Annotated in this window: 55 protein-coding genes, 3 tRNA genes and 1 pseudogene (2 of these 59 running past the window's edge); 30 read left to right on the forward strand and 29 right to left on the reverse strand. The window is 52.6% G+C overall.

Going from position 1 to position 57671, the window contains the following annotated elements; genetic code table 11:
• Positions 1–509, reverse strand: the 5' portion of a protein-coding gene (locus J4613_RS07720) for a DEAD/DEAH box helicase family protein (RefSeq protein WP_000774451.1). 1921 nt of this gene lie to the left of the window's left edge; the window shows 509 of its 2430 coding nt (coding positions 1–509); the start codon lies at positions 507–509; its stop codon lies beyond the left edge, outside the window.
• 141 nt (positions 510–650) lie between these two features.
• On the opposite strand from J4613_RS07720, the gene J4613_RS07725 reads away from it, so the two are divergent.
• A complete protein-coding gene (locus J4613_RS07725; protein WP_111742490.1) occupies positions 651–1619 on the forward strand; it encodes a hypothetical protein in 969 nt (322 codons plus the stop codon).
• 115 nt (positions 1620–1734) lie between these two features.
• Here J4613_RS07725 and yjiA read toward each other — a convergent pair whose 3' ends face one another.
• The 3 genes from yjiA to btsT form a co-directional block, all read right to left on the reverse strand.
• A complete protein-coding gene (yjiA, locus tag J4613_RS07730; protein WP_000187838.1) occupies positions 1735–2691 on the reverse strand; it encodes a GTPase in 957 nt (318 codons plus the stop codon).
• 10 nt (positions 2692–2701) lie between these two features.
• Positions 2702–2905 carry a YbdD/YjiX family protein gene (locus J4613_RS07735; RefSeq protein WP_000460616.1) on the reverse strand — a complete coding sequence of 68 codons (204 nt, stop codon included), beginning with the start codon at positions 2903–2905 and terminating at the stop codon, positions 2702–2704.
• Between the two features lie 94 nt (positions 2906–2999).
• Positions 3000–5150, reverse strand: a complete 2151-nt coding sequence (gene btsT / locus J4613_RS07740; RefSeq protein WP_000379929.1) for a pyruvate/proton symporter BtsT — start codon at positions 5148–5150, stop codon at positions 3000–3002.
• Between the two features lie 366 nt (positions 5151–5516).
• Between btsT and tsr the strand changes: the two genes are divergently transcribed.
• Positions 5517–7178: a methyl-accepting chemotaxis protein gene (gene tsr / locus J4613_RS07745; RefSeq protein ID WP_000919519.1), complete on the forward strand. Its 1662-nt coding sequence runs from the start codon at positions 5517–5519 to the stop codon at positions 7176–7178.
• A gap of 112 nt (positions 7179–7290) precedes the next feature.
• Here tsr and J4613_RS22655 read toward each other — a convergent pair.
• Positions 7291–7365, reverse strand: a pseudogene (locus tag J4613_RS22655) (GNAT family N-acetyltransferase); the annotation flags it as partial.
• Between the two features lie 136 nt (positions 7366–7501).
• Here J4613_RS22655 and J4613_RS07750 point away from each other — a divergent pair.
• The 7 genes from J4613_RS07750 to J4613_RS07780 all read left to right on the forward strand — a co-directional run bounded on the left by J4613_RS07750 (position 7502) and on the right by J4613_RS07780 (position 15000).
• Complete coding sequence (locus J4613_RS07750; RefSeq protein ID WP_001622134.1) at positions 7502–10267, forward strand: sigma-54-dependent transcriptional regulator; 2766 nt, start codon at positions 7502–7504, stop codon at positions 10265–10267.
• 101 nt (positions 10268–10368) lie between these two features.
• On the forward strand, positions 10369–10791 hold the full coding sequence (locus J4613_RS07755) for a PTS sugar transporter subunit IIA (RefSeq protein ID WP_000820693.1): 423 nt from the start codon (positions 10369–10371) through the stop codon (positions 10789–10791).
• Between the two features lie 14 nt (positions 10792–10805).
• The gene (locus J4613_RS07760) at positions 10806–11267 is read left to right on the forward strand and encodes a PTS system mannose/fructose/N-acetylgalactosamine-transporter subunit IIB (RefSeq protein WP_000634727.1); all 462 of its coding nucleotides are present in this window, start codon (positions 10806–10808) and stop codon (positions 11265–11267) included.
• Between the two features lie 25 nt (positions 11268–11292).
• The gene (locus J4613_RS07765) at positions 11293–12072 is read left to right on the forward strand and encodes a PTS mannose/fructose/sorbose/N-acetylgalactosamine transporter subunit IIC (RefSeq protein ID WP_000228863.1); all 780 of its coding nucleotides are present in this window, start codon (positions 11293–11295) and stop codon (positions 12070–12072) included.
• Positions 12050–12898: a PTS system mannose/fructose/sorbose family transporter subunit IID gene (locus tag J4613_RS07770; RefSeq protein ID WP_198871410.1), complete on the forward strand. Its 849-nt coding sequence runs from the start codon at positions 12050–12052 to the stop codon at positions 12896–12898. The genes J4613_RS07765 and J4613_RS07770 overlap by 23 nt, the downstream gene beginning before the upstream one ends.
• A 12-nt stretch (positions 12899–12910) precedes the next feature.
• On the forward strand, positions 12911–13972 hold the full coding sequence (locus tag J4613_RS07775) for an SIS domain-containing protein (RefSeq protein WP_111742489.1): 1062 nt from the start codon (positions 12911–12913) through the stop codon (positions 13970–13972).
• 17 nt (positions 13973–13989) lie between these two features.
• Positions 13990–15000: an SIS domain-containing protein gene (locus J4613_RS07780; protein ID WP_023236864.1), complete on the forward strand. Its 1011-nt coding sequence runs from the start codon at positions 13990–13992 to the stop codon at positions 14998–15000.
• Between the two features lie 133 nt (positions 15001–15133).
• Here J4613_RS07780 and opgB read toward each other — a convergent pair whose 3' ends face one another.
• The 6 genes from opgB to J4613_RS07810 all read right to left on the reverse strand — a co-directional run bounded on the left by opgB (position 15134) and on the right by J4613_RS07810 (position 20839).
• On the reverse strand, positions 15134–17425 hold the full coding sequence (opgB, locus tag J4613_RS07785) for a phosphatidylglycerol--membrane-oligosaccharide glycerophosphotransferase (RefSeq protein ID WP_111742488.1): 2292 nt from the start codon (positions 17423–17425) through the stop codon (positions 15134–15136).
• A 282-nt stretch (positions 17426–17707) separates the two neighbouring features.
• Positions 17708–18169, reverse strand: coding sequence for a DUF2501 domain-containing protein (locus J4613_RS07790; RefSeq protein WP_001090314.1), 462 nt, complete (start codon positions 18167–18169; stop codon positions 17708–17710).
• 57 nt (positions 18170–18226) lie between these two features.
• The gene (gene dnaC, locus J4613_RS07795) at positions 18227–18964 is read right to left on the reverse strand and encodes a DNA replication protein DnaC (protein WP_000799924.1); all 738 of its coding nucleotides are present in this window, start codon (positions 18962–18964) and stop codon (positions 18227–18229) included.
• A 2-nt stretch (positions 18965–18966) separates the two neighbouring features.
• On the reverse strand, positions 18967–19506 hold the full coding sequence (dnaT, locus tag J4613_RS07800; protein WP_000098578.1) for a primosomal protein DnaT: 540 nt from the start codon (positions 19504–19506) through the stop codon (positions 18967–18969).
• Between the two features lie 92 nt (positions 19507–19598).
• Positions 19599–20072 (reverse strand): threonine/serine exporter, encoded by a 474-nt coding sequence (locus tag J4613_RS07805; protein WP_000511329.1) that lies wholly within the window; start codon positions 20070–20072, stop codon positions 19599–19601.
• A complete protein-coding gene (locus J4613_RS07810; RefSeq protein WP_001727653.1) occupies positions 20063–20839 on the reverse strand; it encodes a threonine/serine exporter ThrE family protein in 777 nt (258 codons plus the stop codon). The genes J4613_RS07805 and J4613_RS07810 overlap by 10 nt, the downstream gene beginning before the upstream one ends.
• A gap of 712 nt (positions 20840–21551) precedes the next feature.
• On the opposite strand from J4613_RS07810, the gene J4613_RS07815 reads away from it, so the two are divergent.
• Positions 21552–22277, forward strand: a complete 726-nt coding sequence (locus tag J4613_RS07815) for a LuxR C-terminal-related transcriptional regulator (protein ID WP_000936666.1) — start codon at positions 21552–21554, stop codon at positions 22275–22277.
• Entirely contained in the window at positions 22238–22912 is a 675-nt protein-coding gene (gene bglJ / locus J4613_RS07820; RefSeq protein ID WP_080193244.1) for a DNA-binding transcriptional activator BglJ, read from the forward strand. The genes J4613_RS07815 and bglJ overlap by 40 nt, the downstream gene beginning before the upstream one ends.
• 50 nt (positions 22913–22962) lie before the next feature.
• On the opposite strand, the gene J4613_RS07825 is transcribed toward bglJ, so the two are convergent.
• From J4613_RS07825 to J4613_RS07835, 3 genes are all read right to left on the reverse strand, one after another.
• The gene (locus J4613_RS07825) at positions 22963–23421 is read right to left on the reverse strand and encodes a YbaK/EbsC family protein (RefSeq protein ID WP_000058276.1); all 459 of its coding nucleotides are present in this window, start codon (positions 23419–23421) and stop codon (positions 22963–22965) included.
• A gap of 150 nt (positions 23422–23571) precedes the next feature.
• On the reverse strand, positions 23572–24360 hold the full coding sequence (gene fhuF, locus J4613_RS07830) for a siderophore-iron reductase FhuF (RefSeq protein ID WP_080193243.1): 789 nt from the start codon (positions 24358–24360) through the stop codon (positions 23572–23574).
• 120 nt (positions 24361–24480) lie between these two features.
• The gene (locus J4613_RS07835; protein WP_080193242.1) at positions 24481–25545 is read right to left on the reverse strand and encodes a diguanylate cyclase; all 1065 of its coding nucleotides are present in this window, start codon (positions 25543–25545) and stop codon (positions 24481–24483) included.
• A gap of 250 nt (positions 25546–25795) precedes the next feature.
• Here J4613_RS07835 and J4613_RS07840 point away from each other — a divergent pair, with 250 nt between their 5' ends.
• Positions 25796–26032 carry a DUF1435 domain-containing protein gene (locus J4613_RS07840; RefSeq protein WP_000941877.1) on the forward strand — a complete coding sequence of 79 codons (237 nt, stop codon included), beginning with the start codon at positions 25796–25798 and terminating at the stop codon, positions 26030–26032.
• Between the two features lie 31 nt (positions 26033–26063).
• Here the strand turns inward: J4613_RS07840 and J4613_RS07845 are convergent.
• The 4 genes from J4613_RS07845 to rsmC all read right to left on the reverse strand — a co-directional run bounded on the left by J4613_RS07845 (position 26064) and on the right by rsmC (position 27601).
• Positions 26064–26150: transfer RNA gene (locus J4613_RS07845), tRNA-Leu, on the reverse strand.
• 31 nt (positions 26151–26181) lie between these two features.
• Positions 26182–26268, reverse strand: a tRNA-Leu gene (locus J4613_RS07850).
• Positions 26269–26295: 27 nt separating this feature from the next.
• Positions 26296–26382: transfer RNA gene (locus tag J4613_RS07855), tRNA-Leu, on the reverse strand.
• 190 nt (positions 26383–26572) lie between these two features.
• Entirely contained in the window at positions 26573–27601 is a 1029-nt protein-coding gene (gene rsmC, locus J4613_RS07860) for a 16S rRNA (guanine(1207)-N(2))-methyltransferase RsmC (RefSeq protein ID WP_023261000.1), read from the reverse strand.
• 102 nt (positions 27602–27703) lie between these two features.
• Here rsmC and J4613_RS07865 point away from each other — a divergent pair, with 102 nt between their 5' ends.
• The 8 genes from J4613_RS07865 (at position 27704) to J4613_RS07900 (ending at position 34188) form a co-directional block, all read left to right on the forward strand.
• Entirely contained in the window at positions 27704–28141 is a 438-nt protein-coding gene (locus tag J4613_RS07865; protein WP_000203998.1) for a DNA polymerase III subunit psi, read from the forward strand.
• Complete coding sequence (gene rimI / locus J4613_RS07870) at positions 28086–28532, forward strand: ribosomal protein S18-alanine N-acetyltransferase (protein ID WP_080193241.1); 447 nt, start codon at positions 28086–28088, stop codon at positions 28530–28532. Before J4613_RS07865 ends, rimI begins: the two co-directional genes overlap by 56 nt.
• Positions 28533–28553: 21 nt before the next feature.
• Entirely contained in the window at positions 28554–29231 is a 678-nt protein-coding gene (gene yjjG, locus J4613_RS07875) for a pyrimidine 5'-nucleotidase (RefSeq protein WP_000870686.1), read from the forward strand.
• 91 nt (positions 29232–29322) lie between these two features.
• A complete protein-coding gene (prfC, locus tag J4613_RS07880; RefSeq protein WP_000175966.1) occupies positions 29323–30912 on the forward strand; it encodes a peptide chain release factor 3 in 1590 nt (529 codons plus the stop codon).
• Positions 30913–31313: 401 nt separating this feature from the next.
• On the forward strand, positions 31314–31931 hold the full coding sequence (gene osmY / locus J4613_RS07885) for a molecular chaperone OsmY (RefSeq protein ID WP_000178962.1): 618 nt from the start codon (positions 31314–31316) through the stop codon (positions 31929–31931).
• A 128-nt stretch (positions 31932–32059) separates the two neighbouring features.
• Positions 32060–32221, forward strand: coding sequence for a DUF1328 family protein (locus J4613_RS07890; protein ID WP_000490276.1), 162 nt, complete (start codon positions 32060–32062; stop codon positions 32219–32221).
• Positions 32222–32344: 123 nt separating this feature from the next.
• Positions 32345–33418, forward strand: coding sequence for a patatin family protein (locus J4613_RS07895; protein ID WP_000531540.1), 1074 nt, complete (start codon positions 32345–32347; stop codon positions 33416–33418).
• On the forward strand, positions 33415–34188 hold the full coding sequence (locus tag J4613_RS07900) for a metal-dependent hydrolase (protein WP_058653125.1): 774 nt from the start codon (positions 33415–33417) through the stop codon (positions 34186–34188). The genes J4613_RS07895 and J4613_RS07900 overlap by 4 nt, the downstream gene beginning before the upstream one ends.
• 32 nt (positions 34189–34220) lie before the next feature.
• On the opposite strand, the gene J4613_RS07905 is transcribed toward J4613_RS07900, so the two are convergent.
• A complete protein-coding gene (locus J4613_RS07905; protein ID WP_001064944.1) occupies positions 34221–35084 on the reverse strand; it encodes a YjjW family glycine radical enzyme activase in 864 nt (287 codons plus the stop codon).
• Positions 35056–36606, reverse strand: a complete 1551-nt coding sequence (locus J4613_RS07910; protein ID WP_001111690.1) for a YjjI family glycine radical enzyme — start codon at positions 36604–36606, stop codon at positions 35056–35058. The genes J4613_RS07905 and J4613_RS07910 overlap by 29 nt, the downstream gene beginning before the upstream one ends.
• A gap of 259 nt (positions 36607–36865) precedes the next feature.
• On the opposite strand from J4613_RS07910, the gene deoC reads away from it, so the two are divergent.
• The 4 genes from deoC (at position 36866) to deoD (ending at position 41295) form a co-directional block, all read left to right on the forward strand.
• Positions 36866–37645: a deoxyribose-phosphate aldolase gene (gene deoC / locus J4613_RS07915; protein ID WP_001519713.1), complete on the forward strand. Its 780-nt coding sequence runs from the start codon at positions 36866–36868 to the stop codon at positions 37643–37645.
• A 123-nt stretch (positions 37646–37768) separates the two neighbouring features.
• Entirely contained in the window at positions 37769–39091 is a 1323-nt protein-coding gene (deoA, locus tag J4613_RS07920) for a thymidine phosphorylase (protein ID WP_000477839.1), read from the forward strand.
• A 51-nt stretch (positions 39092–39142) separates the two neighbouring features.
• Positions 39143–40366 (forward strand): phosphopentomutase, encoded by a 1224-nt coding sequence (gene deoB / locus J4613_RS07925; RefSeq protein ID WP_000816459.1) that lies wholly within the window; start codon positions 39143–39145, stop codon positions 40364–40366.
• Positions 40367–40575: 209 nt separating this feature from the next.
• Positions 40576–41295 carry a purine-nucleoside phosphorylase gene (deoD, locus tag J4613_RS07930; protein ID WP_000224864.1) on the forward strand — a complete coding sequence of 240 codons (720 nt, stop codon included), beginning with the start codon at positions 40576–40578 and terminating at the stop codon, positions 41293–41295.
• A gap of 37 nt (positions 41296–41332) precedes the next feature.
• Here the strand turns inward: deoD and J4613_RS07935 are convergent, their stop codons facing one another.
• From J4613_RS07935 to J4613_RS07965, 7 genes are all read right to left on the reverse strand, one after another.
• The gene (locus J4613_RS07935; RefSeq protein ID WP_023259365.1) at positions 41333–41905 is read right to left on the reverse strand and encodes a hypothetical protein; all 573 of its coding nucleotides are present in this window, start codon (positions 41903–41905) and stop codon (positions 41333–41335) included.
• Entirely contained in the window at positions 41902–44310 is a 2409-nt protein-coding gene (locus tag J4613_RS07940) for a fimbrial biogenesis outer membrane usher protein (RefSeq protein ID WP_111742487.1), read from the reverse strand. The genes J4613_RS07935 and J4613_RS07940 overlap by 4 nt, the downstream gene beginning before the upstream one ends.
• Before the next feature lie 13 nt (positions 44311–44323).
• Complete coding sequence (gene stjC, locus J4613_RS07945) at positions 44324–45031, reverse strand: fimbrial biogenesis chaperone StjC (protein ID WP_001112031.1); 708 nt, start codon at positions 45029–45031, stop codon at positions 44324–44326.
• Positions 45032–45108: 77 nt separating this feature from the next.
• The gene (locus J4613_RS07950) at positions 45109–45798 is read right to left on the reverse strand and encodes a DUF1120 domain-containing protein (RefSeq protein WP_000722275.1); all 690 of its coding nucleotides are present in this window, start codon (positions 45796–45798) and stop codon (positions 45109–45111) included.
• A 47-nt stretch (positions 45799–45845) separates the two neighbouring features.
• Entirely contained in the window at positions 45846–46535 is a 690-nt protein-coding gene (locus tag J4613_RS07955; protein ID WP_000734707.1) for a DUF1120 domain-containing protein, read from the reverse strand.
• Positions 46536–46847: 312 nt separating this feature from the next.
• Positions 46848–47864, reverse strand: coding sequence for a lipoate--protein ligase LplA (gene lplA, locus J4613_RS07960; RefSeq protein WP_111742486.1), 1017 nt, complete (start codon positions 47862–47864; stop codon positions 46848–46850).
• A gap of 33 nt (positions 47865–47897) precedes the next feature.
• Positions 47898–48542 (reverse strand): YtjB family periplasmic protein, encoded by a 645-nt coding sequence (locus J4613_RS07965; protein ID WP_000090067.1) that lies wholly within the window; start codon positions 48540–48542, stop codon positions 47898–47900.
• Between the two features lie 116 nt (positions 48543–48658).
• On the opposite strand from J4613_RS07965, the gene serB reads away from it, so the two are divergent.
• The 3 genes from serB (at position 48659) to nadR (ending at position 52476) form a co-directional block, all read left to right on the forward strand.
• Positions 48659–49627, forward strand: coding sequence for a phosphoserine phosphatase (gene serB, locus J4613_RS07970; RefSeq protein WP_001132984.1), 969 nt, complete (start codon positions 48659–48661; stop codon positions 49625–49627).
• An 83-nt stretch (positions 49628–49710) separates the two neighbouring features.
• Positions 49711–51093, forward strand: coding sequence for a DNA repair protein RadA (gene radA, locus J4613_RS07975; RefSeq protein WP_001029720.1), 1383 nt, complete (start codon positions 49711–49713; stop codon positions 51091–51093).
• A 150-nt stretch (positions 51094–51243) separates the two neighbouring features.
• The gene (gene nadR / locus J4613_RS07980; protein WP_000093829.1) at positions 51244–52476 is read left to right on the forward strand and encodes a multifunctional transcriptional regulator/nicotinamide-nucleotide adenylyltransferase/ribosylnicotinamide kinase NadR; all 1233 of its coding nucleotides are present in this window, start codon (positions 51244–51246) and stop codon (positions 52474–52476) included.
• Between the two features lie 117 nt (positions 52477–52593).
• On the opposite strand, the gene ettA is transcribed toward nadR, so the two are convergent.
• The gene (gene ettA / locus J4613_RS07985) at positions 52594–54261 is read right to left on the reverse strand and encodes an energy-dependent translational throttle protein EttA (RefSeq protein ID WP_000046770.1); all 1668 of its coding nucleotides are present in this window, start codon (positions 54259–54261) and stop codon (positions 52594–52596) included.
• Positions 54262–54469: 208 nt separating this feature from the next.
• On the opposite strand from ettA, the gene sltY reads away from it, so the two are divergent.
• Entirely contained in the window at positions 54470–56407 is a 1938-nt protein-coding gene (gene sltY, locus J4613_RS07990) for a murein transglycosylase (RefSeq protein ID WP_000373272.1), read from the forward strand.
• A 57-nt stretch (positions 56408–56464) separates the two neighbouring features.
• A complete protein-coding gene (gene trpR / locus J4613_RS07995; RefSeq protein WP_000192003.1) occupies positions 56465–56791 on the forward strand; it encodes a trp operon repressor in 327 nt (108 codons plus the stop codon).
• A gap of 101 nt (positions 56792–56892) precedes the next feature.
• Here the strand turns inward: trpR and yjjX are convergent, their stop codons facing one another.
• A complete protein-coding gene (yjjX, locus tag J4613_RS08000) occupies positions 56893–57408 on the reverse strand; it encodes an inosine/xanthosine triphosphatase (protein ID WP_000554315.1) in 516 nt (171 codons plus the stop codon).
• A gap of 48 nt (positions 57409–57456) precedes the next feature.
• Here yjjX and gpmB point away from each other — a divergent pair, with 48 nt between their 5' ends.
• Positions 57457–57671, forward strand: partial view of a 2,3-diphosphoglycerate-dependent phosphoglycerate mutase GpmB gene (gene gpmB, locus J4613_RS08005; protein WP_000942363.1) — the 5' portion only. Its footprint extends 433 nt past the window's final position; 215 of the gene's 648 nt are visible here — the first part of the coding sequence; it begins with the start codon at positions 57457–57459; the stop codon falls past the right edge of the window.

The raw sequence follows: 57671 nt of genomic DNA on the forward strand, positions 1-57671 counted from the left end.
TAGCGCAGCCGCTTTTCGCTGCCGTCGTTGTAATAATCCTGGGTGACGATCGGCATTTGCGCGGCGGTGTACCCTTTCCACTGGCAGTATTTTTGCCACAATTCATCAGGCGTTGGGAATTCGTCGAGGGTAATTTCTCGCTCAATCGCGCCGGTTGCCGTTTTATCATGGAAGATAAAGCCATCGCCATTGGTAGCGAAGACGAAAGGAACGTCCAGCAGGTGCGCATAACCCAGCGCCTGCTGCATACCTTTGCCGATTTCATGTTTATTGGCTTTAGCTTCGATCACCGCCAGCGGCATGTTTAATTTGTGGTACAGCACGATATCGGCAGATTTCACCGTTCTACGCGCCGCGACTTTGCCGCGCACGATGACCTTACCGTCCCGGAGTTTGACCTCTTGTCTGATTTGCGTTGTGTTATCCCAGCCAGCTTTCAGGATGGCGGGCATAACGCGTTTGGTGATGATGTCTGCTTCCGTCAGGGTACTCAGGTTCAGGTCAGCCATTGGGGATTCTCATCGAATAGCGATGCGCAAATTCTACACACAAAATCAGATGAAATCATTACACTCTGTGTGCATTATTGGTGTTAAGTCTCTGTTTTAGATGAATTCGTGAATGCTGTACCCAACATATAAGGTTTTAATATGGAAGTTATTAAGATTTGGAGATCCTTTCTTAAACATTTTAAACAGAAAAAATTAGATTCTGCGGTGATTGTCTATGGCGTGATCGCAATCTATTTAATCCCCTATAAAGTTCCTTTAAAAAGTTACCTGGTTGCATTTCTCTTTGTATCTATTCTAATATTCTCTTGCACTCAAGAAAATCGAATTAGGGAATATATCAGTTTCTTTGTACGCACAGACAATGATCATTTATTGACTCGGTTTGCTGGTATTCTATCGCTAACTGCATGGTCAATTTTTTTGCTTTTGTTGTTGTCTGCTAATGTGTTTGTCAACACCATAACGTATTGGTTAGCTATTTTATTTTCAGTCTCTATCCTCATTAGTAGCATTTTGACTATTTTAGATTTTGCCAGAAATAATACAGCAAAAACCTTTAAGGTAATCGGCTTGGCGGTTACCGCATTTTCAGGTGTTTTTGTTTTTACTAGTAGTTACTCTGCCAGTATTTTCTGGCAAATCAGTAATCTGGAGCTATCCTCTTCTCCATGGTTAGAATATTGTTGGAAAGCCACCGCATTTCTTATGTTTTTCCTGTGGTTATCACAACCTATTTGCTATGGGCTATTTCTGCGTTACGGTGATAAAGCAAAAGGGTATCGAATCTTTACATTAACAGGTGCTTTTATTATGTCTATGTTTTTGTTTCTGCTTGTTCCTGTGTTGATTGGTGATGTCGCTTATTTTGTGCTAAAAAAGACCATCAACCATGAATGGCGCAATGAAGCAAAGTGCGGTGAATTGGAAGTGAAGAATAAAAGCGAAAAATATTTTGGTTTTAATACTGATAAATATACTGTGTTTTATTCGGATAAAAATGATAAGTGGGGTTTCTATGAGATCACCTGCAAAAAAGGGAGCGACAGGAGAGATACTTATAGTGTGGAGCCTTTGCCGGAGTATAATATCCCCTCGTGGTTAAGGTAGTTTGTATTTATCATTATGTAGTGGTGCGCTGGTGGAAGATATAATATGCTAACGGTGAATAGAGAGTGCCATATCTGCTCTGAAGGCCATCATTCTGTGATGGCCTTGATGCGGGTTACTTCCTTAACCCCGCAAACGCCGCTCTGATCTCGTCTTCCGGCAACTGGATCCCGATAAACACTAGCGTGCTGTGCGGCGTTTCGTCGCCCCACGGTCTGTCCCAGTCGGCGCTGTAGAGACGCTGCACACCCTGGAACAGCAGACGGTTGGGTTCGCCGTCGATCCACAGCATCCCTTTGTAACGCAGCAGTTTATCCGCTGATTCCAGCAGCAGGTTTTCCATCACCCGCGAAACCTCGCTGATATCCACCGGGTAATCCAGTTCCACCACAATTGACGATACATCGTTCTGTTTATCGGCAATAAAGTGGAAACGCGGTTGGCTTGCCAGCACGTTCTCTTCCAGCATAAAGCCGCTGGTATTAAACAACTGACTCAGGTCAATATCGCCGTGTACCACGGTGTAAACCGGGGCGCGGGCGTTGATACGCGCCAGCCGCTCGCGCAGTTTCTCGCTGTCGCCTGCCACGTCGGTTTTGGTCAGCAGGATACGGTCGGCGTAGCCTATCTGCGACTGGGCGATGGTGAACTGGTTCATCTGCTCGTTAGCGTGCACCGCGTCGACCAGCGCAATCACGCCGTCTAACAGGTAGCGTTCGCATAATACGTCATGGGAGAAAAAGGTCTGAATAATCGGGCCGGGGTCAGCCATGCCGGTGCATTCAATCACCAGGCGGTCGAAAGCAATATCGCCGCGGTCGCGGCTGTCGAGCAGGTCTAATAGCGCATCTTCCAGCTCGTTGGAGCGGGTACAGCAGATGCAGCCGTTAGTCAGGGTTTTGATCTGTGTGGCGCGATCGCCAATCAGTTGATCGTCAACGGAGACTTCGCCAAATTCGTTTTCGATAACGGCGATTTTAAAACCATGTTGTTCGTTGAGGATATGGCGTAGTAGGGTGGTTTTGCCGGCACCAAGAAAACCGGTAAGTAGGGTAACTGCAATCGGGGTCATAGTCTCTCCATTAACAACAGCGCATACCGCCTTTGCCATCGCCGCCGTAACGTGCTTGCTGACGTTCGCGGAAGAACTCTTCATAGGTCATGTACGGCTTGTCGGGATGGTTGGTTTTCATGTGCTCGACATAGTTGTCGTAGTCCGGAATACCAATCAACATTTTTGCCGCCTGGCCGAGATATTTTTTTGCCTGACCTAAAGTATCAAACATTCTGCCGTCCTGTTAATGAATAAAGCCGGATGGCGGCTTGCGCCTTATCCGGCCTACACTAGCCGGGATCGCTGTACGCTACCCGGCATCAGTTTTAGTGGTGTGAAGAGATCTTCACGCCGCCTTCCGGCACGGGCACATACGGGGTTTCTTTATCGGTACGTTTATCGCTGTTGCGTACCTTCATCCAGGTGGTGAAACCGTAGAAGATAATACTGTACACCACCACCAGGAACAGAATACTCAAACCAGCGTTAGTGTAGTTGTTCACCACGATATGGTTCATGTTGGCAATCTGCTGCTCGGTCAGGTTGGTGCCGTTGGCAATCTTCTCTTTATACAGGTTTGCCATGTAGAAGAAACCTTCCATCTGTGGGTTGGCGCTGAACAGTTTCAGGCCCAGTGCCCAGGTGGTGCAGATCAGCAGCCATACCGCCGGGATCACCGTCACCCAGATGTATTTGGTGCGCTGCATTTTGATCAGTACCACGGTGCTCAACACCAGCGCCACGGCGGCCAGCATCTGGTTAGAGATACCGAACAGCGGCCACAGGCTCTTCACGCCGCCCAGTGGGTCGACCACGCCCTGATACAGCAGATAGCCCCACAAACCGACGCAGCCTGCGGTACCGATGATACCCGCGACCAGAGAATCGGTTTTTTTCAGGAACGGGACGAAGTTACCCAGCAAATCCTGCAACATAAAGCGGCCAGAACGGGTACCAGCATCCAGTGCGGTCAGGATAAACAGTGCTTCGAACAGAATACCGAAGTGATACCAGAAGCCCATATCCGCCATCGGCAGGACTTTGTGGAACACATGCGCGATACCTACTGCCAGCGTTGGCGCGCCGCCTGCGCGGTTCAATACTGACGGTTCACCGATATCTTTCGCAGTTTGCAGGATTTGTTCCGGGGAAATCACAAAGCCCCAAGAGCTGACGGTCGCCGCTGCATGTGCGGTAACGTCTTTCAACTGCGCCATAATCAGCGGCGCGTTCTCGCCGCCCATCTCGTGCAGGTTTGGCATGGTAATGCCCAGACCTGCCGGCGGGGTGTTCATCGCGAAGTAGAGACCCGGTTCAATGATCGAGGCCGCCACCAGCGCCATCACCGCAACAAAGGACTCCATCAGCATCGCGCCGTAGCCGATAAAACGCGCATCGGTCTCACAGGCCAGCAGTTTCGGCGTGGTACCGGAAGAGATGAGCGCGTGGAAGCCAGAGACGGCGCCACAGGCGATGGTGATGAACAGGAACGGGAACAGAGCGCCTTTCCACAGCGGGCCGGTACCGTCGACATACTGCGTCAATGCCGGCATTTTCAGTTCCGGGTTGAGGATCACAATCCCCAGCGCCAGACCGACGATCACGCCGATTTTCAGGAAGGTAGCGAGATAGTCGCGCGGGGCAAGGATCAGCCATACCGGCAGCAGCGCGGAAACAAAGGCGTAGCCGATCAGCGCGAAGGTAATGGTGGTGTCTTTAAAGGTCAGCGCCGGGCCCCAGTAAGGGTCGTGGGCAATCACGCCGCCGAAGTAAATAGACGCCACCAGCAGCACGATACCAATAACGGAGACTTCGCCTACGCGTCCCGGACGCAGGAAGCGCATGTAGATGCCCATAAACAGCGCAATCGGCACCGTGGAGCAGACGGTGAAGACACCCCACGGGCTTTCGGCCAGCGCTTTAACCACGATTAATGCCAGCACCGCGAGGATGATGATCATGATTAAGAAGCAGCCGAACAGCGCGATGGTGCCTGGAACGGTCCCCATCTCTTCTTTGATCATCTCGCCAAGAGAGGCGCCGTTACGGCGGGAAGAGATGAACAGCACCATAAAGTCCTGCACTGCGCCCGCGAGCACCACGCCCGCCAGCAGCCACAGTGTCCCCGGCAGATAGCCCATCTGCGCGGCCAATACCGGCCCGACCAGCGGACCTGCGCCGGCGATGGCGGCGAAGTGGTGACCAAACAGCACGTAGCGGTTAGTCGGCACGTAGTTCAGGCCGTCGTTATTGATAACCGCCGGCGTCGCGCGCGTCGGGTCGAGTTTCATGACCTTCTGGGCGATGTACAGGCTGTAGTAGCGGTAAGCCACCAGATAGACGGAAACGGAAGCGACCACGATCCACAGGGCGCTCACGTGTTCACCCCGACGTAGGGCAACGACCGAGAGGCAGAAAGCACCGATGATTCCGAGAATCACCCAGGGTATGTGCTTGAATATCTTTTTCGTATCCATAGTAAAACCTGGTTGTAAGTTTAATTATCAGCCGAAGCTGGGTGGACATTGAGTTCGTGTTTGAGGAGGTAGATTGACTGCTATGCTGAGAGGATCTTGCCAGATCATCGCGCGCGTAAAGTTAGGTAAATCAGTGAGTGGTTGTATGGCGGTTTAAGCGGTCGGACGTACCGGTAAGCGGTTTCGCGGAGGAGGGCGTGGGCTATTTTATGTGATTGAGATCACGATATAAAATGGGACGATCCTTGTTGCGCGGGGCGTCATAACGACTTAACTGAGCTAATCGTGATATTAATGGCGCGCATCCCATAAAGTTTTCCCTTTCCAGGCCGAAAATTCTGTATCTGTCTAGCGGAAAGAGAAAACATGTTAAAGCGAATTAAAATTGTTACCAGCTTACTGCTGGTATTGGCGCTATTTGGCCTTTTACAACTGACATCCGGCGGGCTGTTCTTCAACTCGCTGAAGAATGACAAAGAAAACTTCACCGTATTGCAAACCATTCGTCAGCAGCAGTCTGCCCTGAATGCAACCTGGGTGGAACTGTTGCAAACGCGTAATACCCTGAATCGCGCGGGTATCCGCTGGATGATGGACCAGAGCAATATTGGCAGCGGCGCAACTGTCGCTGAACTGATGCAGGGGGCGACCAATACGCTGAAGCTGACCGAAAAAAACTGGGAGCAGTATGAGGCGTTACCGCGCGATCCACGTCAGAGTGAAGCGGCTTTCCTTGAGATCAAACGAACCTATGATATCTACCACGGCGCGTTGGCAGAGCTTATTCAGCTTCTTGGCGCGGGTAAGATTAACGAGTTTTTTGATCAACCGACTCAAAGCTATCAGGACGCTTTTGAGAAGCAGTACATGGCCTATATGCAGCAAAACGATCGTCTGTACGATATTGCTGTTGAGGATAACAACAGTTCCTACAACCAGGCGATGTGGGTACTGGTCAGTGTGCTGATTGCCGTTCTGGTGGTCATTATCGCCGTCTGGTTCGGCATCAAACTGTCGCTTATTGCCCCGATGAATCGTCTGATTGAAAGCATTCGTCATATCGCCAGCGGCGATCTGGTGAAGCGTATCGACGTGGAAGGCTCCAACGAAATGGGGCAGTTGGCTGAAAACCTGCGTCATATGCAAAGTGAACTGATGCGTACCGTTGGCGATGTACGTAACGGCGCGAATGCGATCTATAGCGGCGCCAGCGAGATTGCGATGGGTAACAACGATCTCTCTTCCCGTACTGAGCAGCAGGCAGCGTCTCTGGAAGAGACCGCCGCCAGTATGGAACAACTGACCGCCACCGTGAAACAGAACGCCGAAAACGCCCGTCAGGCCAGTCACCTGGCATTGAGCGCCTCTGAAACAGCGCAAAAAGGCGGCAAAGTGGTGGATAACGTCGTACAAACAATGCGCGATATCGCCTCCAGTTCGCAGAAAATCGCCGATATTATCAGCGTAATCGACGGTATTGCTTTCCAGACCAATATCCTGGCGCTGAATGCGGCGGTAGAAGCGGCGCGCGCAGGCGAGCAGGGACGCGGGTTCGCGGTGGTAGCCGGTGAAGTCCGTAATCTGGCCCAGCGTAGCGCGCAGGCGGCACGAGAGATCAAGAGTCTGATTGAGGATTCCGTGAGCCGTGTTGATGTGGGGTCGACGCTGGTCGAAAGCGCCGGTGAAACCATGGATGAGATCGTCAATGCAGTGACCCGCGTGACCGATATCATGGGCGAGATTGCCTCGGCGTCTGACGAGCAAAGCCGTGGTATCGACCAGGTGGGCCTGGCGGTAGCGGAGATGGATCGCGTAACGCAGCAGAACGCCTCGCTGGTGGAAGAGTCCGCCGCCGCGGCTGCGGCGCTGGAAGAGCAAGCCAGCCGTCTGACCCAGGCCGTCGCGGTGTTCCGTATTCACCAGCAACAGCAGCGAGCGCGTGAAGTGGCTGCGGTAAAAACCCCGGCAGCCGTGTCGTCACCAAAGGCCGCAGTGGCCGACGGCAGCGATAATTGGGAAACATTTTAAGGGCGTAGTGGTGAACAGTCGGCCTACAGACGACCGTAGGCCGGATGAGATGTTCACACTTTTGCCTGATGGCGTAGCGCTTACCAGGCCTGGCAGTCCGCGCAGGCCGATTTTAAACCAGCATCAGGCGCATGGCGCAGCGTGATTCATACGCCAGGCCGTGCGCCGCTTCCTCCTCTCTTTTCTGATATCGCGCGCTAATCCAACGTTGAGTGAAGGTGTGCGGTGATCCACAAAAAATGAATAAAGCGAGAGAACGCACGGCAGGAGAGCCTTGTTTCGCGGCATCATAATTGCTGATGTGGTAATCGTGAGAGGATACGATGCGCAAAGATGCCCTGCTTGCTTTCCTGATGAACCAAACGGATTTTTTTGATCCGGAAAATGTCAGTGAGGTGTTTACCGCGCGCTATCTGGCGCAGCGTTTTAATATGCAGCGCAATACCGCCAGCCATTATCTGAACCAACTGGTGGCGCAGGGCGTGCTCTGCAAAATCAATACCCGTCCCGTCTATTTCCTGCATAAGCAGGCATTTAGCCAACAGTTTTTTACCCTTTCGCGTAATGAATACGCCAGCGTCGCGGAGCTGTTAGCGCACGGGGAACAGGAGTGCGCGCCGGACGATCACTTTTCCCTGTTGATTGGCCATAACGAAAGCCTGAAGCGGCCGATTGAGCAACTGAAAACCGCGCTGTTTTATCCCGACGGCGGACTGCCGCTACTGATGACCGGCGAAAGCGGCACCGGGAAAAGTTATCTGGCGCAGCTCATGCACGAATATGCCATCGCCCAGGCGCTTCTGTCGCCGGATGCGCCATTTATCAGTTTTAATTGCGCCCAGTATGCGAGCAATCCCGAACTGCTCGCGGCGAATCTTTTTGGCTATGTGAAGGGCGCGTTTACCGGCGCGCAGAGCGACAGACCGGGCGCGTTCGAGGCGGCTGACGGCGGCATGTTATTCCTGGATGAAGTCCACCGGCTGAGCGCCGAAGGGCAGGAGAAGCTCTTTACCTGGCTCGATCGTGGTGAAATTTATCGGGTAGGCGACACCGCGCAGGGGCATCCGGTTTCGGTACGTCTGGTATTTGCGACGACCGAAGAGATACACAGTACCTTTCTGACGACATTTTTGCGACGCATCCCGATTCAGGTCAACCTGCCGGATCTCCAGCACCGTAGCCGCCAGGAAAAAGAGGCGCTGATCTTACTGTTTTTCTGGACGGAGGCGAAAAAACTTTCGGCCACGCTTACCCTCAAACCGCGTTTGTTGCAGATCCTCAATCAATATGTTTATCGCGGCAACGTCGGCGAGCTGAAAAATGTGGTGAAGTATGCGGTGGCGACGGCATGGGCGAAAAAGCCTGGGCAGGAAACCGTTACCGTGTCGCTGCACGATCTGCCGGATGCCATGCTGTCGGCATTGCCGTCACTGAATGAACCGCTGGCGGACGACACGCCGGTGAGCATCTCGCCCGACACGAACCTTACCTGGCTGCTGCGCGCCCGCGACGAGATGCAGGGCATGATCCATGATACGCAGTGTCATGTGCTGGCGCTGTACGAGCTGGTACGTAGCGGGAAAGAGGGGTGGGAGACGGTACAAAAAAGAATGGGCGATGAAATTGAAACCCTCTTCGATCGCCTGATTTTTACCGGCGACGATAATGTGCACTCACAGCGGTTGCTGTTAATTACAAGCCAGGTGCGGGAAGAGTTTTATCGTCTGGAGAAGCGTTTCAATATGCAGCTTAACGGCAACTGTATTTACGCGCTTAGCCACTATTTAATCCATCGTACCGCACTGGCGCCTTCTCGTCTCAACAGCGAGCAGATCCGCCAACTGGACGCCTTCCTCGCCCAGAAATATCCGCTGCTGTACAGCTTCTGTTTACAAATTCTGGAGACGCTGGGCCAGAAGCTGGATCTGGAGCCGAGACGCATTGATATGCTGCTGCTGGCGCTTTGGCTGCATAAACAGGGGGCTAACAACCAAAAACAGGTGACGCATGCGGTGATTCTGGCGCATGGCTATGCCACCGCCAGCAGTATCGCCAACGTCGCCAACCGGTTACTGAAAAATACGATTTTTGAATCGTTCGATATGCCGCTGGACGTCACGCCGGAGGCGATAGCGCAGCAGGTGATGCGCTATCTGGAAGAGCATCCGCTCGCCTCCGGCCTGATGATTCTGGTGGATATGGGATCGCTCAAGGCCATTCATCGTCATTTTGATCGCGCGCTTTCCACGCCGGTGACGATTATCAACAACGTCTCGACCAGCATGGCCCTGTATGTAGGGGAGCGTATTTTACAGGGGCATTTTATTGAAGAGATCGCCCGCGATATCGCCCGGGATGTGCCGGTCGAGTATCAGCTCTACTGGCCGAAAAGCAACAAACCGCGCGCCATACTGACCACCTGCGCGACCGGTATCGGGGTGGCGACGAATCTTTGCGCATTACTGAGCGCCAGTATTCCGCAGGCGCTGGAGATTGACGTCGTCGCCTGCGATTATGCGATGCTGGCGAGCAATAAAACCCAGGAGCCGGTATTTATGCGCTACGACGTACTGGCGATAGTCGGCACGCTGGACCCGCACATAGCCAGCGTGCCGTGGATTTCGCTCGACTCGCTGATCTCCGGCGAGGGGAATCACTATCTGATGCGGCTGTTTGGTTCGCTGACCACGCCGGAGCAGGTGGCGGAGATCAACAACCTGCTGCTGAAAAACTTCTCGCTCCGACGAGTGATCGAATCCGTCACCATCCTCGACACCAGCAAAGTCATCAACCATGTTGAGCAGTTTCTGCTGCGCTATGAGCATCTGGCGGGCGTTACCGTCTCGAATGAAAGAAAGGTGGCGCTCTATGTGCATATTAGTTGCCTGATTGAGCGTCTGATCCGCCATGCGGGCATTACTGCTTATAGTGGACAACAGTGTCCGGAACAGGAACTGAATCGGCTACGGGAAGCGTTTAGTGTCATTGAGAGTAACTACAGTGTCAAAATCCCCACCGCCGAGCTTGGCTATATCCATAATATCCTGACCTTCGAAACAGAACTTATCGAGCAAGATCAACAGTTTTAACGATTTCCCTCTGTTAACCCGCATCTTTTTTCGGCGCGCCACTTTTTCTGGCACGCCGCTTGCTCTCTTTTATCACAGTGGAATGTGTTTTAGAGGTCAGGATGAAGAGACATTATATTTTCGCCAGCCACGGCACGCTGGCCAGCGGAGTTTTAAACTCCGTGGAGCTGATTTTAGGCAAACGGTCAAATGTCTGGACGCTGTGCGCTTACGTTGAAGAGAGCGTGGATTTAAGCCAGCAGGTAGATACGCTAATTGCCCGGATCCCGCCGGAAGATGAAATTATTGCGCTGACCGATATTTTTGCCGGCAGCGTGAATAACGAATTTGTCCGTTATTTATCACGAGAAAATTTTCATCTGCTGGCAGGGATTAACCTGCCGCTGGTTATCGATCTCTTTATGTCGGAAAACGATGGCAATACCACTCATACCATAATGACGGCGTTAGCGGATTCAAAAGAAAATATTCAGTACTGCAATCAAACTATCACCAGCGCCATGCAAAGCGATAAAGATTTTTAAGGGGAGGAAGCGTCATGATTGTTTTTTTACGGGTGGATCATCGTTTATTACATGGACAGGTCGCCTTTTCCTGGACGCAGTACGTTGGCGCAGACTGTATTTTAATTGCCAACGACAGCGTACCTAATGATGACCTGCGTAAAACCACCATTAAAATGGCGAAGCCGCCCGCGGTGAAGCTGGTTATTAAAAATATTGCCGATTCAATTGAAGCAATAAAAAGCGGCGTTACCGATAAATATAAACTTTTTATTGTTGTTGAATCCGTGGCGGATGCGTACCGGCTGGCGCGCGAATTACCCGACATTAAAAGTATTAATTTAGGCGGCACGAAGGTACGTGAAGGGAGTCAGAATATTGCTAAAGCCATCAATCTGTTAGCGGATGAAATGACTCAACTTCGGGAGCTGGCGGCTGACGGAGTAGAGATAGAAATTCGGCTGGTGCCTAACGATCGTAAACAACTTTTTGCCTGAGCGGATACCCTCCTGAGGACATATTATGGTAGAGGCGCTTTTACTTGGACTGGTGGCGTTTATCGCCCAGTCTGAATATGCATTAGGGACGTCGCTGATTTCCAGACCTATCGTGACCGGACTTTTAACCGGACTGGTGCTGGGCGACATGGAAACCGGAATTGTGATGGGCGCGACGCTGGAGTTGGCGTTTATCGGTTCCTTTTCGGTGGGCGCGTCGCTGCCGCCGGATGTGGTCACTGGCGGTATTTTAGGTGTGGCCTTTGCGATTAATTCCGGCGCTGGGGCGGAAACCGCGCTGTTATTAGGTTTGCCTATCGCGACACTGGCGTTAATTGTGAAAAATATCTATAACGGAATGTTTATTCCGTTGCTCTGTCATAAAGCCGATGCTTACGCTGAGATGGGGGATACCCGGGGCATTGAGCGTATGCATTTAATCTCCGGCATTGGGCTGTCGCTGACGCTGGGGATTATCGTCACGGTCTCTTATTTAGCGGGCGTGAATATGGTTAAAGGTTTTCTGGATGCCATTCCAGAATTTATTAAACATGGATTAAGCGTTGCCACCGGTATTATTCCCGCGCTGGGTTTTGCCATGCTGGCGCGCTTATTAATTAATAAAAAGGTCGCCCCCTATTTTTTCCTCGGTTTTGTTTTAATGGCGTATTTAAAAATTCCGGTGACGGGTATTGCGATTCTCGGCGCGATCGTCGCCGTCGTGATGGTCAATATGCCGAAATTTGCGGCCTCGCAACCGGCACCTGCGCAAGGAGCGTCTCATGACGATGAAGATGATTTCTGATAAAGACCGCCAGCAGGCGGAAACCACTGGTCTGGTCACCGCGCGTGATTTACGCCGCGTCTTCTGGCGGTCATTCCAGATGGAGTTTTCCTGGAACTATGAACGACAAATGAACCTGGCGTTCGTCTATACGCTCATTCCGCTATTAAAGAAACTGTATAGCCGAAAAGAAGATCTTGCCGAAGCGCTAAAACGCCATCTGGCTTTCTTTAATACCACGCCGCACATTGTGACGTTGATCCTCGGTATTACCGTGGCGATGGAGGAGAAAAATAGCCAGCAGAAAGAGATGGACGCCAGTTCTATCGATAACGTCAAAGCGTCGTTAATGGGGCCGCTGGCGGGTATTGGCGACTCTTTTTTCTGGGGAACATTGCGTCTTATCGCCACTGGCATCGGTACCAGTCTGGCGCTGAAAGGCAATATTCTGGGGCCGATTTTATTTCTGCTGGTGTTTAACGTACCGCATATTCTGGCCCGCTGGTTCTTTACCCGCTGGGGCTATGTGCTGGGAACCGGCGTACTGCAACGCATTCAGCAAAGCGGAATGATGGAAAGCCTAACCTATGGCGCCTCGATTATCGGTCTGATGGTGGTTGGCGCGATGACGGCCTCCATGATTGATATCACCATTCCCATTACGTTTGGTACGGGAGAGGCGAAAACCCATGTTCAGGACATTATTAACGACATCATGCCTTGTCTGCTGCCGTTAATTAGCTTCGCCATTGTGTACTGGCTGTTAGGGAAAAAAGTGAAACCGTTAACCATCATTGGCGGTATTGCGCTGGTGGGAATTTTCGGTTCCTGGATAGGGTTATTTTAAGAGGGATACACAATGTCACCAACCATGCTGACCTATATTAACGAAGAGTCTGACGTCCTGGCGAATATTATTCGCTGCCATCGCCAGTCGCTGGAAGAAGTATCGCGGTTCGCCAGCCAAAAAACGTTACGACGAATCCTGATATTAGCCACCGGATCGTCATTGAATGCCGCCTTTTGCGCCCGTTATTTCTTTGAGTGCTGCGGTATCTCTATCGATATTAAAGAGCCGTACACCTTTAGCCAGTATGAGAATAGCGATCCGCAAGCCGATATGGTTATTGCTATTTCCCAGAGCGGGAAAAGCGCTTCTACCCTGGAGGCGATGCGTAAAGTTCAGGCGCAGGGACGTCCGGTATTCGCTCTGACCGCCGATCCGCAAAGCCCTCTTGGCAAGGCCAGTGATTATCCACTGGATATTCTGACCGGGATTGAGTCCGTCGGCTTTGTTACCCGTGGATTTAGCGCGACGGTATTGAATCTGTTGCTTATCGCGTTGTTAATTGCCCGTCAGCAGCAGCGACTGACGGAATCGCAGGTCGAGGAGTATGTGGCGCAGCTTCAACGTATCGCGGCAACCCTGCCGTTGGTTATCGTGCGTACGGAAGCGTTTATTCACCAGCACCAGGCCGTTTTACGAAACGGGACGCGTTTTGTGGCGACAGGCTACGGCGCGCTGGTTGGGGTGGCAAAAGAGTTGGAAACTAAATTTACCGAGACGGTGCGTGTTCCCTCAAGCGGGTTTGAGCTGGAAGCCTATATGCACGGCCCGTATCTGGAAGCCAATGCGGAACACGTGATGTTCTTCTTTGAGGACCGGCCCGACGCGCGCTCCAGGGCGCTACGGGAGTATATGACGCCTGCGGTCGCCAAAACCTTTACTCTCACGCTGGCGAAGGCGGCGCAGGATGACCAGACGCTTGCGCTGGATGTAGCGGTTGATCACCATTTCTCGCCATTACTGTTGATTGTGCCGGTACAACTCATGGCGTTTCATATCGCCTCACTGAAAGGCATCGACCTTTCGGTACGCATTTTTGACGATTTCGATCGCGTTTTAAAAAGTAAAATCTGAACAATCAGGAGAAAAATATGTTGGGTTTTAATCAGGACGAGTACCTGACGAGTGCTCGTGAGATCATCGCTGCGCGCCAGAAGGCAGAACAGGTTGCTGACGAGATTTATCAGGCCGGGTTCAGTTCTTTATTTTTCGCCTCTGTTGGCGGTTCACTGGCGCCAATGATGGCAATTAATGAATTTGCCAAAGAATTAACAACGTTGCCGGTTTATGTTGAGCAGGCGGCAGAATTAATTCATAAAGGAAATAAGCGGCTGAATAAAGACTCTGTGGTTATTACGCTGTCTAAATCCGGCGATACCAAAGAATCGGTGGCGATCGCCGAGTGGTGTAAAGCGCAGGGAATACGCGTAGTCGCTATTACCAAAAATGCGGACTCTCCGCTGGCGCAGGCGGCGACATGGCATATTCCGATGCGTCACAAAAATGGCGTGGAATATGAATATATGCTGCTGTACTGGCTGTTTTTCCGCGTGCTGTCGCGCAATAACGAATTCGCCAGTTACGATCGCTTCGCCAGCCAACTGGAAATTCTGCCGGCGAATCTGCTGAAAGCGAAACAAAAATTTGATCCGCAGGCGGACGCTATCGCCAGCCGTTATCATAACAGCGATTATATGATGTGGGTCGGCGGCGCGGAGATGTGGGGCGAGGTCTATCTGTTCTCCATGTGTATCCTGGAAGAGATGCAGTGGAAGCGCACGCGCCCCGTCAGCTCTGCGGAATTTTTCCACGGCGCTCTGGAGCTGCTGGAAAAAGACGTTCCGCTCATTCTGGTGAAAGGGGAAGGGAAATGCCGCGTGCTGGATGAACGCGTTGAGCGTTTTGCCAGTAAAATTACCGATAACCTGGTGGTGATTGATCCGAAAGCGTATGCGCTGGACGGTATTGATGATGAGTTCCGCTGGATCATGGCGCCGTGTGTTGTTTCGACATTGTTAGTTGACCGACTGGCGGCGCACTTTGAGAAATATACCGGCCACAGTCTGGATATTCGTCGTTACTACCGTCAGTTCGATTATTAACAGAAAGGGGCGTGTAGCATATACAGTGCCTGATGGCGCTTCGCTTATCAGGCCTGTGCGCCAGTTTATTGATAAAGATGATGTGTAGGCCGGGTAAGGCGCAGCCGCCACCCGGCATATATGACATTCTCTTTTAACTTTCAACATTCACCACTTTGATCTCCACCATGCCAATCCCCAATTTGCGCGGCGAATGGCCCAAAATATTACCTTCGTTGGTGGAGACGGGAGCGGGCGGCGCAATGACTAAGGTATTCGCGTCCGTCGGGTTGTTGAAATGCAGCGTGATAGTGGACACATCGTGACCCAGCACCAGCGTCTGTTCTTCGTTGCCTACGCGTACCGGAATCGGTCGATTCGCGTTGTCGCCGAAGGCTTTGGCGGTGATCACCAGATCAAACTTTTTCGGCAGTGGCGCTTTATATTCGATTTTAACCTCATCGCCCAACTGCGCATTTGACCAGCGGCCCCAGGACTCCGGCCGGGAAATGCCGCTAAACTGCTTCACCTCCTCCGGCGCGCCCGCCACATTAAAGATAAAGCTATCGGCTTTATAACGAATATCGTTATCGACAATCTTTAAGGTATCGACGTTGCCTTTGTAGCGTTCCATATCGATCATCGTGTCTTTAAACGCCGTCTTACCCTGCCACTGCGCTTTATCGACATGCTGTACGGTTTGCTGCCCGCCAAGCTGCCCCTGCGAGACGCACCAGTCGGTGGAGAGCGCCAGCGCCGGCGCCCATAGCTGCGCCATTTTGTAGCAGCGATCGATCCAAACGAAATTATCGCGCGGGGCGAAGTCGGCCAACTGGAACCGTAGCGGAGCGGAGTATTCACTTTCCGGTAACGGTTCAACACGCTTATCCGATACGCGCAGTAGTAACGGCAGGCGGAAGTGGCTGCCGGAAAACGCGATCGTGTTTTTGTCCCGATCGATAGTGAACGCTTTTATCTCTTTCGGGAAATTCCACAGGCGAATGATATCCGGCTTCATCGCCAGCACTTTCTCTTTTACATTCAGGAACACTTCCGACAGCGACTGCCCGGAAAGGCTGCTACGTCCCAGACCGATAAAATTATCGCCGCCGAGAATATCCAGCACCGTTGCGCCGTTGTCCATCGTGTTGCGTTTGACCGCCAGCGTCTCCTGCTGTGGTTTATCGCCGCGCAGAATGAAAAACAGATTGTTGCGATCTTGCTTATTCAGGTATTTCCAGGCCGTATTGTTCATCGCCAGATGGTCGGAAGAGACGACGATAACGGTATCTTTAAACCACGGTGACGCTTTGATTTTGTTGATAAACTCGGCGATGTTTTCCTGGCTGCAACTTACGGCGCTAAAGGACTGGTTGGGCTTGCCGTCGTAATCGTAGCGTTTGCGGTTGCAGGTGCGTGAGATAAACCCGTCCGGGTGGTGAGTATCTACGGTCAGCGTAAACAGCGAAAAACGCTGGCCTGAGCGGGAAAGCGCTTCAAATTTCTTCCATGCCTCATCGAGCACCGTATCGTCGTAGAAGCCCCAGTCGTTACGATAAGACGGGTCCGCCACCACCGTTTTTAGCTCTTCAGCGCCGTACAGATGATCAAATCCGTGTGATTTCAGGAACACGTCTTTCCCGGCAAAACGCAGGTTAGCGCCCTGCACGAAATAGTTCTGGTAGCCGGAGTTTTTCAGAATATCACCGAGGCAGATATTCTGCGGGAAGAAGCTGGAAACCGACGCTGAGGCATTGCCCTCAAACGGCGCAAACAGCGGAATACCACACTGGGAAGCCACCATCCCGGCGATGGTGTAATCCGTTCCCGGCAGTTGCATGGTATGGCTGAAATCCAGCCCCTCATTTTTCAGCGCGCCTAACTCTGGCGTGAGATTGGGGAACGCGTCATTATCAAAATAGGTCCGTTCCAGGCTCTCGCCGTAGATATAGACCAGATTGAGCTTCGGATTAGGAATGGTTTTTGCTGGTTCTTTATAATAAACGGCAAAATCCGGATCGCCATCGCGCATTTGTGATTTTACCAGTTCGGTGATCTGGCGAAACGCCGGGCTGGCGTCGACCGAACCTAACGCCAGCAGTAACGCCAGCAGGCTGTAACCGACATGATGAGGATGGTGACGGCGGCGGCGTAGTATCCATCCCAGCGCGCCAAATACCGCCACTAACGCCAGGGCAATGCCGATTCCCGGCAGAATATATTTGCCGACTCCCGCTCCCGTCAGACTATTCGTGAGCGTATAAAGCACTGCGTCGTTGATCCCGTCGCCGGTAAAATAGTCGCTGGCATACAGGGTAATATTCAGAATGACAAAAAGTCCCAGCACCGTGAGAGTGGCGGCAAACCACCAGGTGTTACGGCCCGCCTTCCAGGCATATATCAGCACAGAGGCGAGAAACAGAGCGACAGAGAGCAACTCGGACAACTGACGATCCTCAATAAACCAGGCTTATCGCTGGCAGGAAAAAATTTCTAACAATGTAATAGCGATGTCACATTGCTGCAATTCTAATAACTTTACACGGCGCTGTTATTTAGAATGAGTTTAGAAAGTTGGTTTTTTGATCGGCATCACTTCCTGCCATAGCGGTTAATAACAGGAAAAGACGAAGAGAAAAATCGGGTTAATGCCGTGTTGGCGGGTAAAGGGCCAAAACACGGCTTTTATCAGGGCGTCCCGGCGTGGCGCACGGTCAGAAAAACGCAGTCAGGAGAGGAAATTCAGCCCTTGCTGCAACACCAGATCGCAAGCTTTGGTTTTCACCTTTTCCGCCAGCGGCGTACTGCCGATATTATTGAGGTTCAACTGCTGGCCGTCCTTCGTCTTGAGCAACCCTTGCAGGCCGTTCAGGTAGTTAGTGTCCTGCTCCTGCTGTGTGGTATCCAACCCCAACTTGTTCAGAATCTGATTTTTAACGTTTTCCACGTTGGTAGCGGACGCCAGTTTCTGTTTGGCGCAGTACTGCAAAATACCGGCGGCATTATTCATATTATCGGCGCTGAGCGACTGGGCACCTCTGCTGAGCAAACCGGTTAGCGCAGAAAGCGACATCCCGCCCTGCTGTGCGTTCGCGCCCTGAGCGCTTAGCTGACTGGCGGCAATACCGCTGGTGGAAATCAGTACGCTGGCGATCGCCGCGCAGCACAGAACATGTTTCGCTGTATTCATGGTAATCACCTGTGTTATGCCAGCCAGGCGTCGTATCGCCCTGGAGCACGTTGCAATTTAATACTCTTTACCTGTCACCCGGCTGCGGTAACTGTCCCAGGTAAAATTAACCCATAAACTGTTGCCGAGACGCATACGGTCCATGACGCGTTCGCCAAGCATTTTCGTCATCTCTTCCATATTGCTGTTCGTCAACATGCCGGTGGGACGTTTTGACGAGGAACGACGATCGACAATTTGATTGATGATCACTTTTTCATAGCGAGATTCGGTCTGCACGCCGATCTCGTCGATCACCAACAGATCAACGTTACTCAGATCGTTAAGCAACTGCTCTTCGCTGGTTTCCCGATTGCTGAACGTGTCTTTCATCGCTGACATAATATCCGCCACGGTGATAATCAGTACCGACTTTCCGCGCAGCAGCAGCTCGTTACAAATAGCCGCGGCGAGATGGTTTTTACCGGTTCCCGGCTTGCCGGAAAAGACAAAGCTGGCGATATTGCCGTCAAATTCATCAACGTACTGTCGGGCTTTGCTTAACGCGTTCATTTGTCCGTCGCACTCAACCCGATAGTTATCAAACGAACAGTTTTGATGCAGCGGTCGAATGCCGGAACGGTTAAAGGTGCGCTGCATTTTCATCGCCCGATTTTCCCGCGCCAGCGCTGCCGCCCGGATCTCGCCTTGCTCTTTCTGCCACGCCAGCAATTCTTCGCCCGTTTTAAACGCCGGCGTAATATGCGCAGGCATCATTTTTTGTAGACGCTGCATCAGGTCGCCAACATTTTTCATCGTTACCCCCTAAAACCTGGTGGAATATGATTGTCAGGTTCGCTGACGCTATTGATGTCGCGCTGCGGCATTCCGCCATTGCTGGAACGGCTGATTTGCACGCTGCGCGCCAGCTTTTGCTGCCACTGGATATGGTGAAAAACCTTACCTTCCGCCTGCCAGTAGGCGATAAACGCCGCCAGCTCTTCTGCGGTGACCGGCTCCCGAAGCGCCACGCCCCAAAGGGCAGCCTGACGCTGAAAATCCGCATCCGGTTGCCAGGCGGGATACATGGCGAATTTTCCGCAGGGAATCGCAACGGGGGCGGCTTCGGGTTCTTCGTAAAATTGCGCGTCTAACGCCACATCGCTTCCCGGACGTGATAACTTTTCTTCAAGCGCCAGCAGTTCAGCCATGCGTGCAGGCGTCACGGCATAAAAGGCAGGCGCATTATTAGCGAATACCGCCACTGCGCCGCCCGTTGACTTCGCCAGCACAGCATGATGATCGTGTAAAAGGACGTCAATACCGATGACGTCCGACGTTAAAATTCTGGAAGACATAATGTTTCTCAATATGGAACAACAACCGAGAAGGGCGACTGTTTTTATAGTACCACACAGACCTGTAAGAACAGCAGGAGGCGTTCCACCAATCACACGCGGGGGCGTTTGCGGTACAGCCATAATCCCGGTACAGAGAGGCCAATTGAGAGTGCGCCAACAATGGAAGAGGCTTTCAGAAAATTGGTCAGCAGCGTGATCATCATCGGTTCGCTATAGCCCAGATGGCTAATTTTTACTGCGGAAATCATCGCGGTATAGGCGGAAATCCCCGGAAACATCGGGATCACGGCCGCGACGGTAAACACTTTAGGGTGAGCGAGATACCAGCGTGACCACTGAATACCAATACTGCCGACCAGCAGCGAAGCCATAAACGTCGACCATTCGATATTAAAGCCAGCGCTCATCATCAGCATACGCGAGCCATGACCCAGCGCCCCCAGTAGCGCGCACCACGGAAGCGCCCGGTGGGGAACATTAAAGACCATCGCAAACCCGACGGCGGGGATCGCAGACAAGATCATGTCCTGCATTAGCGCCAGTAAAAAGTCGATTATACCCATCCTCGTAGCCCCCATACTGTCATTGACATCACTACGCCCACACAGGTGGCCAGTGTCAACAGGCTGGCGATAGCCCAGCGCGCCAGCCCGGTATTAATATGTCCTTTAAACATATCTGCGACGGAATTAATCAGCGGAAAGCCCGGCACCAGTAGCAGTACGCTCGCCGCCATGGCGATAGTGGGCGTCTGGCTAAAGGCGGGAAGGGTGAGCATCAGCCCGGAAATCGTGGTAGCGACAAAGGCGGTAATGCAAAAATTGATCTGCGGATGTAAATGCCGCTGCGCCAGCATCTGGCGGATATACATGGCTATCATACTGGCGAAAAAGGTGATAACCGCGCCATCCCAGCCGCCATTATTCAGCTTACAAAAGCAGGAGCAGGAAAGACCGACCATAAACGCCACCAGCCAGCGCGGATAACGCAGCGGGCGGAGCTGGCTAAAGCGTTTTTCCACGCCTTTGTAATCCAGCAGACGATGTTCCGCGAGGATAACGATATGCTGAACCTCCGTGACGACGTGCATATTAATGCCGCGATCCTGGTTTTTACGTGTCGATGTCAGACATTGTCCGTCTTTAATGGTCGTCAGGACAATGGCGTTAGAGGAGATCGCGCTTTCGACGCTATCCATACCGAGCGCCAAACCGAGTCGGGTGGAAAGCTCATCAACCAGTGCGCTTTCCGCCCCGTGCTGCAATAAAAGCAGCCCGCATTGAATACATAACCGTGTTACTGCTCGTTGAATTGATTGCTCTTCTTGCATGACTCGTCCTGTCCGAAAAGACATTCTATGCGCCGCCACTATGACAGAGGCTTTCTTTTTAACACGAAGCGCAGGCATGATGGCGTTGGTTAAGATCAATTTCTTGTTGATAAAAACGTCAACCGCCAGACGCAACGCATAAGCTTCCTGAGACGTGCGCTTCGTCACAGGCAGGATATCCTTATGGGCGACGGTTCTCGTATGTCCGTTTCCAGAATAGAGGCATTATGCCAGCCTGGCCGCTCATTTTTGAATCAATGATGTGGTGAATTTTATCAACGATATGCATTAATGGTTTAACCACAATGGCGTGAGCAGCGGGCGTAAAAATAGGCATGACTTAGTGTAATTCGTAGATATTACATGGGTTTTATGGATGGTGGACAGTATTGTTGGGCTTTTGTTTTAGGACTCAGCAATATGAATGAAGGGCGAACTCATATTTTAAATTTATTAATATGATGCGTTTTCGTTAGAATTGCTAATGTGCAAATTTAGTTAATTTAATTGTCTTGCTTCTGGTTTTATGAGTAACTATGCGATAGTGATTTCATGTTTTTGTGCTATGTGGATTGTAGCGCAATCAATGTTAGATATTTAAAAATAAAACAAGGATAATTAATCCACTTGGCCTATATTTCTTTGCGATCATTGTTTATAGTGTTTTTATTAATGGGGCAATGAAAAGTGGCGGCGTGGGTGCGGAGGAATTATGCTGCCAGGATGCTGCAAAAATGGACTTATTATCAGTAAAACCCCTCTTATACAGGAAGGCCTTAAAGGGGCTATAACAGGTAATTTCCCCGATTATAAACTGGCGTATTGTCGTACGATAGAAGAGCTAACGCTGCTACAGCTACGCCGGAGTAATTTAGTTATTGCTGATTTAGCAGTTAACAATGCCTCTTCCCGCGCTATCTGCGAATATTTTTATAGCTTAATCTCGCAATATCGCGACATACATTGGGTATTTCTGGTTCCTAAATCCTGCTATCCACATGCGGTTGATCTCCTGATGGGCCCCGTCAGCACCTTGCTTTCAGACGAAGAGCCAATCGAGAATCTTATTAGCGTTATCCATGCGGGAAACGCTCGCTCAGAAAGAATAAGTAAAACGTTATTATCGCCTCAGGTACCGTCTGAAATTCAGCAGTCCCACGACAGGCCGATTGTCCTTACGCTGTCTGAACGAAAAGTATTACGCCTTTTAGGAAAAGGGTGGGGCATTAACCAAATTGCGGCGTTACTTAAAAAAAGTAATAAAACAATTAGCGCCCAAAAAAATAGCGCCATGCGACGCTTATCAATACACAGTAATGCAGAGATGTATGCATGGATAAACAGTTCTCAGGGAGCCAGAGAATTGAACCTACCTTCGGTATATGGAGAAACCATGGAATGGAAAACAGAATCAGCAAGAGAAATGTTGCGCTCGTAGAAAAATGCGTGATGAGCACCATTGGTATTAAAGGGCTATTTGATGCAATGCCGGATTGCCGACATACGCTTCATATTTTTTCAAAACCATCCGCGTTTTATAAGGCTGCGCTAAAGACGCCGTTTTCTGCCGTTATTTTTTCTCTTTCTGCGTTAAGAACTGAACGCCGGACAGGATTATCCAGCCTGACGGAACTGGCGATAAATTATCCCCATATGCGGCGTCTGGTGATTGCCGATGATGATGCTGAAGCCCGCTTAATCAGCGCATTATCCCCGCTGCCGCTGGATGGGGTCATCAGCAAAGCGTCGCCGTTGGATGTTTTACAGGATGCCTTATTTACATCGCTTAATAGCGCCCGACGGACAACGGAGCGTACAGACAATCTTTGGGAGTTTCACCAGAATTGTATGCTTAGTCCAACCGAGCGGGAGATTCTGCGTTTCATGTCGAACGGCTACTCAATGCCGCAAATTGCCGTCCAGTTAGAACGTAACATTAAGACTATCCGGGCGCATAAGTTTAATGTGATGTCCAAGCTGGGCGTGAGTTCTGATGCCGGGTTACTCGATGCGGCGGATATTCTGTTATATCTGCGCGCCGGCGATGCTACCGCGCTCCAGCATCGGGTATAGCCCGCGCCGGATGCGCCGTGCTTGTTCGGGGAATCAGGGTGCCAGGCACGTTATTGGCACACGTCTACCCAGGTCGCCGATGTCAGTTCAGCCATTCTTTCCGGCGTGATGCGTACCGCGCTGTGCGTGGCGCCTGCGGCAGGCAATACTTCGTTATACCCCTTCAGAGAGATGTCGCAATAAACGGGCAGCGGGTGCTCCAGCCCGAAAGGACATACGCCGCCGACAGGATGTCCGGTTGCATTGACCACTTCATCGCTGCTCAACATACGGGCTTTTGCGCCGAAAGTGGTTTTAAGCTTCTTATTATCCAGGCGGGCATCGCCTTTCGCGACCACCAGGATAATGGTGTCTTTTACTTTAAGCGAGAGCGTCTTAGCTATCTGCCCTGGCTCTACGTTGTGCGCTTTGGCTGCCAGTTCGACAGTCGCTGTACTTTGATTTAATTCGATAATTTCAATATCGGGAGCATGATCGGCCAGAAATTGCCGTACAGATTGCAGACTCATTCTTCTCTCCTGAGACCTTACCAATAGCCACGGTAGACCCAAAAATGGCAAAACGTAATTTGGCATACGGAGAGCGCCGCTGTAAATATAATAATGTGACAGGCCAGCAGCAGTAAGCCGTGACGATAACTGAAGGCAACGTAAAGCGGTTTACTTTAGCGTGCAGTCGCCGCACTGCTGTACGTCAGGTAAGCGGTAACGTTGGCAGCAGGTTCTGCGTACCAGAAGACCGTCGCGCATTACGACGGTCCGCCACAGCGGGTTATCCTGACCGTCGGATAGCTGCTTTTCAAAAAAACAGCGCTGGCGTAGCGTTGCCAGTAGGGCTTCGCCAAGCAGCGGTTTCATCTCAGTCAGATACCAGTTGATTAAATAACCGGTATTGCTCCAGATAAGTTTCGCGTTGATGTCGCCAGTCGCCTCCAGCGCCTGAATGACCGGCTGTAGTGCGGAGACTATTAGCGTTTCCATTCGTTCTTCCGGGGAACGTTCCGTTGCCAGGTTATCCTGATGCACATCAAGCCAGAAACACGCGGCGCGCCCGGTTTCATGAAATTCAACGTGAATATGTTCTGCCGAGACATTGATAGCGCGCGCTTGCGTCAGTAATGCCAGCATCAGCGGCGGCGTCATCAGCCCGATATACCATTGCGCCCACAGGGAGAGTAACGGTTTATTTTCACGTGGCAGGCCTGGCGTGTGCCGATAGATGTGATCGGAATAGGCGGCCAGCAATGAACGAAACGTCGCGGGGCGCGTCCACTGGGCAAGAGTCATCGCCGTTGGCGGCGGCGCTTCATCCAGCCGGATGAAGTCCAACAGGTGCTCACGGGTAGAGGCGATCGTCTCGCGTACTGCGTCCGCCAGCGAGGCGTCTTCCGGCTGGGGAGCGGCTCGCCAGATAATATCGTCAGCAATCGGTGCGGAACGGTAGGCCATAGCGCGGTTTAATGATGTTAATCTAAATGATAATGATTGCCAATCCTATCGATAGCGATAAACGATGGCAAGCGGTTTATGGTTAATGCTGTTGGCGTAGCACGATTACGTCAGCAGGATTCATAGGGCGCGCATGTCGTCGCTGACCAGAATGTGGTTACGCCCAAGATGCTTGGCTTCGTAGAGCGCTTTATCCGCTTTTTCGATAGCGTCTCCGATATTGCGATCCGTCAGGGGCGCAATGCCTATACTGACAGTGACATTGGTGGCGACGCTTTCGTTAAACATATGCGGGATTTTAAGATCGTATACTTCCTGTCGGATACGTTCTGCGGTAGCGCGGGCTTGCTGTGGTTCGGCGGCGGTCAGCAACACCAGAAATTCTTCTCCGCCAAAACGGCAGACAACATCGCGCGATCGCACGGCGTCCCGAATTGCCGCTGAGACGCGAATTAACGCCTGATCGCCCATCATATGACCGTAGTGATCGTTATACGCTTTGAAATGATCGATATCCAATAGCAGGACGTAGTGTTCATGGCTGCCCGGCGCCTGTAACGTATCCAGCCGATTTTGCAGGCCACGGCGGTTATATAAGCCGGTTAATGGATCAAGCATACTCAGGCCATTGAGGGTTTCCCGCTCGGCCAGCAGCTTAAACATGAGCTGTTGGGCAAAATTATCGTAGCGTTTCTGGATAACATGTTGAATAGCGATTCCTACCATTGGCAGGGCCAGCAAATAGAGAATTCGCAAACCTTGTTCATTACCGTTCAGCCACAGGCAGACCGCGACTGGCGGTAGCGAATAGAGCGTAAACGCGACGATATTCGCGGCAAAGGCTATCGAGCCGATAAACAGAACGCTAAGCAGGGAAATCAGTAAAAAAGAGAAATCATAATGGCCTAACGCCGGATACTTTAGCGCAATATGCGCCGCCCATATTCCCCCAAAGAGTAGGGAGATAAAGGGGAGGTTAATTCTTTTTTGTCCATATTTCCCATGCCATATCAACAGTAATACGCTCAGGACCACTATCCCTATCATTGGCGTGCAAAATACATTGATTTGATAAAGGGGGAAAACGAGAGTAAATAGCGCCGACACGGCGTTGAGAAACAAGAAAAGACGTAAAGAAAACTGATACTTCTTAATACGAAGCGACCGCCAGGATGGTGTTGTCATGGGTAATTGTCGTTATTTATCGGTGATATACACGGAATCGGGCGCCAACATGAAAATAACGTATGAGAAAAGGTCGCTTAAAGCGAGGTGTTGTTGTTTTTACGTTAACAGTCGGACAATTTATCACCTTACTGAATACGTGTCATCAACCGTTAAGTAAAACTCATCTCTTTAGCTTTCTCCCTGGCTGACAAATGAGAAAATATATCATATGATATTGGTTATCATTATCAATTCCAGAGGTGAAACCATGTTGCAGCGGACGTTAGGCAGCGGATGGGGCGTATTATTGCCTGGAGTGATTATCGTTGGACTGGCGTTTATCGGCCTGTCAGCTGATGCGCTGAAGCTGTTGATTGTATCAGGATTGCTACTGTCTGCGCTGATGTTGTATCACAAACAATTACGGCATTTTGTACTGCTGCCATCGTGTATGGCGCTTATTGGCGGCATGATGTTGGCAATGATGAACTGGAATCAGGGATGAAAATGAAGAGACAAAGGAAGGATAAGATAATTGGTGCGAGGGGGGGGACTTGAACCCCCACGTCCGTAAGGACACTAACACCTGAAGCTAGCGCGTCTACCAATTCCGCCACCTTCGCACAGTTATCTTACTTTTTGATATCGCCTCGTTGGTGCGAGGGGGGGGACTTGAACCCCCACGTCCGTAAGAACACTAACACCTGAAGCTAGCGCGTCTACCAATTCCGCCACCTTCGCCCAGTGCGAGCAATATCAACGTGGTTTTGGTGCGAGGGGGGGGACTTGAACCCCCACGTCCGTAAGGACACTAACACCTGAAGCTAGCGCGTCTACCAATTCCGCCACCTTCGCATACCATCGATTCTTGAAAAGAATCACTACCACGGAGGCGCATTCTAGTGGTTTTCAGCTATTCGTCAATAGTTAATTGCATGGGATAGATTGATTGCTGCAAAAATGGACGCGAGACGTAGGTTGGATAAGACGCTTTGCGTCGCCATCCGGCACATGCAACCAGATGGCGCTGCGCTTATCAGGCCAACTATTTCTTCGCCTGACGGGTCATCACGGTACGATAAACCTTAAAGCGCCCGGTCTGCGCGATGACTTCATGGAAGCCAAAAGTCTCATCCAGAATCTTAGGATAGGGCAGAAAGGCGTTCGCCACGATGCGTAACTCTCCGCCGCTGTTCAGATGGCGCACTGCGCCGCGAATGAGCGTTTGCGCCGCATCGAGGCTGGTTTGCATTCCGTCGTGGAACGGCGGGTTGGAGATGATCATGTCAAAACGTCCTTTGACTTCCGAAAAGACGTTGCTGGCGAATACCTCGCCTTCAAGACCATTAGCGGCAAGCGTGGCGCGGCTGGCTTCCACCGCCGGAGCGCTGACGTCACACAGCGTCAGGCGCACTTTCGGCGAATGGCTGGCCAGCGCGGCGGAAAGCACGCCAGCGCCGCAGCCGACATCCAGCACTTTACCTTTGGTGTGCGGCGTCAGCGTAGACAGCAGCAGTTGGCTACCAACATCCAGTCCGTCGCGGCTGAATACGCCCGGCAACGTTTTGATGGTCAGCCCGTCGATGCTGTACTCGGCCCACCAGGATTCGAGACTGAAACGCGGCTGCTTTTCCAGACGACCATGGTAAAGGCCGCAACGTCGCGCGCTATCTACTTTGTTCAGCGGCGCATAGTCCGCCAGCATCGGTTCGGCGCTACGCACGCCGCTGCGGTTTTCCCCCACGACGAAAACATCGACGCCCACCGGCATCAGCGACAAAATATTCATCAACTGGAACTGCGCTTCGGGTTTATTTTTCGGCCAGTAGTAGATCAGCGTATCGCAGTCAGCGACATCGCTGGCTTGCGCGACCAGGCTAAAACGGACGTTATCGCCCATCTGGCGGCTTAATACCTGCCAGTGGTGAAACTGTTGCGTATGCGCGCGGCTGGCGGCGCATTCAAAGCGCGCGGGCAGGTCATCCTGCAAATCTCCGGCAAAAAGAATACGGCTTTGTTCGAAATCATCACTGTGGCGCAGCAAGACTTCACTTGCCGGGGTAAAAGCAGACATGGAATGCTCCTTAATTCAGACTGGCGGCGATTATAGTAGTTTGATGGCGCAGATTCGACAGATTTGCTATATTTGCGCCCCTGATTACAGGAGCGTTTCGCTATGACATCCCGACGAGACTGGCAGTTACAGCAACTGGGTATTACGCAGTGGGCGCTGCGACGTCCTGGCGCGCTACAGGGCGAGATTGCGATTTCCCTTCCCGCGCACGTTCGTCTGATCGTGGTTGCAGAGGAATTACCCGCGCTGAACGAGCCGCTAATGCGCGATATCTTACGCGCGTTGACCGTGAGTCCCGATCAGGTTTTACCGCTGACGCCTGAGCGCGTCGCCATGCTGCCGCAGGGCAGCCGTTGTAATAGCTGGCGGTTAGGAACTGACGCGCCGCTCCAACTCGAAGGCGCTCAGGTCACGACGCCGGCGTTTAATGAACTCCGGGCAAACCCGGCGGCACGCGCCGCACTATGGCAACAAATCTGCGAACATGAACACGATTTCTATCCTCAGCACGACCGATCTCCCCGCAGCCTGGCAGATTGAGCAACGCGCTCATGCGTTTCCGTGGAGCGAAAAAACGTTTTTCGGCAACCAGGGCGAACGGTATCTCAACCTTAAGCTGACCGCTGATGACAGAATGGCCGCGTTTGCCATTACACAGGTGGTGCTGGACGAAGCGACGCTGTTCAATATCGCCGTCGATCCGGATTTTCAGCGTCGGGGGCTGGGGCGTATGCTGCTTGAGCATCTGATTGATGAACTGGAAAAACGCGGTGTTGTAATGTTATGGCTGGAGGTACGCGCCTCTAACGCTGCCGCCATCGCGCTGTATGAAAGTCTGGGGTTTAACGAGGCGACGATTCGCCGCAATTACTATCCTACGGCACAAGGGCATGAGGACGCCATCATCATGGCGTTACCGATAAGCATGTAATAAAAGAGGCAAGGTGTAATGATGAAGTGGGACTGGATTTTCTTTGATGCCGATGAAACGCTGTTTACGTTTGATTCTTTCACCGGCTTACAGCGGATGTTCCTTGACTATAGCGTCACCTTTACCGCTGAGGATTTCCAGGATTACCAGGCCGTGAATAAGCCGCTATGGGTGGATTATCAGAACGGCGCGATTACCTCATTACAATTGCAGCACGCGCGCTTTCAAAGTTGGGCTGAACGGCTAAACGTTGCGCCGGGGCTGCTGAATGACGCTTTTATTAGTGCGATGGCGGAGATCTGTTCTCCTTTGCCGGGCGCCGTTTCGCTACTTAATGCGATTCGCGGGCAGGCTAAAATCGGTATTATTACTAATGGTTTTACCGCGCTACAACAAACTCGTCTGGAGCGCACCGGGCTGCGCGAGTATTTCGATCTGCTGGTGATTTCCGAGCAGGTTGGCGTCGCGAAGCCCGATCCGAAAATCTTTAACTACGCCCTGGAGCAGGCAGGGAATCCTGACCGCTCGCGCGTATTAATGGTTGGCGATACCGCGGAATCCGATATTCTTGGCGGCATTAACGCCGGACTGTCGACCTGCTGGCTTAACGCGCATCATCGCGAGCAGCCCGCGGGTATCCATCCAACCTGGACTGTGGCGTCATTAAGCGAACTGGAGCAGCTCCTGTGTAAACACTGATTGCCTCCCCCAGGTTGATGGGTAAAATAGCCGCATTTTTCGTATTCAACATGCGTGGTCAAACGCCGCGCTTACTCAAGAAGATTTGACTATGACGTTGTCTCCTTATTTGCAAGAGGTGGCCAAACGCCGCACTTTTGCCATTATTTCTCACCCGGACGCCGGTAAAACCACCATTACCGAAAAAGTGTTGCTGTTCGGACAGGCGATTCAGACCGCCGGTACGGTAAAAGGCCGTGGCTCCAGCCAACATGCAAAATCTGACTGGATGGAGATGGAAAAACAGCGTGGTATCTCTATCACCACCTCGGTGATGCAGTTCCCGTATCACGACTGTCTGGTGAATCTGCTGGATACCCCGGGGCACGAAGACTTCTCCGAAGATACCTACCGTACTCTGACGGCGGTGGACTGTTGTCTGATGGTGATCGACGCCGCGAAAGGCGTTGAGGACAGGACCCGTAAGCTGATGGAAGTTACCCGTCTGCGCGATACGCCGATCCTGACCTTTATGAACAAACTCGACCGTGACATCCGCGACCCGATGGAGCTGCTGGATGAAGTGGAAAATGAGCTGAAAATCGGCTGCGCGCCGATCACCTGGCCGATTGGCTGCGGCAAGCTGTTTAAGGGCGTTTATCACCTTTATAAAGATGAAACTTATCTGTATCAGACCGGTAAGGGCCACACCATTCAGGAAGTGCGCATCGTTAAAGGGCTGAATAACCCGGATCTGGACGCCGCCGTCGGTGAAGACCTGGCGCAACAGCTGCGCGACGAGCTGGAACTGGTGCAGGGCGCGTCTAACGAGTTTGATGAAGAGCTGTTCCTGGCAGGGGAAATTACCCCGGTATTTTTCGGTACCGCGCTGGGTAACTTTGGCGTTGACCATATGCTGGATGGTTTAGTGGCGTGGGCGCCCGCGCCGATGCCGCGTCAAACCGATACCCGCACAGTGGAAGCCTCGGAAGAGAAATTCACCGGTTTTGTCTTTAAAATTCAGGCCAATATGGACCCGAAACACCGCGACCGCGTGGCGTTTATGCGCGTGGTTTCCGGTAAGTATGAGAAGGGCATGAAGTTACGCCAGGTCCGTACCGGCAAAGATGTGGTGATTTCCGACGCGTTAACATTTATGGCGGGCGATCGTTCGCACGTTGAAGAAGCGTACCCGGGCGATATTTTGGGTCTGCATAACCACGGCACCATTCAGATCGGCGATACCTTCACCCAGGGCGAGATGATGAAGTTTACCGGTATCCCGAACTTTGCGCCGGAACTGTTCCGTCGTATTCGCCTGAAAGATCCGCTCAAGCAGAAGCAGCTACTGAAAGGGCTGGTGCAGCTTTCTGAAGAGGGGGCGGTTCAGGTATTCCGTCCCATCTCCAACAACGATCTGATTGTCGGCGCCGTGGGCGTTCTGCAGTTTGACGTTGTTGTCGCGCGCCTGAAAAGCGAATACAACGTTGAGGCGATTTATGAATCCGTCAACGTGGCGACGGCGCGCTGGGTGGAAAGCACCGATGCGAAGAAATTCGAAGAGTTTAAGCGTAAGAATGAAACGCAGCTGGCGCTGGATGGCGGCGACAATCTCACCTATATCGCCCCCACGATGGTTAACCTGAACCTGACCCAGGAACGTTACCCTGACGTTCAGTTCCGTAAAACGCGCGAACACTGATCCCTTTCCGGGCGCGGCATCCGCCGCGCCTTCGTACTTTCCCTGCCTTTTTAACCGCTTACGGAATGTTCTTAAATCCCGCGTTTTTTCTTCGATCTGCCTGTTTTTTATACGCACCGACAAGCGATTTTAAAATTGTGATCTATATTTAACAAAGTGATGACATAAATGTCGGCTTTAATGCCTGTTCAATGCGTGAATATGAGAGCTTAAAGCTGAGATTTGTTTCAGTCACGATATTAATAACTGAAACGGAAGGGTGGCAGGCGACGCGTCGTTACAAATTCACGAATGTGATGCCAGTCATTGACTTCAGAAACCGGTGAGTTTCACCGCATTCAGCAATGCAACCTCGTGTTGCCTGAGCTCAAATTACGAGCAAACTATACAGGACAAAATCGATGACTATGACAAGACTGAAGATTTCTAAAACTCTGCTGGCCGTAATGTTGACCTCTGCTGTTGCGACAGGTTCTGCCTTTGCAGAAAACGCAACAACGGACAAGGCGCAAAGCGGAACCGAAACCGCAGGGCAAAAAGTCGATAGCTCTATGAATAAAGTCGGTAACTTCATGGATGACAGCGCCATCACTGCGAAAGTAAAAGCTGCGCTGGTAGACCATGACAATATTAAAAGCACCGATATTTCTGTCGAAACCAATCAGAAAGTCGTCACCCTGAGCGGCTTTGTAGAAAGCCAGGCGCAGGCTGAAGCCGCCGTGAAAGTGGCGAAAGGCGTAGAAGGCGTGACCTCCGTTAGCGACAAACTTCACGTTCGCGACAATAAAGATGGTTCCGTGAAAGGTTATGCCGGCGATACGGCCACGACCAGTGAAGTCAAAGCCAAGTTGCTGGCGGACGATCTCGTCCCTTCCCGTAAAGTGAAAGTGGAAACGACCGATGGCGTCGTACAGCTCTCCGGTACCGTTGAAACTCAGGAACAAAGCGACCGCGCTGAAAGCATCGCGAAAGCCGTTGATGGCGTAAAAAGTGTTAAAAACGATCTGAAAGTTCAGTAATTCGTCGTAATTCGTCCTCCCGACGTTTGTCGGGAGGCGTAATGTGCACCACACTAAAAATATCGCGAATGAGTAGCCTGAGCGCTCATATTTAGCGGTCGACATTAACTATGGTAAAGGAGAGGCTTATGTTTCGTTGGGGCATTATATTTCTGGTTATCGCGTTAATTGCCGCCGCATTGGGTTTTGGTGGACTGGCTGGTACGGCTGCCGGCGCGGCGAAAATCGTCTTCGTCGTCGGGATCGTGCTCTTCCTGGTCAGCCTGTTCATGGGCCGTAAACGACCCTAGCAGGCATCTGTAAAGATATATTGCTATCAAGCCAGTCCAGCGGACTGGCTTTTACGGTTTTAGCCGTTAACGTTTTGCGTTACCTTGTCAGCCTGGAAAAAAATGAAAAACAGGAAGGCAGAGGTGGGCCAGCGAATACCGGTTACGCTCGGCAATATTGCGCCGTTATCATTAACACCGTTCCGGCCAGGCCGTATGGCGCTGGTCTGTGAGGGCGGGGGGCAGCGGGGTATCTTTACCGCAGGCGTGCTGGATGAGTTTATGCGTGCGCAGTTTAATCCTTTCCATCTCTACTTCGGCACATCAGCCGGTGCGCAAAATCTCTCGGCGTATCTCTGCAACCAGCCCGGCTACGGGCGTAAAGTCATTATGCGCTATACCACCAGGCGCGAATTTTTTGATCCGCTGCGATTTGTACGCGGAGGAAACCTTATTGACCTCGACTGGCTGGTGGAATCCACCGCCGCCCGGATGCCGCTGCAGATGGATACCGCAGCGCGCCTGTTCGACAGCGGAAAATCCTTTTATATGTGCGCCTGCCGGGGGGATGATTACACGCCGGGCTATTTCTCGCCGACAAAACAAAACTGGCTTGATATCATTCGCGCCTCCAGCGCCATACCGGGTTTCTACCGTACCGGCGTTACGTTAGAGGGCATCAACTATCTGGACGGTGGCATTAGCGACGCCATTCCGGTTCAGGAGGCGGCAAAGCGGGGGGCGAAAACCATTGTGGTGATCCGCACCGTACCCTCGCAAATGTATTACACGCCGCAGTGGTTTAAGCGTATGGAGCGCTGGCTGGGAGAGAGCAGTCTACAGCCGTTGGTCAACCTGGTGCAGCATCATGAAACGTCCTACAGCGCGATCCAACAATTTATTGAAAAGCCGCCGGGTAAGCTGCGGATCATTGAAATTTATCCGCCGAAACCGCTGCACAGCATGGCGCTGGGCAGCCGTATCCCGGCGCTGCGTGAGGATTACAAAACCGGGCAATTATGCGGGCGTTATTTCCTTGCCACCGTTGGTAAATTGCTCGCCGCAACGCCGCCTCTCTTGCGCCATACGTCGCGGATTGCCGTGCCGGAAACGGTGGTCGTGCCTCCGGCGCCGGTGGCCAATGATACGCATGTGGCGGAGGTCATTAGCGCGCCGCAGGCAAACGACACCACCTTTACCGACGAGGATCTGGCGTGAGCTGGCGCTTTATCGATACACACTGCCATTTTGATTTCCCGCCCTTTACGGGCGATGAGCGCGCCAGTATTCAGCGTGCCTGTGAGGCGGGCGTTGAAAAAATCATCGTGCCGGCGACCGAGGCGGCTCACTTTCCCCGCGTGCTGGCGCTGGCGGCGCGTTTCCCGTCGCTTTATGCTGCGCTGGGATTGCACCCCATTGTGATTGAGCGTCATGCCGATGACGATCCTGATAAGCTGCAACAGGCGCTGGCGCAGCAACAGAACGTCGTGGCGGTAGGTGAGATCGGTCTCGATCTCTATCGCGACGATCCGCAGTTCGCCAGGCAAGAGCGATTTTTAGACGCGCAACTGCAACTGGCAAAACGCTACGATCTGCCGGTGATCCTGCACTCGCGGCGCACGCATGACAAACTGGCGATGCGCTTAAAGCGCCAGAGTTTGCCGCGAACCGGCGTGGTGCATGGTTTTGCCGGCAGTCTGCAACAGGCCGAACGTTTTGTGCAACTGGGCTATAAAATCGGCGTCGGCGGCACCATCACCTACCCGCGCGCCAGTAAAACCCGTGATGTTATGGCGCGGTTGCCGCTGGACGCGCTGTTGCTGGAGACCGATGCGCCGGATATGCCGCTAAAGGGGTTTCAGGGGCAGCCGAACCGCCCGGAGCAGGCGGCGCGCGTATTTGATGCGCTCTGCGAATTACGTCCGGAGCCCGCAGAGGTGATAGCCGATACGCTGTATCGCAATACCATTACCCTGTTTCGGCTCTGAGGGCATCGCAGCCGCCGTCCGGCAGGTGACGCTTACAGATATAGCGCCGGCAAAATCAGCTTCGCCACCCCACGCGCGCGCAATCCGTCAGCCAGCCGTTCCACCTCTTGCGGCGTCGCGCCTGGCCAGGCCTTCGCTTCGCCATAGACGCCATGCGCATGAAAGGCATTCAAACGCACCGGAACCTCGCCCAGCGAAGTAATAAACGCCGCCAGTGAATCAATATGCGCCGCATAGTCCACCTGATTCGGGATAACCAGCAACCGCAGCTCCGCCAGTTTTCCCTGCGCAGCAAGAAAGCGGATACTGTGCTTAATATGCGTGTTATCACGTCCGGTCAGACGGTGATGACACTCGCTCTTCCAGGCTTTCAGATCGAGCATTACGCCGTCGCAAACCGGCAGTAGTTTTTGCCAGCCGGTCTCGCTTAACTGACCATTACTGTCCACCAGACAGGTCAGCCGTTGTAACTGCGGATCGGCTTTGATCGCTGTAAATAGCGCCACAATAAACGGTAATTGCGTGGTCGCCTCTCCGCCGCTGACGGTAATACCTTCAATAAACAGCGATGCTTTACGAATATGACGCAGCACATCGTCAACGCTCATGGTCTGCGCCATTGGCGTTGCCTGCTGTGGGCACATTTTCAGGCAGGTATCGCACTGCTCGCAGACGTCCGACCGCCATACCACTTTCCCGCCATCAACGCTGAGGGCGTGATGCGGACACTGCGATACGCATTCCCCGCAGTCGTTACAGCGTCCCATCGTCCACGGGTTATGGCAATTCTTGCAGCGCAAATTGCAGCCCTGTAAGAATAATGCCAGGCGGCTGCCTGGCCCATCGACGCAGGAAAACGCAATGATCTTACTGACTAAAGCGCATCTGTTGTTCATGGCTGACTACGCGTGGCTGTCGTTCCAGGATGCGGGTATTACGTGCGGCTTCTTCTCCCAGCCAGGTGGTATTCGTACGCGAGCCTTCGGCGCGAAATTTCGCCAGATCCGACAGGCGCACCATATAACCGGTGACGCGCACCAGATCGTTGCCGCTGACATTGGCAGTAAATTCCCGCATCCCGGCTTTGAACGCGCCAAGACAAAGCTGAACCAGCGCCTGCGGATTACGCTTGATGGTTTCGTCCAGCGTCAGAATGTCGCTGATCCCGGCATGGTAAAAGGCATGGTGCGGCGCGACGGTTTGCAAATGGGTGATAGGGTCCGGTTCATCGCCATACGGCAGACGCGCGCCCGGCGTAGTGCCAATATCGGAACTGATGCCAGACTGGGCATGGAGCAGCGCCCGTTGCTTCCAGCCATACTTCACTGGCGTATTTTCGACGAAATCCGCCAGTTGGGCGCTAATACGGTAGCCCAGCTCGTTCGCCGTTTCATTCTTGCCGTAACGGGCGGTCAGGCCCGCGTTTTCGCACAGCAGGTTCACGGCTTCCGCCAGCCCGTACATACCGAACATCGGCGCAAAACGTTCGGGATCGATCAAACCTTCCTGTACAAGAAAGCTATTCTCAAAGAAATGTGACTTTTCATAGAGGAATTCACATCGTGAATTAATGATGGCGATCTGCTGTCGGCAGTAGTGCGGTAGCGTGCGTGAAAAGAAGTCATCGACAGACGTACTGCGTTCTGCCACGGCTTTCAGGTTGAGACGTACCAGCGTACTGCCGCCGCCGCCAAGCGGTAGCGAGTTATAACAACTGACGATGCCATAATGACCTTTTGTGAAAATTTTATCATTTACAGGGCCGTTGGAAATGTGTGGCTTACTGCATTCGCAAATGTTTTTGGCGACCTCCAGCAGCAGATCGTCCGGCGTAATTTCCGCATCGTAGATAAACGTCAGGTTAGGCGCCACCTGCTTTAGCTCGGCATCGGCGCGCAAAATCGCTCGTGTGACAGGCGTATCGGCAGGGCCAATATTGGCATGCATAAAGGCGTCTGGCAGCGTTCTGTCGAGATAACGCCAGAAACGTTTTATTCGAATATCGATCGCATCTTGTGTTAGAATTCTAACATACGGTTGCAGCAACGCATCAAGCTGGCCGAGATAAACCGGCATGGACGTCACGGAAGGAACGTGATGATACAGAATGGTGAGTAGGGATAACGCATCATCCAGATCTTTCGCGCCTTCCAGTTCCAGCCACTGTGAACCGTTAGCCAGAAATCGGGCGTAATCGGGCAACACGTAGCGTGGTTTGAAGGGGGCGTGCCCCTCAAACATATCGCAAATGACGCCTTCATCCAGCGCCTGGCGGGCATCTTCCGGCAGGGTGGGATAAGGCAGGGCGTTTTCAGCTTCCAGCGCCAGAAAATGGCGTTTTTGTTCAGGCGTGAGCACCGGGCTGGTCACAATTTGCTGGCAACGCTGCTGGAGCGCAGTTTCGCATGAGGCAGGCATCTTCGTTTCCTCTTTATGCCGGGACGATGCGCTATTGTAGAAAATGGCGGCAAACCGACTTTGATCCTGATGCGCTTATCGCTCGAAGAACAGGCGGTGACGGCGGGATAATTTGATTTAGATCTCATTACAGTAATGCAAATTTGTACGTAGTTTTCATTAACTGTGATGTATATCGAAGTGTAATCGCGAGTGAATGTTAGAATATTAACAGACTCGCAAGGTGAAATTTTATACGGCAATGCCGTTGGAGAATGTCATGACTGATTTAAAAGCAAGCAGCCTGCGTGCGCTCAAACTGATGGATCTGACCACTCTGAACGATGACGACACCAATGAAAAAGTGATCGCGTTGTGTCATCAGGCAAAAACCCCGGTCGGGAATACGGCGGCGATTTGTATTTACCCGCGTTTTATCCCGATTGCGCGTAAAACCCTCAAAGAACAAGGTACGCCGGACATCCGCATTGCAACGGTGACTAACTTCCCGCATGGCAATGATGACATCGATATTGCACTGGCGGAAACCCGTGCGGCGATCGCCTACGGTGCTGACGAAGTGGACGTGGTATTCCCGTACCGCGCGTTGATCGCCGGTAACGAGCAGGTGGGTTTTGACCTGGTAAAAGCCTGTAAAGACGCTTGTGCCGCAGCGAACGTATTGCTGAAAGTGATCATCGAAACCGGCGAGCTGAAAGAAGAGGCGCTGATTCGTAAAGCCTCTGAAATCTCCATCAAAGCCGGTGCGGATTTCATCAAAACCTCTACCGGTAAAGTGCCGGTAAACGCTACGCCGGAAAGCGCGCGCATCATGATGGAAGTGATCCGCGACATGGGCGTTTCCAAAACCGTTGGCTTCAAACCGGCGGGCGGCGTACGTACGGCGGAAGACGCGCAGAAATTCCTCGCGATTGCAGACGAACTGTTTGGCGCTGACTGGGCAGATTCTCGTCACTACCGCTTTGGCGCATCCAGCCTGCTGGCAAGCCTGCTGAAAGCGCTGGGTCACGGCGACGGTAAGAGCGCCAGCAGCTACTAAGCTCTGATTTGCCGGATGGCGCTGCGCTTATCCGGCCTACAAATCCAGGCCTGTAGGCCGGATAAGGCGTTAGCCGCCATCCGGCGATGTAAGCCTTCTACTCTTTTCCCTCAGGAGGGTACCGTGTTTCTCGCACAAGAAATTATTCGTAAAAAGCGTGATGGTCATGCGTTGAGTGACGAAGAAATTCGTTTCTTTATTAATGGTATTCGTGACAATACTATCTCTGAAGGGCAGATTGCCGCCCTGGCGATGACCATCTTCTTCCACGATATGACCATGCCGGAGCGTGTTTCGCTGACCATGGCGATGCGGGATTCCGGTACTGTCCTTGACTGGAAAAGCCTGAATCTCAATGGCCCGATTGTCGATAAGCATTCGACCGGCGGCGTAGGGGACGTGACGTCTCTGATGTTGGGGCCAATGGTAGCGGCCTGCGGCGGTTATGTGCCGATGATCTCCGGTCGCGGCCTCGGACATACCGGCGGTACGCTCGACAAACTGGAAGCGATCCCGGGCTTCGATATCTTCCCGGACGACAACCGTTTCCGCGAAATTATTCAAGACGTGGGTGTGGCGATTATTGGGCAAACCAGCTCGCTTGCACCGGCGGACAAACGTTTTTACGCCACCCGCGATATTACCGCGACGGTGGACTCTATTCCGCTGATCACTGGTTCCATCCTCGCCAAGAAACTGGCCGAAGGGCTGGATGCGCTGGTAATGGACGTAAAAGTCGGCAGCGGCGCGTTTATGCCAACCTATGAACTTTCTGAAGCCCTTGCTGAAGCGATTGTCGGCGTGGCAAATGGCGCGGGAGTTCGCACTACGGCGTTGTTAACCGATATGAACCAGGTGCTGGCTTCAAGCGCCGGTAACGCGGTGGAAGTGCGTGAAGCCGTGCAGTTCCTGACCGGTGAATACCGCAATCCGCGCTTGTTTGACGTCACTATGGCGCTATGCGTGGAGATGCTGATCTCCGGCCAGCTGGCGAAAGACGACGCCGAAGCGCGTGCGAAATTACAGGCGGTGCTGGATAACGGTAAAGCGGCAGAAGTCTTTGGTCGTATGGTGGCCGCGCAGAAAGGGCCAAGCGATTTCGTTGAGAACTACGATAAATACTTGCCGACCGCCATGTTGAGCAAAGCGGTATATGCTGATACCGAAGGGTTTATCAGCGCAATGGATACGCGTGCGCTGGGGATGGCGGTCGTCTCGATGGGCGGCGGCCGTCGTCAGGCGTCTGACACCATTGATTACAGCGTTGGCTTTACCGACATGGCCCGTCTGGGCGACAGCATCGACGGGCAGCGCCCGCTGGCGGTGATTCATGCCAAAGACGAAGCCAGTTGGCAGGAAGCGGCGAAGGCCGTCAAAGCGGCAATTATCCTTGACGATAAAGCGCCAGTAAGCACACCTTCGGTCTATCGTCGTATTACTGAATAGTTGTATACTGATCTGATCAATTATTTTTGAAGCACTAAGTACGGAGAAGATATGAAACGTGCATTTATTATGGTGCTGGACTCATTCGGCATCGGCGCTACTGAAGACGCGGATCGTTTTGGCGACGTAGGTTCCGACACTCTGGGCCACATCGCAGAAGCTTGCGCCAATGGCGAAGCTGACAATGGCCGTAAGGGCCCGTTGAATCTGCCTAACCTGACTCGTCTGGGGCTGGTGAAAGCGCATGAAGGCTCTACCGGTAAAATTGCCGCCGGCATGGACGGCAACGCGGACGTTATTGGCGCATACGCATGGGCGCACGAACTGTCCTCCGGCAAAGATACGCCGTCAGGCCACTGGGAAATCGCCGGTGTGCCGGTACTGTTCGACTGGGGCTATTTTAGCGATCACGAAAACAGCTTCCCGCAGGAACTGCTGGATAAGCTGGTGAAACGCGCCAACCTGCCGGGCTATCTCGGTAACTGCCACTCTTCCGGCACCGTTATTCTGGACCAGCTCGGCGAAGAGCACATGAAAACCGGCAAGCCGATTTTCTACACCTCCGCTGACTCCGTGTTCCAGATTGCCTGCCACGAAGAGACCTTTGGCCTGGATAAACTCTACGAGCTGTGCGAAATCGCCCGTGAAGAGCTGACCGAAGGCGGCTATAACATTGGCCGCGTGATCGCGCGTCCGTTTATCGGCGACAAGGCCGGTAACTTCCAGCGTACCGGTAACCGTCACGACCTGGCCGTAGAACCGCCAGCGCCGACCGTGCTGCAGAAACTGGTCGATGAAAAACAGGGCCACGTGGTGTCCGTCGGTAAGATTGCCGACATCTACGCCAACTGCGGCATCACTAAGAAAGTGAAAGCGACCGGTCTGGACGCGCTGTTCGACGCGACCCTCAAAGAGATGAAAGAAGCGGGCGATAAAACCATCGTCTTCACTAACTTCGTCGACTTCGACTCTTCCTGGGGCCACCGTCGCGACATCGCGGGCTACGCCGCAGGCCTGGAGCTGTTTGACCGCCGTCTGCCGGAGCTGATGGAGCTGGTGGGGGAAGATGACATTCTAATCCTGACCGCTGACCACGGCTGTGACCCGAGCTGGACCGGTACTGACCATACCCGTGAGCACATTCCGGTGCTGATCTACGGTCCGAAAGTCAAACCGGGCTCTTTAGGTCACCGTGAAACCTTCGCGGATATCGGCCAGACGCTGGCGACCTACTTTGGCACATCGCCGATGGACTACGGTAAAAACATGCTGTGATACCCATTGTCTTTCGCGCTGTAGATGCGTTGACTTCATTCGCTCACCCCGGTCACATAGTTAATCTATGCTCCCGGGGATTCACGAATTCGTCGCCTTCCTGCAACGCGAAATCCTTAGGGTATTTCACTGTTTTTGCACACGTTTTGTAGGCCTGATAAGGCGTAGCCGCCATCAGGCAATAACAACAAATTTAAAGGGAACTGAAGATGGCAACTCCACATATTAATGCAGAAATGGGTGATTTCGCTGACGTCGTATTGATGCCGGGCGACCCGCTGCGCGCGAAGCACATTGCTGAGACTTTCCTCGAAGATGTTCGCGAAGTGAACAACGTTCGCGGCATGTTAGGTTTCACCGGGACTTACAAAGGCCGTAAGATCTCCGTGATGGGCCACGGTATGGGTATCCCGTCCTGCTCCATCTACACCAAAGAGCTGATCACCGATTTCGGCGTGAAGAAAATCATTCGCGTCGGCTCCTGCGGCGCTGTGCGCATGGACGTCAAACTGCGCGACGTGGTGATCGGTATGGGTGCCTGCACCGACTCCAAAGTGAACCGTATCCGTTTTAAAGATCATGACTTCGCGGCTATCGCTGACTTCGACATGGTGCGTAACGCAGTTGATGCGGCAAAAGCGCTGGGCGTTGACGCGCGCGTAGGCAACCTGTTTTCCGCTGACCTGTTCTACTCTCCGGACGGCGAAATGTTCGACGTGATGGAAAAATACGGCGTACTGGGCGTAGAGATGGAAGCGGCGGGTATCTACGGCGTTGCGGCTGAATTTGGCGCGAAAGCGCTGACCATCTGCACCGTGTCCGACCATATCCGTACCCACGAGCAGACCACTGCCGCTGAACGTCAGACGACCTTCAACGACATGATCAAAATCGCGCTGGAATCCGTACTGCTGGGCGATAAAGAGTAAGATTGTGAAGGGGGCCAGAGCAGGCCCCCTTCATCGTTTATTTCGTCAGCACTTCCCACTGTAAATTGCTTTCTAGCATGACCGTATCGGTAGCATGCGTAAATTGATTATCGTTCAAGACAGGTGTTAATGTCAGCGTGACGTTCATCATTTTCCCACTGACCTGCTGGTTATTATCCATCGCGATGATACCGTTGTTATTATGTAGCAACAGACTATCCAAGGCACTGTCATTGGGAGCAAAGCTCACTCTATCAAGGGTGCTGGCAATAGGATAACTTTTACCATCTACTATCATCTGACTAACACGTACGGCGAGACCACCGTTATTTCCAAAATAAAATCGTCCCTTTTCCCCCGCTGAGGCTTGCACAAAAAGAGCAATATTCTGGCTTTCTGGGCAACTCACACTAACGTGAACCTCCTGTGAAGACATTTGATTCCAGCCTTGCTGAGAATTGACGATATCATCTTGCTTAAGCCAGCCAAAGCTGATGTTTGGCGAAGAGAATGTTATTTGGCAGTCATCGTCGGCTCGGGCTGATGGAGGGAGTAGTGCGGTGAAGATACAACATATAGCAATCCCCAACCATTTGCTGTTGGATTTCATTGACAGACTCCCTTTGCCGTTTCATAAAATGCCTCTTTATCCTGGGTTTTCTGCAGCGTGTAGTGGATGCGACACAGACGATTCATATCATCATCAGCGGCATATAACGCAGGATTATCCCCAACATCGGTGATAAATACGCGTCCGCTGTCGACAGCGCTGACCAAATAGTTATTTTTTTCATCTACAATGCTGGTGCCTTTAGGTAGCCATGAGCCGTCCGGACGCTTTACTGTCAGCATCACACGGCGTGTATTCAGCACGTTGAAATCCAGTACCCTAAAAGCGCTGTGCGCGACGGTAATATTCTTAATACCGTTTGCCAGTTCCATACTCTTTGGTAGCGTATTCGCATTAACCTCTACGCGGGATTTCCGCCATTCAGTTAGCCCCGGAATGACGGCTTGCCCCCAGTGGTCAGTCCAGATTCGCCCCTGTGGCGTGGCGATTTCAATGCCGCTTTCTGGTTCACTCAGGCGTGCGATAGCAAAGGTATTTTTGATTGTATAAGGCGAGAACGTTATGCCATGTTCGTGTGCAGCGATGCCTCCGCTGAAGGTTGCGTTATAGTTGCGGTAATTATCGCCATCAGTGCCGCCGCCCACGCTGAGTTGAGTGTAATGAAGATTGCTATTGAGATTACCGTTGAAGCTATTTTGCTGGTTTTTTGCATCACGATCCGCAGAAATATAGTAATGGGTATCTTTACTCAGCGAACCATTATTTTGTAGCCCGTAGGTTGTTTTATCACCTTGATTACGCATATAAGCGCCGACGCGCTGCTCACCGAGTGGAATGCTGATGTTGATGTAAAACATATCATCATCATTACTGTCGTTATGATTCTCATCATCCTGATTAACAGCGTGCTGCCAGTTAGCGGTAATTGAGGCATATTTAAACGTTTTGCCCCAGGAAGCCATTATGCTGCGAGAGTCGTTGTCATTATCCGTAGCCTGATAAGTGTAATAACCCAGAGAGAAGGTACCTAACAGATTATGGTTCCAGGCAATATTAGCACTGGAGCTACTTTGATATTCGTAAGCATCTTTATTGAGCGCATCCGTTAACTCACGATATCCGTCGCTGTAGCGGGCGGTACTGACGTCAAGTCTAATTTCCCCGGGCAGCGCCATGCTGGCGCGTAGTTCACTTTTCGCACCCTGCAGAGATTCGCCAAAGGACGCTTTACTGCCCAGCATTGAGCCGGAAAACGTCCATTTGTTGGTTGGAAGCCATTGCAGCATCCCTCCTGCCGCTTGATAGTCTTGTGCCAGTACGCCAGACGCCTGCGCCAGCCAGTTTTCACTCAGTTTCCAACTATCGCTGATGTTATAGATCCAGGGAAGCGAATAGTCGCTGGTGGTATCACGTATGCGCCCTATGGACATTGTTAAGCCTGCGGGCGTGAGTTCGCGTAAATTAAAGGATACTGCCGGCACCGTGAAGGTTGTCGTTGAGCCATCGGTTTCAACGACGCTGACGTTAAGGTCGGTATTGCTGCGTATGATGGGGACATTTTCAAGGGTAAATGCCCCAGCGTTCACTGGTGCGGTATAAATAATCTGTCCGGACTGACGAACTTCAACGCGAGCCTGGTGGGTTCGGGCAATACCGTTAATGGTTACGCCTTGTGTATCCTGTGCCAGCCCTTGTTCAGGGATAAGCTGTACGCCGTTGATCGGCGCGCCACTGAATAGACTGGAGTTGACGTTGATCTGCCCAACTTGCGCACGCATTTTTTGTGCCTGAAATACGTGCTCCGCATAGGTATATAGACTATCGGTACGGTATTCTCCATCATTATTCGTCAGCATGTAGCGGCTGCGCAGCGTCCATTCCGCGAAGTTTAAGCCAGCTTCAAGGTTTGCCTGGGCATAGTTTCGGCTATCGCTACCGGATGACTCGCTGCGACTGGCGTACAGGTTATAGTTAAATAACCCGGCGGTGCCGCCTTTAATCACGTTGTTTAGCGATAGTAAGTTATTATCCAGAGCCTGTGCCGGAACAAAAAGCTCCAGCGATTCACTGTTTGGCAGTGGGGTAATAATCGCTGAGGGATAATCTTCTTGTAGGCTATGGCAGGTTTCTTTGGCGCTGATATTAAGCGGTACGAGCCCGCTGGCGCTGAGGAAATCGTCATCCACGCAAAGCTGGCCTTCTGTGTCGAAACGCGCGACCAACGACCCTCTATTTACGCCATTGATCTTTACCATGACGGTGTGGCTGCCTGGTAGAAAATGCGGCGCACGGGAAAAATATTGTGCCACGTTGGGGCTAATGCCTCTGGAGGTGAGAATACCCATGTCAAAATTCAGCTCCTCCGCCAGAGCCGAAAACGCCGTGGTCGCCAGTGAGCAATAAAGCGCAGTTTTGATGTATAGCGGCAGTTTTAAATACTTCACGTGCTAGCTCTCATCACGGCACCAGCGGTGAGGTAAAGCTGGGGACTTCAATGCCGTAACGGCTGGCAGGGTAAAAACGTACGGATGTATCAGCAGCAAGGGGCGTTTTTATACTGACGTTCAATGTTTCGCCGGGCAGAATATAGGTTTTTTTAATCGTGCCTTCGCCCCCGGAAGGTAAGAAGGTAATATTTTGGGCTAAACGTACAACGTAGGGAGACGGATTTTTGACGTTGATTGTTTGTCCGTTTCTGGACCAGGTTAATAATTTCCAGGCATCAGTAACGACCGGTAGATTTTTAGGACGAATTAATACCGGCAAATCCTGGCGTAGATTAAAACCTATTTTCATTCCCTTATTGGTAGATTTCGGAGGAATACCTTCAAACGTGACGCGCTTATAGTGCTCGACGGCGAGCGGTTCCGTGCTTTCCATAATAAAGCGTAGTTGCTGCTGCTGGCCTGCTTCAACGCGAACAACCGGTTGAGTGACATCCAGCTTCACACCATTGTCGTCAGGTAAATCAACGACGGTGGTATATAACAAAGCCGGATTGCTGTCGGTGTTTTTAACATTCATTACGCCGCTGTGTGTGGATTCTTCAATCACCAGTAGCGTAGTTTCCGGTACCATGCCGGCAGCGTTAGCCTGTGAAAAGAGTGTTGAAAAAACAAAGGGGACGCTGAGTAATAATAATGGAAGTTTAGTCACTGCTGGCATCAGAGTTAGTCCTTTAATTTTAATCTGTCTCCCCATAATAAGGGAGACAGATCAATAACCTTTTTACACGGTCTGGATCAGAGATATTTAAGCGTGATGGTTGCCTGACCATCCAGATCAGTATCATCAGTAATGGCCAGCGTTGCAGTATCCTGAATAGCCAGTGAGGTTTTCAGCGGGAAAATGGCGAGGGTATACGGAACCGGTTCGGTGGTGCCTTTTGTAGCAACGGTAAACATTTCCATATTGCCGTTTTTGATAATCCCGGTGGAAGACTTCTGCCAGACTGGGCTATCAACGGTTCCTGAGATAGCGTCAGATTTTACACCATCAGCGGTAACGTTCGCGGTATCGGTATAAATAGAGAACGCGCCGATTTTTACACCTTCGGTTGTTTTGCCAACGCCGTAGGACATTGTGGTATCAGATACTATACTATTAGTCATATCGCCATTGGCTATGGAGATAACGGATGCGCCTGGGTGGGTGTCCGCACGGTCATCGGTAATAGTCCATGCTGCTTTGGTTGCAGACGGACAAGAGATACTCAGAGAGACATCTTTAGTACCCAGTTGGTTTACATCGGTTGCGGAAAGTGTGGCGAGGCGGATAGTACCGTAATCAACCACGCCGCCGCCGCTGAGTTCTGGGGTACAACCACCAACAACCAGTTGACCGGTGACTTTTAATACGGCAGTGGTGTCAGCATTCACGCTGGTTGTAGCAAAGGAAGCTGCAATTGCAGTAATAAGCAAAATTTTTTTCATTATAGTTCCATTAAAGAGGTGTTGAATATTCCATGTGAATGCTGGAGTTACAGATATACGAGTGTAAAGGTCGCCTGACCATCAAGCGTGGTGTTATCGGTAATAGCCAGTGTGTCCGTTCCCTGTATAGCGGCAGCTACGCGTATAGGAAATGTTGCGGTGGTAAAAGCAACGGGGCCATTTTCATCGCCGACACTATATGTATTGGGGGTTGGAAATGTATTTGTAAGCGCAACGTATTCGTTCATTGCTAAAGCCCAGACACCAGGATTCGAATCATTTGTCGTTACCATCTTCGTCTTAACTCCATCGGCGGTCGAATTATTCGCGTCTATGGAGAGGCCGTATGCACCAATCTTGATACCATCTGCTGTTGTACCCAGACCTAGCTGATAGTTTGGTATTCTATTGTTCTGACCGCCAAATGTTGCGTTATCGATAGTCAGCGTTGTCGCCGAATCGCCATGATTGTCGGTAGCGACCCAGCCAACTTTTGCCGGTGCAAGGCACTGAATCGTGAGTGTTATATCTTTGTATCCCAGTTGATTCGTCTGAGTTGGCAGCAGATCGCTAACGGCTTTAGTACCGAAATCTACAACGCCACCATCACTTAACTCTGGTATACATGCGCCGTTGGTTAAAACGCCAGTCAGTTTTAATACAGCAGTGGATTCAACCGCTTGCGCTGAAGTTGATAATCCTATTATGACAGAGGTCGCTATTAATAATTTTTTCATCAGTAATCCCTAACGATTAAGTATATTTCCAAATGACATGTAATGCGCGGGGCGGGATTCTATGAAGATAATAATATGTTGTAAATTTAATAAAATTAAATCTTGGTTAAGAAAAACTTTAATCATCATTGGTGATGATAAATGGTTTATAATTCGCTGGGTTTATGAAGTGCGGGGAAATAATATTAATTTTAAAGAATATAGTAGTTAGTGAGTGTGTTTTAACTATTTGTGCTATTCACTCATTTTTCAGAATATGTTGTTATGTTTAAATAATATCAGAGACACATTCGTCTCTCTGATATTATTCATTTAGCGCACGGCTTCTGCAATCCACGCCGACAGTTCCCGCAGTTCTTTTTCCTGCTCCGGGAAATCAACCAGTAGCGCCTCGCACGTTTCCTGTAGTTTATCCGCGCGGTACAAACACCCTTGCAGCCGCTCGGCCAGCGCTTCCAGCGGTGCCGGGTTCAGGCTATCGGTAAACACCTGTGCGCGGGTAATCACACCTTTCTCGACGTCAAAATGCAGCTCGACGCCGCCCCAGGTGAAACGTTCGTCCAGTAGATGGCTGAACGCCGGTGCCTGGCCGAAATTCCACTCCCAGCTGCTCTGGCGCGCAAAGGTTTCGGTAAAATTCGGCAGATCCGGCGTTTTATCCGGTGAAATCACTTCCGCGTCGACGCGTTCGCCGTAATGGGCGAAAAAGGCTTCCGTGACCGCCTGGCAGACCTGTTCATGGGTGATACCCGGTAATAGCTCGGTAAGATTGGCCACGCGGGAGCGAACGGAGGTGATTCCTTTCGCCGCAAGCTTCTTTTTATCGGGATTCAGATAGTTTGCCAGACGGCTGAGGTCTGCATTCAGCAGCAGCGTACCGTGATGGAAGCCGCGATCTTTGGTTTCGCGATAGGCTGAACCGGAGACTTTGCGATCGCCGTCCGGCGTTTTTACGACCAGATCGTTGCGTCCCGAAGCATCGGCCATGACCCCCAGCGAATTCAGCGCCGCGAGCACAATATGGGTGGAGATGGTTTTATCGTATTCCGGTTTACCAGCCATAAAGGTAAAGCAGGTATTACCGAGGTCATGGAATACCGCGCCGCCGCCGCTGCTACGGCGGGCCAGACGGACATTATCTTCTTCCATACGCCGCGTATTACACTCTTTCCACGGGTTTTGCGCGCGTCCAATGACCACCGTATCCGCGTTGCGCCACAGGAACAGCACGCGCTGGGTGGCGGGCATCTGGCGGAAAATGCACTCCTCGACCGCCAGGTTAAACCAGGGATCGTAAGAGTCAGAAATAAGCAGGCGTAATGTTGTCATAGTGGTTTTCCTTACCTTTATTAAGCCGTCATTTTACTCTTTTTCCTCACGCTCTTCCTCTTCCGGAACGGGCTTGCTGGCCGTTAGCAGGAAGGGCGACTGCTGCCAGCGGGTGCGTTTACCTTGTAGCAAGGTGCGCGTCAGCACCACGCCTATCGCCAGCGAGAGTAGCAGCATCAGACGTAGAATGTTGGTGGTGTTATCGACCTGCTTTGCTTCGGTGGCCAGCGTGTGGGTATCCAGCGTTAGACGCAGGTAGCCCAATGGGCCGTTTTTCCCCTGGATAGGCTCGACAATTTGTTGGTTAAAATAGCTGCCCGCTTTTTTGCCATCCAGCGCCAGCCTGTCGCGCACGTTGACGCTTTCGCCAGCGCGAGTAATAAGATCGCCCTGTTCATCATAGACGCCGGCATCCAGAATTCGGCTCTCTTGCGTGAGCTGACGCAGCACGGCGTTGATGCGATTTTCATCCGGTGTTTCGCTGCGCATCAGCGGGGCGATGTTGAGCGTCACCTGGCGCGCCAGCGTGCGGGCCAGCTCTTCCAGCTGCGGATTGCGCTGTCGCTGGTGGTTTTGACTAAACCAGGACGCGCCCTGCATAAGCGCGACGAGCAGTGTGAGACAGAACAATACAATGACTGCACGATGCAGCCGAAATTTCAGTTTTGCGCGAGCCATATTCCACCTGCTGAAAATTTGAGGCTTAATGTTGCCAGAAGCGATGGTTACAAGGTAGCCTCATGCGTTATTTTCCGCGGGGCGGTTACCGGCCTGAACGATTTACAGGAGCTTTAATGCCTAACATTACCTGGTGCGATCTGCCTGAAGATGTCTCTTTATGGCCTGGTTTGCCTCTTTCTTTAAGCGGCGACGAGGTGATGCCTCTGGATTACCATGCAGGCCGCAGCGGTTGGCTGCTGTATGGGCGCGGGCTGGATAAGCAGCGTTTAACTCAATATCAGACCAAACTGGGTGCCGCAATGGTGATTGTCGCCGCCTGGTGCGTGGAGGATTATCAGGTCATTCGTCTGGCGGGGTCGCTGACGCCGCGTGCGACGCGGCTGGCGCATGAGGCGCAGCTGGATGTCGCGCCGCTGGGTAAAATTCCGCATCTGCGCACGCCGGGGCTGCTGGTCATGGACATGGATTCCACGGCGATCCAAATTGAGTGTATCGATGAAATCGCGAAGCTGGCCGGTACCGGTGAGAAGGTGGCTGAAGTGACGGAGCGCGCGATGCGCGGCGAGCTTGATTTTACCGCCAGCCTGCGCAGCCGCGTGGCGACGCTGAAAGGCGCGGATGCCGATATTTTGCGCCAGGTGCGTGGGAATCTGCCGCTAATGCCAGGATTAACGCAGTTGGTGCTAAAACTGGAAGCGCTTGGCTGGAAAATCGCTATCGCCTCCGGCGGCTTCACTTTCTTCGCCGACTATCTGCGTGACCAGCTACGCCTGACGGCGGCGGTCGCCAATGAGCTGGAGATCATGGACGGTAAATTTACCGGTCACGTTATCGGCGATATTGTGGATGCTGAGTATAAAGCCAATACCTTGCTTCGTCTGGCGCAAGAGCATGACATCCCGCTGGCGCAGACGGTGGCGATTGGCGACGGCGCTAACGATCTGCCAATGATCAAATCGGCAGGGTTAGGTATTGCCTTCCATGCCAAGCCAAAAGTAAACGAAAAGACGGAGATTACGATCCGCCACGCTGACCTGATGGGCGTGTTTTGCATTCTCTCCGGCAGCATGAACCAGAAATGATTAACCTGCCCAATGGCAAGGCGACCGTAGGCCGGATAAGCATCAGCGCCATCCGGCAACAGCGTTAACGAAAGAGGTAAAACGTGGCAAAAGCTCCAAAACGCGCCTTTGTTTGTAATGAATGTGGTGCCGATTACCCACGCTGGCAGGGGCAGTGCAGCGCCTGCCAGGCCTGGAACACCATTACCGAGGTGCGCCTTGCCGCGTCGCCGACGGTGGCGCGTAACGAACGTCTGAGCGGATACGCCGGCAGTGCGGGCGTATCAAAAGTGCAGAAACTGTCTGACATCAGTCTTGAGGAACTGCCGCGCTTTTCTACCGGTTTTAAAGAGTTTGACCGCGTGCTGGGCGGCGGGGTGGTACCCGGCAGCGCCATTTTGATTGGCGGTAACCCCGGCGCGGGCAAATCAACGTTGCTGCTGCAAACGCTGTGCAAGCTCGCCGAGCAGATGAAAACGCTGTACGTCACCGGCGAAGAGTCGCTACAGCAGGTGGCGATGCGTGCGCACCGTCTCGGCCTGCCGACCGCTAATCTGAATATGCTCTCCGAAACCAGCATCGAGCAGATCTGCCTGATAGCGGAAGAAGAACAGCCGAAACTGATGGTGATCGACTCCATACAGGTGATGCATATGGCGGACATCCAGTCGTCGCCAGGCAGCGTCGCCCAGGTCCGCGAAACGGCAGCCTACCTGACGCGCTTCGCCAAAACGCGTGGCGTGGCGATCGTGATGGTCGGCCACGTCACCAAAGACGGGTCGCTGGCCGGGCCGAAAGTGCTGGAACACTGTATCGATTGCTCAGTATTGCTCGACGGCGACGCCGATTCTCGTTTTCGCACGCTGCGCAGCCACAAAAACCGCTTTGGCGCAGTCAATGAGCTGGGCGTCTTCGCCATGACCGAACAGGGGTTGCGCGAAGTGAGCAATCCGTCCGCCATCTTTTTAAGCCGTGGCGATGAGGTCACTTCCGGCAGTTCAGTGATGGTCGTCTGGGAAGGCACGCGACCGTTGCTGGTGGAGATTCAGGCGCTGGTCGATCACTCGATGATGGCGAACCCCAGACGCGTGGCGGTCGGTCTGGAACAAAACCGTCTGGCAATCCTGCTAGCGGTGCTGCACCGACACGGCGGTCTACAAATGTCGGATCAGGACGTCTTCGTCAACGTGGTCGGCGGCGTGAAAGTCACCGAAACCAGCGCGGATCTGGCTTTACTGCTGGCGATGGTCTCCAGCCTGCGTGACAGGCCGTTGCCGCAGGATCTGGTGGTGTTTGGCGAAGTGGGGCTGGCAGGCGAGATTCGTCCGGTGCCGAGCGGGCAGGAGCGTATTTCCGAGGCGGCGAAACACGGTTTTCGTCGGGCGATTGTGCCTGCCGCCAACGTACCGAAAAAGCCGCCGGAAGGAATGCAGGTGTTCGGTGTTAAAAAGCTCGCAGATGCGTTAAGCGTGTTTGACGACTTATAATTTGCTGTATGTAGTGATGTTGTATAATTTGCCGGATGGCGACGCAATGCGTCTTATCCGGCCTACGGATTGATACGGATTGATGTTGTAGGCCTGATAAGCGAAGCGCCATCAGGCAGTGTTATGCGATTTTTCCAGCAGGAGGCTCTTGTGTCATCGTTCGACTATCTCAAAACCGCGATTAAGCAGCAAGGTTGCACTCTGCAACAGGTGGCTGACGCCAGCGGTATGACCAAGGGGTATCTGAGTCAGTTACTTAACGCCAAAATCAAAAGCCCCAGCGCGCAAAAACTGGAGGCGCTACACCGTTTTCTCGGGCTGGAGTTTCCCCGCCGGCAGAAAAACATTGGCGTGGTGTTCGGTAAATTTTATCCATTGCATACCGGACACATCTACTTGATCCAGCGCGCCTGTAGCCAGGTGGATGAGTTGCACATCATTATGGGATATGACGATACGCGCGACCGCGGGCTGTTTGAGGATAGCGCCATGTCGCAGCAGCCCACCGTGTCGGATCGCCTGCGCTGGTTGCTGCAAACCTTCAAATACCAAAAAAATATTCGCATCCACGCCTTTAATGAAGAGGGGATGGAGCCTTATCCGCATGGCTGGGACGTCTGGAGCAACGGCATTAAAGCGTTTATGGCAGAGAAGGGAATACAGCCGAGCTGGATCTACACTTCCGAAGAGGCTGATGCGCCGCAGTATCTTGAGCATTTAGGGATTGAGACGGTGCTGGTCGATCCTGAACGCACGTTTATGAATATCAGTGGGGCGCAAATCCGCGAAAATCCGTTTCGTTACTGGGAATATATTCCTACCGAAGTGAAGCCGTTTTTCGTGCGTACCGTCGCGATTCTGGGCGGGGAATCAAGCGGCAAGTCTACGCTGGTCAATAAGCTCGCCAATATTTTTAATACCACCAGCGCCTGGGAATATGGCCGCGACTATGTCTTTTCGCATCTGGGCGGCGATGAGATGGCGTTACAGTATTCCGACTACGATAAAATTGCGCTGGGCCATGCGCAATATATTGATTTCGCAGTGAAATATGCGAATAAAGTGGCGTTTATCGATACCGATTTCGTCACCACCCAGGCATTTTGCAAAAAATACGAAGGACGCGAGCATCCCTTTGTCCAGGCGCTGATCGACGAGTATCGCTTCGACCTGGTGATTTTGCTGGAGAATAATACGCCGTGGGTAGCTGACGGACTGCGAAGCCTGGGCAGTTCAGTGGATCGCAAAGCGTTCCAGAACCTGCTGGTCGAGATGCTGAAAGAGAACAACATTGAGTTCGTTCACGTTAAAGAGGCTGATTACGATGGTCGCTTTTTGCGCTGTGTGGAACTGGTGAAAGAGATGATGGGCGAGCAGGGATAAGAACCAATGCCTGATGCGACGCTTACCGCGTCTTATCAGGCCTACAGTTTCACAACGTACTGGAATCGCTGGGTTTGTAGGCCGGGTAAGCGCAAGCGCCACCCGGCATTCAGACATTTATTTGGCAATACGCTTGTACTTGATACGCTTCGGCTCCAGCGCCTCGGCGCCCAGCGTGCGTTTCTTGTACTCTTCGTATTCGGTAAAGTTGCCTTCGAAGAATTCCACCTTACCTTCATCCTGATAATCCAGAATGTGGGTGGCGATACGGTCAAGGAACCAACGGTCGTGCGAGATAACCATCGCGCAGCCAGGGAACTCCAGCAGGGCGTTTTCCAGCGCGCGCAGGGTTTCGATATCCAGGTCGTTCGTCGGTTCGTCGAGCAGCAGGACGTTGCCGCCCACCTGCAGCAGCTTCGCCAGATGCAAACGACCGCGCTCACCGCCGGACAGTTCGCCAACGCGTTTGCCCTGATCGACGCCTTTGAAGTTGAAGCGGCCTACATAGGCGCGGCTTGGCATTTCAGTGTTGCCGATCTTCATGATATCCAGCCCGCCGGACACTTCTTCCCAGACGGTTTTGCTGTTGTCCATCGCGTCGCGGAACTGATCGACCGAGGCCAGCTTGACGGTTTCACCCAGCGTAATGGTGCCGCTATCGGGCTGCTCCTGACCGGACATCATGCGGAACAGGGTCGATTTACCCGCGCCGTTTGGCCCGATGATCCCGACGATAGCGCCTTTCGGCACCGAGAAGCTCAGGTCGTCGATCAGTACGCGGTCGCCGTAGGATTTACGCAGGTTGCTGACTTCAATGACTTTGTCGCCCAGACGCGGTCCTGGTGGAATAAACAGTTCGTTGGTTTCGTTACGTTTCTGATACTCAACGCTGTTCAGTTCTTCAAAGCGAGCCAGACGCGCCTTACCTTTCGACTGACGGCCTTTCGCGCCCTGACGCACCCACTCCAGCTCTTTCTCAATGGATTTACGGCGCGCCGCTTCGGCAGACGCTTCCTGCGCCAGACGCTGATCTTTCTGCTCCAGCCAGGAGGAGTAGTTGCCTTCCCACGGAATACCTTCGCCGCGGTCAAGTTCCAGAATCCAGCCGGCGACGTTATCGAGGAAGTAACGGTCGTGGGTAATCGCCACGACGGTACCTTCGAAGTCGTGCAGGAAACGTTCCAGCCACGCAACAGATTCGGCATCCAGGTGGTTGGTGGGTTCGTCGAGCAGCAGCATGTCCGGCTTTTCCAGCAACAGACGGCACAGCGCCACGCGACGGCGCTCGCCGCCGGACAGTTTTTCGACTTTGGCATCCCAGTCCGGCAGACGCAGAGCGTCAGCAGCGCGCTCAAGCTGCACGTTCAGATTATGACCGTCGTGCGCCTGGATAATCTCTTCAAGTCGGCCCTGCTCTGCGGCCAGCTTGTCGAAGTCGGCATCCGGATCGGCATACAGCGCGTACACTTCATCCAGACGTTTGAGGGCGTTAACCACTTCCGAAACGGCCTCTTCAATCGACTCGCGTACCGTGTGTTCCGGGTTTAGCTGAGGTTCCTGCGGCAGGTAGCCAATCTTAATGCCGGGCTGCGGGCGCGCTTCGCCCTCGATATCTTTATCGAGCCCCGCCATGATGCGCAGCAGGGTAGACTTACCGGCGCCGTTAAGGCCCAGCACGCCGATTTTGGCGCCAGGGAAGAAGCTCAGCGAGATGTTTTTCAGAATATGACGTTTCGGCGGAACCACTTTGCCGACACGATGCATGGTATAAACGAATTGAGCCACGTTGGACTTCGCCTCTATGTTTATCGTGATGGTGAATAGATGTCAAAGGCGAAGTGTAGCCTTTTTCCCTGCCTAAGCCCAGCCAGCAGATCGCACTCGCAATAAAAGTAAAAAAGTGTCCGTAACGTGGCGCAAATGGCTATGACTGGTTAGCATAAATTCATTACGCGGCATGATGCTGCATTGGATAACAATTGAGGAAGTGCTTGTGGATAGAGCCAAACCATTTGTCTGGCGTCTCGTCGCCGCCAGCGTATGCCTGCTGACCTTTTGTCACCTCGCGCGGGCCGACTCACTGGAAGAGCAGCGTAACCGCTATGCGCAGATTAAGCAGGCCTGGGACAACCGCCAGATGGATGTGGTAGAGCAGATGATGCCGGGTCTGAAAGATTATCCGCTCTACCCGTATCTGGAATACCGTAAGATCACCGACGATTTGATGAACCAACCGGCGATTGCTGTCACGCAGTTTGTGCGCGCCAATCCTACGCTTCCGCCTGCGCGTACGCTGCAATCACGCTTCGTCAATGAGCTGGCGCGTCGTGAAGACTGGCGCGGCTTGCTGGCGTTTAGCCCGGAGAAACCCGGCACCACGGAAGCGCAATGTAACTATTACTACGCGAAATGGAGTACCGGGCAAACGGAAGCGGCCTGGCAGGGCGCGAAAGACCTTTGGCTGACCGGCAAAAGTCAGCCGAATGCCTGCGATAAACTGTTCAGTGTCTGGCGGGCCTCCGGCAAGCAAGACCCGCTGGCGTATCTGGAACGTATTCGGCTGGCGATGAAAGCCGGAAATACGGGGCTGGTTACGGTGCTGGCCGGACAGATGCCGGCGGAATATCAAACGATCGCCTCAGCGATCATTACCCTGGCTAATGACCCTAATAACGTGTTGACCTTCGCACGCACCACCGGCGCCACCGATTTTACCCGCCAGATGGCGGAAGTCGCGTTTGCCAGCGTCGCCCGCCAGGACGCGGAAAATGCACGTCTGATGATCCCCTCGCTGGTACAGGCGCAGAAACTTAATGAGGAACAAACGCAGGCGCTGCGCGATATCGTTGCCTGGCGACTGATGGGCAACGATGTGACCGATGCGCAGGCGAAATGGCGCGATGACGCGATTATGCGCTCGCAATCGACGTCGCTTATCGAACGGCGCGTGCGCATGGCGCTGGGGATGGGCGATCGTCGCGGTCTCAATACCTGGCTTGCCCGACTGCCAATGGAGGCGAAAGAGAAAGACGAGTGGCGTTACTGGCAGGCGGATTTATTGCTGGAACGCGGTCGTGACGCCGAAGCGAAAGAGATCCTTCATGCTTTAATGCAGAAGCGCGGTTTTTATCCGATGGTCGCGGCGCAGCGTTTAGGCGAAGAGTACACGCTTAAAATCGATAAAGCGCCCGCCAACGTAAACAGCGCGTTGACGCAGGGGCCGGAGATGGCACGTGTACGGGAGCTGATGTACTGGAACCTGGATAACACGGCGCGCAGCGAATGGGCGAATCTGGTAAAAAGCCGTAGTAAATCTGAACAGGCGCAGCTGGCGCGCTATGCGTTTAACCAGCACTGGTGGGATCTGAGCGTACAGGCGACGATCGCCGGAAAACTGTGGGATCATCTGGAGGAGCGTTTCCCGCTGGCGTATAACGATCTTTTTACCCGCTATACCCGCGGAAAAGATATCTCACAAAGCTATGCCATGGCGATTGCCCGCCAGGAGAGCGCCTGGAACCCGAAAGTAAAATCGCCGGTAGGGGCCAGCGGCTTAATGCAGATTATGCCGGGAACGGCCACCCATACGGTGAAAATGTTTTCGATTCCGGACTACCGCGGCCCCGGCCAACTGCTGGAGCCGGAGACCAACATCAACATTGGCACCAGCTATTTGCAGTATGTCTATCAGCAGTTTGGTAATAACCGTATTTTCGCCTCGGCGGCGTATAACGCCGGGCCGGGGCGCGTGCGCACCTGGCTTGGCAATAGCGCCGGGCGTATCGATGCCGTAGCGTTTGTCGAAAGCATTCCCTTTTCGGAAACGCGCGGCTACGTGAAAAACGTTCTGGCCTATGACGCTTACTATCGCCACTTTATGGGACAGAAAGAGGCCTTAATGAGCGACTCTGAGTGGCAGCGACGGTATTAATGCAGACGGGTTATGTTATCATTTGTACTCGTGTAACAGTACAAACGGCGGTATAACATGACCCAGCATTCCCCTTATTCATCGGCTATCGCCGAACAACGTAATCAGGAGTGGCTTCGTTTTGTGGAGTTACTCCGTCAGGCATATGCAGAGGATCTGCATCTGCCTTTATTACAACTGATGCTTACGCCGGACGAGCGTGAAGCGCTGGGAACGCGCGTGCGCATTATTGAGGAGTTGCTGCGTGGCGAAATGAGCCAGCGCGAGTTGAAAACCGAGCTGGGGGCGGGCATCGCCACCATCACGCGCGGGTCAAACAGCCTGAAATCCGCGCCGGTTGAACTGCGTCATTGGCTTGAGAACGTACTGCTGAAAAACGCCTGATTTGCTCGTAGGCCGGATAAGGCGAAGCGGCCATCCGGCAACATCGCCGCGAAATGCCTGATGGCGCTGTGCTTATCAGGCTTACAATATAGCGCAAATAATTATCGATACACCGCGTTATGAAACGGGCTGAGCGCCAGGATCACCGCCTGGTAGTAAACGCTGGAGCGCGTTAATTTTCCGGCGGTAAATACGCCAATGGCGCCCTCTTTACGACCAATCTCATCAATACCTGTGTACTGCGACATTACCGGGCCAAGCGCTTCTCCCTGGCGGACTCTGTCGAGAATGACGGCGGGCAGCGGCAGCGTGGCCGATCGCGCTTCACCGCGCTGAACGCCGTTATCAATCACCACCCAACTGAAGGTGGCGTCATCGTCAATTCCGGCTTCAATGGCTACCCAGAAATCAGCTTGTGGATGCAGGCGTCGCGCATTACCCACGCGATTTCGTGCGCCAGCACGCGTTTCCTCGCTTCCGAAGGGCTGCTCCGGTACGCCGCTCTCGACGGCGACGGGCGTAATATGGCACGATCCTTCGCCGAAAATCTCTTCAAATGCCTGTAGAATTGCCTGAATTTTGGCAGGATTGGTGGTCGCAGAGATAACCTGGTGCATAATTAAGCTCAGTTTTAAAAATTTATCGCAGTATAACGGAAAAAAAACATGTTACAGGTATACCTTGTTCGCCACGGTGAAACGCAGTGGAACGCCGAGCGACGTATTCAGGGTCAATCGGACAGTCCCCTGACAGCAAAAGGCGAGCAGCAGGCCATGCAGGTAGGAGAACGCGCCCGCAGCCTCGGCATCACCCATATCATCAGCAGCGATTTAGGCCGCACAAAACGCACGGCGGAGATTATCGCCCAGGCGTGCGGGTG

This window comes from Salmonella sp. 32020114201800008SM, assembly GCF_017572025.1.
Classification (GTDB): Bacteria; Pseudomonadota; Gammaproteobacteria; order Enterobacterales; family Enterobacteriaceae; genus Salmonella; species Salmonella enterica.

Excerpts from the sequence above, each read along its gene's own strand:
- J4613_RS07725 (WP_111742490.1), top strand. The coding sequence starts at position 651 with ATGGAAGTTATTAAGATTTGGAGATCCTTTCTTAAACATTTTAAACAG.
- yjiA (WP_000187838.1), bottom strand. The coding sequence starts at position 2,691 with ATGACCCCGATTGCAGTTACCCTACTTACCGGTTTTCTTGGTGCCGGC.
- J4613_RS07735 (WP_000460616.1), bottom strand. The coding sequence starts at position 2,905 with ATGTTTGATACTTTAGGTCAGGCAAAAAAATATCTCGGCCAGGCGGCA.
- btsT (WP_000379929.1), bottom strand. The coding sequence starts at position 5,150 with ATGGATACGAAAAAGATATTCAAGCACATACCCTGGGTGATTCTCGGA.
- tsr (WP_000919519.1), top strand. The coding sequence starts at position 5,517 with ATGTTAAAGCGAATTAAAATTGTTACCAGCTTACTGCTGGTATTGGCG.
- J4613_RS07750 (WP_001622134.1), top strand. The coding sequence starts at position 7,502 with ATGCGCAAAGATGCCCTGCTTGCTTTCCTGATGAACCAAACGGATTTT.
- J4613_RS07755 (WP_000820693.1), top strand. The coding sequence starts at position 10,369 with ATGAAGAGACATTATATTTTCGCCAGCCACGGCACGCTGGCCAGCGGA.
- J4613_RS07760 (WP_000634727.1), top strand. The coding sequence starts at position 10,806 with ATGATTGTTTTTTTACGGGTGGATCATCGTTTATTACATGGACAGGTC.
- J4613_RS07765 (WP_000228863.1), top strand. The coding sequence starts at position 11,293 with ATGGTAGAGGCGCTTTTACTTGGACTGGTGGCGTTTATCGCCCAGTCT.
- J4613_RS07770 (WP_198871410.1), top strand. The coding sequence starts at position 12,050 with ATGACGATGAAGATGATTTCTGATAAAGACCGCCAGCAGGCGGAAACC.
- J4613_RS07775 (WP_111742489.1), top strand. The coding sequence starts at position 12,911 with ATGTCACCAACCATGCTGACCTATATTAACGAAGAGTCTGACGTCCTG.
- J4613_RS07780 (WP_023236864.1), top strand. The coding sequence starts at position 13,990 with ATGTTGGGTTTTAATCAGGACGAGTACCTGACGAGTGCTCGTGAGATC.
- J4613_RS07790 (WP_001090314.1), bottom strand. The coding sequence starts at position 18,169 with ATGAATACAGCGAAACATGTTCTGTGCTGCGCGGCGATCGCCAGCGTA.
- dnaC (WP_000799924.1), bottom strand. The coding sequence starts at position 18,964 with ATGAAAAATGTTGGCGACCTGATGCAGCGTCTACAAAAAATGATGCCT.
- dnaT (WP_000098578.1), bottom strand. The coding sequence starts at position 19,506 with ATGTCTTCCAGAATTTTAACGTCGGACGTCATCGGTATTGACGTCCTT.
- J4613_RS07805 (WP_000511329.1), bottom strand. The coding sequence starts at position 20,072 with ATGGGTATAATCGACTTTTTACTGGCGCTAATGCAGGACATGATCTTG.
- J4613_RS07810 (WP_001727653.1), bottom strand. The coding sequence starts at position 20,839 with ATGCAAGAAGAGCAATCAATTCAACGAGCAGTAACACGGTTATGTATT.
- J4613_RS07815 (WP_000936666.1), top strand. The coding sequence starts at position 21,552 with ATGCTGCCAGGATGCTGCAAAAATGGACTTATTATCAGTAAAACCCCT.
- bglJ (WP_080193244.1), top strand. The coding sequence starts at position 22,238 with ATGGAAAACAGAATCAGCAAGAGAAATGTTGCGCTCGTAGAAAAATGC.
- J4613_RS07825 (WP_000058276.1), bottom strand. The coding sequence starts at position 23,421 with ATGAGTCTGCAATCTGTACGGCAATTTCTGGCCGATCATGCTCCCGAT.
- fhuF (WP_080193243.1), bottom strand. The coding sequence starts at position 24,360 with ATGGCCTACCGTTCCGCACCGATTGCTGACGATATTATCTGGCGAGCC.
- J4613_RS07835 (WP_080193242.1), bottom strand. The coding sequence starts at position 25,545 with ATGACAACACCATCCTGGCGGTCGCTTCGTATTAAGAAGTATCAGTTT.
- J4613_RS07840 (WP_000941877.1), top strand. The coding sequence starts at position 25,796 with ATGTTGCAGCGGACGTTAGGCAGCGGATGGGGCGTATTATTGCCTGGA.
- rsmC (WP_023261000.1), bottom strand. The coding sequence starts at position 27,601 with ATGTCTGCTTTTACCCCGGCAAGTGAAGTCTTGCTGCGCCACAGTGAT.
- J4613_RS07865 (WP_000203998.1), top strand. The coding sequence starts at position 27,704 with ATGACATCCCGACGAGACTGGCAGTTACAGCAACTGGGTATTACGCAG.
- rimI (WP_080193241.1), top strand. The coding sequence starts at position 28,086 with ATGAACACGATTTCTATCCTCAGCACGACCGATCTCCCCGCAGCCTGG.
- yjjG (WP_000870686.1), top strand. The coding sequence starts at position 28,554 with ATGAAGTGGGACTGGATTTTCTTTGATGCCGATGAAACGCTGTTTACG.
- prfC (WP_000175966.1), top strand. The coding sequence starts at position 29,323 with ATGACGTTGTCTCCTTATTTGCAAGAGGTGGCCAAACGCCGCACTTTT.
- osmY (WP_000178962.1), top strand. The coding sequence starts at position 31,314 with ATGACTATGACAAGACTGAAGATTTCTAAAACTCTGCTGGCCGTAATG.
- J4613_RS07890 (WP_000490276.1), top strand. The coding sequence starts at position 32,060 with ATGTTTCGTTGGGGCATTATATTTCTGGTTATCGCGTTAATTGCCGCC.
- J4613_RS07905 (WP_001064944.1), bottom strand. The coding sequence starts at position 35,084 with ATGAACAACAGATGCGCTTTAGTCAGTAAGATCATTGCGTTTTCCTGC.
- J4613_RS07910 (WP_001111690.1), bottom strand. The coding sequence starts at position 36,606 with ATGCCTGCCTCATGCGAAACTGCGCTCCAGCAGCGTTGCCAGCAAATT.
- deoC (WP_001519713.1), top strand. The coding sequence starts at position 36,866 with ATGACTGATTTAAAAGCAAGCAGCCTGCGTGCGCTCAAACTGATGGAT.
- deoB (WP_000816459.1), top strand. The coding sequence starts at position 39,143 with ATGAAACGTGCATTTATTATGGTGCTGGACTCATTCGGCATCGGCGCT.
- deoD (WP_000224864.1), top strand. The coding sequence starts at position 40,576 with ATGGCAACTCCACATATTAATGCAGAAATGGGTGATTTCGCTGACGTC.
- J4613_RS07935 (WP_023259365.1), bottom strand. The coding sequence starts at position 41,905 with ATGAAATCCAACAGCAAATGGTTGGGGATTGCTATATGTTGTATCTTC.
- stjC (WP_001112031.1), bottom strand. The coding sequence starts at position 45,031 with ATGCCAGCAGTGACTAAACTTCCATTATTATTACTCAGCGTCCCCTTT.
- J4613_RS07950 (WP_000722275.1), bottom strand. The coding sequence starts at position 45,798 with ATGAAAAAAATTTTGCTTATTACTGCAATTGCAGCTTCCTTTGCTACA.
- J4613_RS07955 (WP_000734707.1), bottom strand. The coding sequence starts at position 46,535 with ATGAAAAAATTATTAATAGCGACCTCTGTCATAATAGGATTATCAACT.
- lplA (WP_111742486.1), bottom strand. The coding sequence starts at position 47,864 with ATGACAACATTACGCCTGCTTATTTCTGACTCTTACGATCCCTGGTTT.
- J4613_RS07965 (WP_000090067.1), bottom strand. The coding sequence starts at position 48,542 with ATGGCTCGCGCAAAACTGAAATTTCGGCTGCATCGTGCAGTCATTGTA.
- serB (WP_001132984.1), top strand. The coding sequence starts at position 48,659 with ATGCCTAACATTACCTGGTGCGATCTGCCTGAAGATGTCTCTTTATGG.
- trpR (WP_000192003.1), top strand. The coding sequence starts at position 56,465 with ATGACCCAGCATTCCCCTTATTCATCGGCTATCGCCGAACAACGTAAT.
- yjjX (WP_000554315.1), bottom strand. The coding sequence starts at position 57,408 with ATGCACCAGGTTATCTCTGCGACCACCAATCCTGCCAAAATTCAGGCA.